Raw genomic sequence first — 56,361 nt, forward strand, 5'->3', positions numbered from 1 at the left:
GAATTCAGCCGGCGAATCTCTGGATCCGCGCCCAGATTCCCGACCAGAATTACCTTGTTCACACTGCCCGCCATGGGATCACTCCACTCGTCCGAAATTGAAAATGCACATCACCGGTTGCCAGCGCCGACTTCCGGCCGCCGAACAATTCTTGGTCTCGCTCACAATAGCCCATGGCGCTGCTCGGCGCGCCACCCCACCTCACACGGCCCGTCATCGTCCACAACTCATTTGTTCTTGATATGTTCTATAGCACCCAGCCCCTTCACGCAACCCACCGGGCATTTTCGCCAAAGCCACGCCGTTCAGCACTGCCTCTGTTGGGATAATCCGTGAAAGAGCGCGTATCGCAACGCTGGAAACACTGCTGTGCAGCATCAGGCCCTGCCGCCGCTTGTTCCGGGCGCGCAGGGCCTCGTTCGGTCTTTGCCCATGCCGGGAGTATGTTACCGACATTAATCCGGCACCCGAAGGTCCGGTTGTTCAGGTTTAATTTTCGTGTGGCAGCCGCTCGCTCGGACGACATCGGCAACAACTCTAGAGGAATTACCGATCCCGGCTGATTTTCGTCAACCGGGCACCTTCGCCGTCACATGGCCAAGGCTTCCGGCTTGCAGCCGTGGCCCCAGCTAGAACCTGGAGCCAGTGGAACAGTCAGGTGGATTCATGCCTTCCTCCTGGTTTCCTTGCGCGTTGCACCGCAGAGACATAACGCGATCCGATGGGATTCTACGCGTTTCTCTTGATGCGCAATATCAATGTGCGCAGCCTTGGTCGAACCGTCAAGACACGTGCCTGCGTATTCATCAAATGTGATCGAAACGGCACTATCGGGCAGCGAATTGTCAGGAGATCGTTCGGCCTTTGTTCTTTTTGCTTGCAGGCGCGGCTCAATAGCATAAAACGGACCTTGCGCGGATGCGGCTGCGCCATCGACATTGTCGCGCAGTTTCCTACATGAAGCCGAGCCGGCCCGCGCCGGAATTGGCCAAAGCAAGACAAGGTGGCGACGGGCATGCCCGATCACAAGTACATATCCATTCGCGGCGCCCGCGAACACAATCTCAAGAACGTCGATCTCGACCTCCCCCGCGAGAAGCTGATCGTCATGACCGGCCTGTCGGGTTCAGGCAAATCCTCGCTCGCCTTCGACACTATCTATGCCGAGGGCCAGCGCCGCTATGTCGAAAGCCTGTCGGCCTATGCCCGGCAGTTCCTGGAGATGATGCAGAAGCCGGATGTCGACCAGATCGACGGGCTCTCGCCCGCGATCTCCATTGAGCAGAAGACCACGTCGAAGAATCCCCGCTCCACAGTCGGCACGGTTACGGAAATCTACGACTATATGCGCCTGCTGTTCGCGCGCGTCGGCGTGCCGTACTCGCCGGCGACGGGACTTCCGATCGAGAGCCAGACGATCAGCCAGATGGTCGATCGCGTGCTGGCGCTGGACGAAGGCACGCGCCTCTACATCCTGTCGCCCATCGTGCGCGGGCGTAAGGGCGAGTACCGCAAGGAACTGGCCGAACTGCAGAAAAAGGGCTTCCAGCGCGTCAAGATCGACGGCGCCTTCTACGAGATCGGCGACGCTCCCGCCCTCGACAAGAAATACAAGCACGACATCGATGTGGTCGTCGACCGCATCGTTGTGCGCCCGGACATGGCCACGCGCCTGGCCGATTCGCTGGAGACCTGCCTGGCGCTCTCGGAGGGCCTGGCCGTCGCCGAATTTGCGGACAAGCCCCTTCCCGAAGATGAAACTGCGGAAGGTGGATCTGCCAACAAGTCGAAGAACGAAACGCATGAGCGCATGCTGTTTTCGGAAAAATTCGCCTGCCCCGTGTCGGGCTTCACAATTTCCGAAATCGAGCCCCGGCTTTTCTCCTTCAACAACCCGGCCGGCGCCTGCCCCGCCTGCGACGGCCTGGGCAGCCAGCGCGCCATCGATCCCGATCTGGTCGTGCCGGACGAGAACATTGTCCTGCGCGAGGGGGCGATCGCGCCTTGGGCGAAATCGACCTCGCCTTATTATCTGCAGACGCTGGAGGCCCTCGGCCGCGAATACGGCTTCAAGGTCGGCCAGCGCTGGAGGGACCTCGGCCAGGAGGCGCGGGACGCGATCCTGCACGGCACCGGCACGAGGAAGATCGATTTCGACTATGACGACGGGCTGCGCAGCTACCGCACGACCAAGCCTTTCGAAGGCGTGGTGACGAACCTGCAGCGCCGCTGGAAGGAGACCGAATCGGCTTGGATGCGCGAGGAGATCGAGCGCTACATGTCGGCACATCCCTGCCCCGCCTGCGGCGGCCACCGGCTGAAGCCGGAAGCGCTGGCGGTCAAGGTCGGCGGCCGGCATATCGGTGAAGTCACCGCCATGTCGATCAGGGCCGCCAATAGCTGGTTCGAAACGCTCCCGCAGAGCCTCAACGACAAGCACAACGAAATCGCCGCGCGCATTCTCAAGGAGATCCGCGAGCGCCTGCGCTTCCTCAACGATGTGGGCCTCGACTATCTGACGCTGTCGCGCAATTCCGGCACGCTGTCGGGCGGCGAGAGCCAGCGCATCCGCCTCGCCTCGCAGATCGGCTCCGGCCTCACCGGCGTGCTTTACGTGCTGGACGAGCCGTCCATCGGCCTGCACCAGCGCGACAACGACCGGCTTCTGGCGACGCTGCGCCACTTGCGCGACCTGGGCAATACAGTGATCGTCGTCGAGCACGACGAGGATGCCATCCTGACGGCCGACTATGTGGTCGATATGGGCCCCGCCGCCGGCGTTCATGGCGGCAGGATCATCGCCGAGGGCACGCCGGGCGACATCATGGCCAATCCCGCCTCGCTCACTGGCCGCTATCTGACCGGCGACATGGCCATTCCGATGCCCTCCGCCACCCGCGAGATATCCAAGAAGCGGCGGGTCCGGGTCGTCGGCGCCCGCGCCAACAATCTGAAGAACGTCACCGCCGACATCCCGCTCGGCACATTCACCTGCGTCACCGGCGTTTCCGGCGGCGGCAAGTCGACATTCCTCATCGAAACGCTCTACAAGGCAGCCTCGCGCCGCATCATGGGCTCGCGCGAGCATCCGGCCGAGCACGACCGTGTCGAAGGCCTGGAGCATCTGGACAAGGTCATCGACATAGACCAGTCCCCCATCGGCCGCACGCCGCGCTCCAACCCCGCCACCTATACGGGCGCCTTCACGCCGATCCGCGACTGGTTCGCCGGCCTGCCGGAAGCCAAGGCGCGCGGCTACCAGCCCGGCCGCTTCTCCTTCAATGTCAAGGGCGGGCGCTGCGAGGCCTGCCAGGGCGACGGCGTCATAAAGATCGAGATGCACTTCCTGCCGGACGTCTATGTCACCTGCGACGTCTGCCACGGCAAGCGCTACAACCGCGAGACCCTGGACGTCACCTTCAAGGGCAAATCCATTGCAGATGTCCTTGAAATGACCGTGGAGGAAGGCGTCGAGTTCTTCTCGGCCGTGCCAGCCGTGCGCGACAAGCTGGTCACGCTGGCCCGGGTCGGCCTTGGCTATATCCATATCGGCCAGCAGGCCACGACGCTTTCGGGTGGCGAGGCGCAGCGCATCAAGCTAGCCAAGGAACTGTCGAAACGGGCCACCGGCCGCACGCTCTATATTCTGGACGAGCCGACCACCGGCCTGCACTTCCACGATGTCGCAAAGCTTCTGGAAGTGCTGCACGAGTTGGTGGACCAGGGAAATACCGTGGTAGTCATCGAGCATAATCTGGAAGTCATCAAGACCGCCGACTGGGTTCTCGACCTCGGGCCCGAAGGGGGCGACGGCGGAGGCGAACTCGTCGCCGCCGGCACCTTGAACGACATCGTGGCCGAGAAACGCAGCTATACCGGAAACTTCCTGAAGGAGCTTCTGGAGCGGCGGCCGGCAAAGAAGCAGGCCGCCGAGTGACGCACGGCGAGAGGTTACGGGGGATAAAGTGACCACATCCGGAAGAATTCGCGCCGGCATCGGCGGCTGGACCTTCGCGCCATGGGAAGGCACCTTCTATCCTGATGACCTGCCCAAGAAGCGGCAGCTGGAGTATGCCAGCAGGCAGATGCCGACGATCGAGGTGAACGGCACCTATTATGGCTCGCAGAAGCCTGCCGTCTATGCCAAATGGGCAAGCGAGACGCCCGACGATTTCGTTTTCTCGCTGAAGGGAAACCGCTTCGTCACCAACCGCAAGGTCCTTTCGGAGGCTGCCGAATCGCTGGAGAAGTTCCTGGGCTCCGGCATCACCGAAATGGGTGGGAAGCTGGGCCCGCTGGTCTGGCAGTTCGCGCCCACCAAGAAGTTCGACCCGGAGGATTTCGAGGGTTTTCTCCAGCTTCTGCCTTCGAGCCGGGATGGCATCGCCCTGCGGCATGTGCTGGAGGTCCGCCACCCTTCCTTCGTCGTGCCGGAATTCGCCGCGCTTGCCCGCAAGTACCGGGCCGCGATCTGTTACGCACATCACTTCGAATATCCCGAGATCGCCGACGTCACGGCCGATTTCGTGTATGCGCGGCTGCAGCGCGGCCAGGACGACATACCCACGGCCTATACGCCGGCGGATATGGACGCCTGGGCCGACCGTGCCGGAACATGGGCGGAGGGCGGCATGCCGGGCGATCTGCCGCTGGCGGACGAGACCACCGAGATCGAAAAGCGCCCGCGCGATGTCTTCGTCTATTTCATTCACGAAGGAAAGATCCGCGCCCCCCACGCCGCGCGCGCCTTCATGGAGCGCGTCACGAAAGCCTGATGCTCACTTCGCCACAGTGCCCTTCCCGTAGATCGTGGCGAGCACGGCATCGGCGGCCAGTTCGCCGGAGGGCTTTGGTGTTGCAAGGGCGGCGGCCACCTGCGCAAAGCCTTCGCGCTGTGCAGCCCGCGTCGGCGTGTCGTCCCATAATTGTCCGATCTGCCGCGCCAGGTAGGAAGGCCGCACGAACTGGTCGAAATATTCTGGCACCACGGGCCAGCCGGCGATCAGGTTGGGCAGCGAGGCGGACCACACCGTGATCATCGATATCAGCAGGCGCGCGACCGGATCCGTCTTGTAGCAACTGATGAAGGGCACGCGCGCCAGCGCCAGCTCCAGTGCGACCGTCCCAGAACAGGCAAGTGCCGCGTCCGCGCCGGCAAAGGCGCGCCATTTGCGTTCCGGCTCCAGGATGATTTCCGGCCTGACCGCCCAGTCTTCGGTGGCTTTTTTGACGATCGGCGCGACATGCGGCACTGTCGGCAACAGCACGTCGAAGCGATGGCCCGTTCCGTGCAGTTCGGCAACGGCTTTGCCGAAAGGCTCGATCAGCCGCTGGACCTCGCCCCGGCGCGAACCTGGCAGCACCAGCAGCGTCTTGCGGCTGGGCGACGGCTTCTCCTTGCGCGTAAGCTGCTCATGGGCGGTGGCCAGTATGTTTTCGTCGGCATTCAGCCGATGTCCGACATAGCTGCCGGCCGGCCCGCCCAGCCGTTCGAGCTCCGCCGGCTCGAAAGGCAACAGGCACAGAACATAGTCTACATGGGGCCGCATCTGCGCCGCCCGGCCCGGCCGCCACGCCCACACGCTGGGGCACACATAATGCACGATCGGTATCGAAGGATCGGCCGCCCGCACCTTCCGGGCCACGCGCAGACCGAATTCGGGGCTGTCTATGGTCACGAGACAGTCGGGCTTTTCGGAGACAACGGCCCTTGCGGTCTGGCCGATACGGTGCCAGAGGCGCGGCAGATCGCGAAGGACCGCCGATATCCCCATCAGCGCGATCTCGTCGGCATCGAACAGCGACACAAGGCCCAACGCGCGCAGATTGCGCCCGCCAACACCCGTCAGCACCACGTCCTGACCCGTCTTCCGTTCCAGCGCCGCCACGAGATCGGCGCCCAGCAGATCGCCCGATTCTTCGCCGGCCACGATGGCGATGCGCAGGGGCTTCTTGGCGCTCATGCCGCGGGCTCGCCTTCCAGACCGACCAGGTAGAGCCCCAGTTCGTCGGCAAGCCGGATTGTCTCGGCCATGTCGAGGATCAGGCTGCGGCCGGCTTCCACGGCAACGCCTCCAAGCCCGGCCGCCTTGGCGGCGGTCATCGTGCGGGGGCCGATGGAGGGCAGGTCGGCCCGTTCCTCCTGCCCCGGCTTCGCACATTTTACCAGCGCGCCGCGCGCCTTGCCGGCCAGCCGACCGTGCCCGCGCAAATCCTTCATGCGCTCCAGCAGCCCGTCCGTTCCCTCGATGCCCTCGAGCGCCACCGCGCGCCCGCCGATGGCGATGGCCGCCTGGCCGATGTCGAGCGCCCCGATGGCGCGCGCCGCCGCAAAGGCGGCCGCAATGTCCTTCCGGTCGCCGCTTCCAGGCTTGATCTTGCCGAGAGCCCCCGTCGGCGCCAGCAGGTCCGGCACCACCTCATGCGCCCCCACGACCTGGATGCCGCTGCTTTCGATATAGCCGATGGTGGCGCGCAACAGACCGTCATCACCCCGCGCATAGGCGGCGATGAGGCGGGGTATCTGCAGAAGCACGGACGGCGGGAACCGCAGGCGCGAGAGCGGCGGGCGCTTGGCCACACCGCCAGCCATCACCAGGTGCGTCACGCCGCGCCTGCGCAATTCCGGCAGGACGAAGCCCAGCCTGTCGACCGCCGCGGTGAGAAGATCGTAGCGCCCAGGCGCCTCGGCTATGTCGGCCTCGTCGGCAATCGCCACGACCACAGGCCGATGACCGGCCGAAGCAAGCGCGTCGATTACATGAATTGGCAAAAGCCCGCTGCCGGCCACGACGGCAACACGGTCACCCGCGCCGAACCTCGCTTGCCTAGTCCTCGCCGTCATCGTCATCGTCGATGGCCCTTCCGCGCGGCGGTACCGTGAAGTGGCGCTTATCCTTGCCCGCCACGAAACGGAGCATGTCTGCCACCACCGCCGAATCCGGGAAAGCGGTCGCGACGCGGCCGATATTGGCGGCAAGCGGCTGATCCGGATCAAACAGCATCCGGTAGGCCTTGCGCAATTGCACCAGCTCGGAGCGCGGCATGCCCGATCGCTTCATTCCGATCACGTTGAGCCCGCGCAGCTTGGCCCGGTCGCCGACAGCCATGCCGTAAGGTATGACATCGCCGACCACTGCCGCGAAGCCACCCAGAAAAGCGTGATGGCCCACCCGCACGAACTGGTGGACGGCCGCATAGCCGGACATGATCACGGCGTCGCCGATCTCGGAGTGCCCGCCCAGCCCCGCATAGTTCGCCATCGTCACCTTGTTGCCGACAATGCAATCATGGGCGACATGGCTGTAGGCCATCAGATAGCAGTCGTCCCCTACGACCGTGCGGCCTCGCCCCGTCTCGGTGCCGCGGTGGACCGTCATGCCTTCGCGGATGATGCAGTTGCGGCCCACCGTCAGCGTCGTGCGGCCGCCCTTGTATTTGAAATCCTGCGGCGGACCGCCAAGTACGGCGGTGGGATAGACTTGGCAGCCCTCCCCGAGCGTCGTTTCGCCGAGAATGGTGACCTGGCTCACAAGCTCCGTCCGGTCGCCGATGATGGCCTGCGGCCCCACATGACAGAATGGCCCGATGCGCACGCCAGCGCCCAGTTCGGCACCCTTCTCGACTACCGCGCTTGGATGAATGAGGGTTTCCTGTGGCATGGTGTCCCGTCAGCCCGGCTCTTTCGCCGACATCATGGCCGAGATCACGGCCTCCGCGACCTTGCTCCCACCCACCTTCGCCTCACAGGCGAACCGCCAGATATTGCCACGCTGCTTCTGCTTGACGACATGGATCTCGAGCTTGTCGCCCGGCACCACAGGCTTGCGGAACTTGGCATTGTCTATGGTCATGAAATAGACCACCGAAGGCTGGCTATCGCCGGAATTGTTGATGCAGATCGCGCCGGCCGTCTGCGCCATGGCCTCGACGATCAAGACGCCGGGCATAACTGGCTGGCCGGGGAAATGTCCCAGGAAATGCGGCTCATTGAAGGTGACATTCTTGATGCCAATGGCGGAATTGTCGCCGTCGACCTCGATGATGCGGTCGACCAGCAGGAATGGATAGCGGTGCGGCAGCAGGCGCAGAATATCCATTATTTCAAGACTATCGAGCGTCGAGCCGTCGGCCATTATGCTATTTTCCCTTCCTTGTTCCCTCGGCAAGCCTGCGCAGCGCCGTCAGCTCGCGAAATGCCTGTCGCATGGGCTGCGCAGGCGATCCCGCCCAGCGCTCGCCCGCCGGAATGTCGTTCATGACGCCACTGGAAGCGGCAAGCTGCGCCCCGTCACCGATCGACAGATGATCGGCAATGCCGACACGACCGCCGAGCATCACGTAATTGCCGAGTGTCACCGAACCGGAGAGCCCGCACTGGCCAGCCACCACACAAGCCCTGCCAATACGCACATTGTGCGCGATCTGTACGAGATTATCGATCTTGCTGCCCTCGCCGATCACCGTATCCGTCAACGCTCCGCGATCCACAGTCGTGTTCGCACCGATCTCGACGTCGTTCTGAATGATAACCCGACCAAGCTGGGGATATTTTTCCAGCCCCGCTGCCCCAGGCAGAAAGCCGAACCCGTCCTGCCCGATCTGCACCCCAGGATGGATGATCACGCCATCGCCGATCACGGCGAACTGCACGGTGGTGTTGGGACCGATATAGCTGTTGCGGCCGATCTTGCAGCCGGCCCCTATAACGGCATGCGGAGCGATAACGGTTCCCCTGCCGATCTCCGCGCCCGTGCCGATCACCGCTCCGGCTTCAATGATGGCACCTTCTTCGATCAGGGCACCAGCGGCAATTGCCGCGCGATCGGAGACGCCTGTTTCGCCGGTCATCGGCTGCGGCCTGCTGGCGGCAGGAAAGAGAAGCCGGGCCACCGCCGCAAAGGCATGTTGTGGCCTGGGCGCAGACAGCACCGCTACGCCATCCGGCACCATACCCGCGAATTCTCCCGGGCAAATCACGGCAGCCGCAATCAGGCCCGGGATGATATTCGCGTTGCGCTTGCCTTCCACGAAGACCAGTGCGCCCTGTCCACCTTCGGTGGCGGCCGCCAAATGGGTGATTTCAACGTCCGCGAGCTCCGGCCTGGCAAGGGTTGCGCCGGTCAGTGCCGCGATCTCGCCCGCGTTGATGCGGCGCGCGGGGACAAAAAAATCGGGTTCTTTCATGAACGCCTTCTCGTCCGGGCTGCCTCAAGCTGCCCGGACAGTCTGCTATGCCTCAGCGAGCCCAGGCCTAGAACCGCGTGGAAATACCGAAGTTCCAATGCTGAAGCCGGTCCGTGTCTTCCTTCACAACGGGATATGCGTAGTCGACACGCAACGGGCCAAAGGGCGAAGCCCAGATCAGGCTGGCGCCAACCGATGCACGCCATTCCATACCGGTGGCCACGGCACCCGACACCTCGCTGCCATACAGCGTGGCGGCATCGGCGAAGAAGGCGCCACGCATACCGAAGCTCTCGGGAATAACCGGCATTGGGAACTGTGTTTCAGCCGAAGCGTGGAAATAGGTCGTGCCTCCGAGATAGTCCCGCGTCCCGTCAGAAGCCAATTGGTACGGTCCGATGCCGTTATACTTGAACCCGCGGATAATGCGGTCATTGCTGTTGAAATTATCGAAGACACGAATCGGGTTGTCGCCGTAGCCGAAGATGTGCCCACCACCGACCGTGACGAGACCGACAAGGTCCAGTTCCTCGGAAATCATCTGATAGTAGTTGGCCCGCCCCGTGAGCTTCACCCACTTCGCATCTCCGCCGAGGCCGGCGAACTCGGTCGTGAAGTTAGCGTAAATGCCTTCACGCGGAGACTTCATATCGTCGATCGTGTTGTAGATCAGCGAACCACTGACGGATGACTTCTTCCAGGTGCCTTGGTTGATAGCCTCTTGAACAGCGGTCGAGACGCCGGAGCCCGTCCCATAGTCATCGCCCCTCGTATACTCTTCCTGCACGTAATTATAGGCCAGCTGGGTCGTCAAAGCCTCGGTAATCGGCAGGCCAAATCGCACGGTGGCACCCGTTGCCTCGCGATCATAGATGTTAGCCCCGCCGGAATTTTCCACGCTGCGCGTATTGCGGAACACATCGAAGCCGGCGGCAATGCGGCGTCCCAGGAAGTAAGGCTCGGTGAAGGAGAAGGTGTAATCGCGCGAATCCTCGCCACCGGCTGCAGAAACGCGGATGAACTGCCCACGACCCAGGAAATTGCGCTCGGTGACCGACCCCTCGACCGAGAAGCCGCCATTGCTGGAAGACGAGGCGCCCGTAGCGTAACCCGCACCAATGGAGAACTCGCCGGTCGATTTCTCCACCACATCCACGACCAGGATGACCTGATCCGGCTGGGAACCCGGCACAGTGGTGATGTTGACGGTCTGGAAGAAATTCAGCGCATCGAGCCTGCGCTTGGCGCGCTGGATCAATACCTGGTTGAAGGCATCGCCCTCGCTGACGTCGAATTCGCGCCGGATAACGTAGTCGCGCGTGCGGCTGTTGCCACGAATCTCGATGCGCTCGACATAGGCGCGCGGTCCCTCATCCACCGAATAGACAACGGAGATCGTGCGGTTTTCGAAGTCGCGGCTGCCACGCGGCGTAACCTGCGCGAAAGCATAGCCGCGCCCGGCGACTTCCTCGGTGAGGCCGATGATCGTGTCTTCGATATCCTTGGCGCTGTAAAGCCCCCCGCTGCGCGTCTCGATCCGATCCTGAAGCGTGGCGGTATCGATGCCATCGATGGTTGAATCGATCGACACGTCGCTGAACCTGTAGCGCTCACCCTCTTCCACGGTGAAGGTGATCGTATATTTGTTGTCGGCCTCGTTGAGATCGGCCGAGGACGAGATGACCCGGAAATCCGCAAAGCCGCGATTGTAATAGAAGCGGCGAAGCGCCTCTTCATCGGCGCGCAGACGATTGTCGTCATAGATGTCGTTGCGCATCAGGAACGACAGAAAGTTCGACTGCTTCGTCGAAACGACGTCCTTCAGGCGACGATCGCCGAAGGCATTGTTGCCGATGAATTCGATAGAGCCGATCTTGGTGCGGTCGCCTTCCTGGATGTCGAAGATGACATTCACGCGCCCGTCGCTGAGCTCCTGAATGCGCCCGCTGACGGTCGCCTCATCGCGGCCTATGCGCTGATAGGCTGCGCGCACGGCCTCTTCATCGGCCTGCAGAAGCTGATTCGAGAATGCCTTGCGCGGCCCCAACTGCACCGCACTGGCAAGGTTGGCGTCCTTGATCTTCTTGTTGCCCTGGAACAGCACCTGATTGACGATCGCATATTCGTCGACCGTCACAACCAGCGTGTTTCCGGACTGAGTGACCGAAACGTCGGCAAACAAGCCGGTGCTGAACAGGCGCTTCACGGCCTCGTTCACGTCGGCGTTGCTGAAAGATTGTCCGGGCGAAATGCCGACCTGGTTGCGGATCGTATCAGCATCGACGCGGCGATTCCCGCGGACCTCGATCCGGCTGACCGTCGCTGCCTCGGCGACAGATACGGATGCAAGCTGAACAGCGATCGCCCCCGATACCGCTAGACCGGCCGTCAGCGCCACCGCCGAAACGGCGCACATCAATCTGGAAGCTGCCTTCATTGGGCTTTAAAACCTTCTATTCTCGTTGTCCCCACGGCGAGAAAATCCGGACAATCGGGCAATTCGCATACCGTAATAGCCGGATTTTCTCTATACGCAAGGCTTCTGGTTAATTTGCGTTTACGAAACATCCATCCGTGGCTTTCGCGTCACGCCAACCGTCCAACGTGGTAAATACCACCTGAACGACCAACCCCGGATGTACCCTCACGCAATTGCCTTTCCGTCAAACATATTTCTCCTCAGCATCCAAACAGATCGTTCCAGAAAACGAAACCCATGAACGCGAGAACTACCAGCATTCCAACACGGTAAACCGCCTCCATCACTGCCTCGGGCACGGGCCGGCGCATCACCGCTTCCATGGCGTAGAACAAGAGATGGCCGCCATCAAGCGGGGGGATGGGTAAAAGATTGAGAATCCCGATGCCAACGGACAGAAGCGCAACGAGTTGAACCAGCCATTCGAAACCCAGACTGGCCGCCTTGCCCGCCATATCGGCGATCTTCACTGGCCCGCCGAGCTGACAGCGATCCTCGCGCCCGACGACGAAACGCTTGAGGAACTGGCCGGTACGGGCAATTACGTGGCCGGTTTCCTCGACACCGGCCACGAGCGCGCCCACCGGACCGAATTCGTCTACCCGCCTGGCGCTTTCGCCCTCGTCGTTGATGACGCCGATGACGCCGACCTTGACCGTGTTACCAAGCGCGTCTTCCTGCTCGGTCACCCGTGGCGCGGCGACGAGTTCGACCTCCCGACCATTGCGCATCATCACAAAAGTCAGCGGATCGCCGGCCCGGCCTGACACGATGCGCTGAACGTCGCGAAAGGTCTCGACCGTCGTCCCGTCCACCGAGACAAACCGGTCTCCCGGCAGGATGCCCGCCTCCTCGGCAGCACTTCCCGGCTGGACCTGCGATACCGTCGGCTCAACGACGACGCGGCCATAGAGGCCGAACATGACGGCGAATACCGCTATCGTCAGCAGAAAATTGAAAAACGGCCCGGCAAACACCGTCGCGGCGCGTTTCCAGACCGGCTGCGTATGGAAGGCGATGCGCCGCTCGTCATCGGAAAGTGCGGCGGCAGCATCGGCGTCCGGCTGGCTCGTCGCCGACATGTCGCCGACGAACTTCACATAACCGCCGAGCGGTATCGCCGACAGCTTCCAGCGTGTACCCCGCCGGTCGTTGAACCCGAACAATTCCGGCCCGAAGCCGATGGAGAACGCCCGCACGCCGATCCCACACCAGCGGCCCACCAGATAATGGCCCATCTCATGCACGAAAACGACGACGGTGAGGACGAACAGAAACGGCACGATCGTGCCGAGGAGAAATCCGCCGGTGCCGGCAAGGAATGCGGAAATGTCGGTCAATGCGCTTCCGTTCTCCCAGATTCTATCGTTGCCGCGTCAGCTTTTCCCGCCAATCCGGGCAAATCCAAGGCCTGCGCCCGATGCCATAGGGAAGGGTTGCCGGGAGCACACCCGAATCCGGTGCGCGAGAGGGATGTAGCATCTAATCGCACCGGTAGAAACCGGTTAGAACGGCGACAGCGGCTCAACGGACGGCCCCAGCACAAGCGTTGCCGCATAGAGGAGGATGGCCGCAGGAATCAGCCCATCCACACGGTCCATTACGCCGCCATGCCCGGGAATGATCGCGCCCGAATCCTTCACCCCGTTCCGGCGCTTCACAGCCGATTCGAACAGGTCTCCTGCCTGCGAAACAACCGACAATGCGAGCGAGATAAGCCCCGCCGTCACGAGGACACCCAGGCTCGCGCCGGCAACGAACGCCGCCACGGCCAGCCCGCCGGCAAGCCCGAATGCCGCGCCGCCTATCGCCCCGCTCCATGTCTTGCCCGGCGAAATCGAGGGCGCGAGTTTCGGCCCGTCCAGAGAGCGGCCCGTGAAATAGGCCATGATGTCGGTCGCCCACACGACCACGAAAAGCAGGATCACGAGAACCAACCCCTCCTCCCTGAGGAAGGACAGGGCGATGGCCGGCAGTCCCGCATAGAGCAGGCCCCAGAGCGGCCAGAGCGTCGCTCGGGAGAACGCCCATGCGGCGAAGAGCCAGACAAGGCCGGCGCCAAGGGCTGCAACGCAGCCCAGCAGCGGCGCATCGAGCAGCAGAATGATCGCCAGAACCGCAAAGGCCGGCCAGCCATAGAGCTCACCGCTGGCATCGTCCTTGCGCATATCAAGCCACTCATGGAATATTCCGCCGCTCATCGCGACGACGAAAACGCGAAACCAGAAACCGCCGAACCAGGTCGCCGCCAGGACCACGATGATCAGGACGATTGCCGAGAAGACCCGCAGCTGCAGATTGCTGCGCTTTCCGGTTCCGCCTCCGGCGGTCATGACACCGCTTCTTGCGCGGCCACACCGCCGAAACGCCGGTCACGCTCTTCGTAAACGGCAATCGCCGCCGCCAAGTCCTCGCGGCTGAAGTCCGGCCAGTGGAGCGGTAGAAACACGAATTCTGCGTAGGCAGCTTGCCACAACAGGAAATTTGAAAGCCGCTGCTCGCCGCTCGTGCGGATGATGAGATCGGGATCGGGAATGCCTGCGGTGTCGAGGCGGGCAGAGAATGATTCGGCCGTCACGCTCTCCGGATCTATCTGTCCGTCACGCGCCTCGCGCGCGATCTCTCGGGCGGCGCGCAGGATTTCGTCGCGCGCCCCGTAATTGAACGCAACCACCAGGTTCATGTTGGTGTTCCGCTCGGTCAGGCTCTCGGCCTCGGTCAGCAAGGCTGCGATGTCAGGAGTGAGATCCTGGCGGCTGCCCACGATGCGTACCCGCACGCCGTTCTGGTGCAGTTCGGCAAGGTCGCGGCGAATGAACCGCTTCAATAGTCCCATGAGATCGTTGATCTCGGATTTCGGACGCGACCAGTTCTCGGACGAAAAAGCGTAGACAGTCAGCCAGCCAACGCCCAGTTCGCCCGCCGCGCGCACGGTCTTGCGCAGCGCCTCCACGCCGGCGCGATGGCCGGCGGCGCGCGGCAGGCCGCGAGCCCGCGCCCAACGGCCATTGCCGTCCATGATGATGGCCACATGTGCCGGCTTCACTGGACTTGGCTCTCCCCTTTGCCCCCGCGATGGCATTCGGATGCGCGGTAACCGTGTCTTCTTGAGCACCGGGCGTGCCGGGCGCCGCGCCGGGCGCGAAACTCCGACCCTCAGACCTGAAGGATTTCCGCTTCCTTGTCGACTAGAAGCTTGTCGATGGCTGCGATCGTGTCGTCGGTCAACTTCTGCACGCGGTCGGACTGTACGTGCAGATCGTCCTGGCTGATATCGCCGTCTTTCTCGGCCTTTTTAAGGTGTTCCATGCCGTCGCGGCGCACATGACGGGCGGCGATGCGGGCATTTTCGGCATATTGATGCGCAATTTTCACCAGTTCCTTACGCCGCTCCTCGTTGAGTTCCGGCAAGGGTATGCGCAAAGTGGTGCCATCGACGATCGGATTGAAACCGAGATTGGATTCACGGATAGCCTTGTCGACCGCCTGGACCATGCTCTTGTCCCAGATGGAAACGGAGATCATCCGCGGTTCGGGAACGGACACCGTTGCCACCTGATTGATCGGCATCGACGCACCATAGGCTTCGACATTGATCGGATCGAGAAGGTTTGCTGAAGCGCGCCCGGTCCTCAGCGAAGCCAAATCATGCTGGAACGCACTGACCGCACCTTCCATGCGCCGGTTCAAATCCTTGAAATCAACTCCGTCAGACATCGCTGCCTCCCTTACGCCTTGGCCTTTTCGAGATCCGCAGGATCGTCATCGACGACAGTACAATGTCCCGCGCCCCGTAGAATGTCACCGAACCCGCCTTCCTCGTGGATCGAAAAGACGATTATCGGAATGTTGTTCTCACGTGCAAGCGCAATCGCCGCCGTATCCATGACCGCCAGGCCATCCCGCATGACCTTTTCGTGGGATATGCGCTCATAGCGCGCGGCCTTGGGGTCCTTCTTGGGGTCGGCGGTATAAACCCCATCGACCTGGGTGCCCTTGAAAAGCGCCTCCGCCCCGATCTCCGCCGCACGCAGCGCAGCCGCGGAATCGGTGGTGAAGAAGGGATTGCCCGTACCACCGGCGAAGATGACGACCTTGCCTTCGTTCATATAGCTCGTGGCCTGGCGCTGAGAAAAGCTTTCGCAGAGTTCCGGCATGGCGATGGCCGAAAGCACCACTGCCTCGACGCCGATCTTCACCAGCGAGGTCCGCAACGCCAGCGAGTTGATGACCGTGGCCAGCATGCCCATGTGGTCGCCCGTCACCCGGTCGCCACCCTTGGACGCAACGGCGACGCCGCGGAAGATATTGCCGCCGCCGATCACCACGCCGACCTCGACGCCGAGCGACCGCGCATCGGCGATGTCCCTGGCGATGCGGTCGACGACCGAGACATCGATGCCGAAGCCCTGCTCACCCATCAGGGCTTCGCCGGAAGCTTTCAGTACGACGCGCCGAAATCGTGATTCCACTCTACCCTCGTTCCCGTTGACAATCCGGCCGGAACGCGCCCGCGCATCCCAGGTTCCTTCGTCGCCTACACGAAGGGCACCGCGTTGTCACGCGGTGCCCTCTGATATGCCCCGATAAGCAGCGCCTACGACTTTGCGACAGCGGCCACTTCGGCGGCAAAGTCCGATGTCGCGCGCTCGATGCCTTCGCCGAGCGCGAAACGGATGAAGCCGGTGATCTTCGCCGGCGCGCCGATTTCCTTTTCGGCTTCCTTCAACGCCTGCTCAACGGTCACGTCGGGATTGACGACGAAGGCCTGCTTGAGAAGCACGACTTCCTCAAAGAATTTGCGCATCCGGCCTTCGACCATCTTCTCGATGATGTTTTCCGGCTTGCCGGACTGGCGCGCCTGATCGGAGAATATCTCCTTCTCGCGTGCAACGGCCGCCGGGTCGACATCCGTATCGTTCAGCGCCAGCGGGTTCACCGCCGCGACATGCATCGCGACCTGACGACCGAAAGCGGCGGCGGCTTCCGCGCTGCCTTCCGTCTCGATGGCGACCAGCACGCCGATCTTGCCGAGGTTGTCGGCAGCTGCGTTGTGCACGTAGCTCGCCACGGCACCCTTGCTCACCGAAAGCTTGGCCGAACGGCGCAGGGCCATGTTCTCGCCGATGGTGGCGATGGCATCCTTGATGGTATCTTGGACGCTCTTACCGCTATCGGGGTAAGCAGCGGCCGAAACCGCCTCCACCGAGCCGTCGGTCGACAGGGCGACGGACGCGACATTGCGCACCAGGTCCTGAAATGCGTCGTTGCGCGCGACGAAATCGGTCTCCGAGTTCACTTCGACGACGACAGCGCTGCCGGCGTCGGTCGCAACGCCGATCAGGCCTTCCGCCGCCGTGCGGCCAGCCTTCTTGTCGGCCTTGGACATCCCCTTCTTGCGCAGCCAGTCGACAGCCGCTTCGATATCGCCGCCATTTTCGGCCAGCGCGGTCTTGCAGTCCATCATGCCCGCGCCAGTCATCTCGCGCAGTTGTTTGACCTGTGCTGCTGAAATGCTCATCGTCGCCTCTTCATATCCGATTGGTCAGCGGCCGGGTGAAGACACCGCGGCCGCTTTCATTTGGTGGGGCTATGAGCCCCGGAATGGAGAGAAGGGTCGAAAGACCCTTCCCGCTAAGCCTTGTTCGCCTCGTCAGCCGGCGTCTCGGAAACCGCCTCTTCGACCGGAGCAGTTTCCTCGGCAGGCGCAGCTTCAATCGCCGGCTCGACCGGGGCTTCCTCGGAAGCGCCTACATCCATGCCCATCGAACCCTGCTGGCGCTCGATGCCGTCGATGGCGGCCTTGGCAAACAGATCGCAGTAAAGCGAGATGGCGCGCGAAGCATCGTCATTGCCCGGGATCGGGAAGTCGACGACCTCGGGATCGCAGTTCGAGTCCGAGATCGCGATCACCGGAATGCCCAGACGGCGGGCTTCCTGCACGGCGATGGCTTCCTTGTTGGTGTCGATCACGAACATCATGTCCGGCGTCGAGCCCATGTCGCGGATACCGCCCAGCGCGCGCTCCAGCTTGTCGCGCTCGCGTTCGAGGTTGAGCCGCTCCTTCTTGGTGAAGCCCGAAGCATCTCCCTGAAGCAGTTCGTCCAGCTTGCGCAGGCGCTGGATCGAATTGGAGATCGTCTTCCAATTGGTCATCATGCCGCCGAGCCAGCGCGAGTTCACGTAATACTGGGCCGACCGCTTGGCCGCATCGGCAACGATGTCGGAAGCCTGGCGCTTGGTGCCGACGAACAGAACGCGGCCGCCCTTGGCCACGGTGTCGGAAACCGCCTTCAGCGCCTGGTGCAGCAGCGGAACGGTCTGGCTGAGATCGATGATATGGATGTTGTTGCGGGCGCCGAAGATATAGGGCGCCATTTTCGGGTTCCAGCGGTGGGTCTGGTGGCCGAAGTGAACACCAGCTTCAAGAAGCTGGCGCATGCTGAAATCAGGCAATGCCATTGTCGTTTTCCTTTCCGGTTAAGCCTCCGCGGATCACAGGCGGTCTCGCCGCCACCGGAGGATTCGGCCGGATGTCTCCCGACAGAACCCAAAAAATCCGCGTGTGGAATGGGCGCGCATATAGAGGCTATTTCCGCGCAATGCAAGCGAAGGCCGCCGGCGGCGGTCGATTGCCGCAGTTGCCCAGGCAGATGCGCTATTGCGCCGGGCAGCTATCGTCCGTGTCGAACAGCGTCAGGTCGGCGAGTTTCGCCGTCATGGAATACTCATCGTAGCGGATGAGCATGTCCCGCTGCACGCCGTTTTCATGCAGCTTGAAGCTCACGATATAATCGCTCACCTCTTCGCCGCCCGACTTCTCACCGTCGAAATAAGCGGCAGTCACTGCCATGAACTCGTCCTCGGACAGTTCCCCGAGCGCCTCGGCCTCAGGATCGTTCTCCTCCACGGGCTTGGGCTTTCCCACGACGACCGACGTCATGATGGCACTATCGGTAAATTCGGTCCCGTCGAATATCGGGCTTTGGAAGAAACTCTCACCCTTCTCGGCATTGTCCAGAAGCCTGTTGAGAAATGCCGAGGGGAAAAGCGTCGTCTCGAAGCTCTGCTCGACCTTCTCCGGCTGCTCGTAGGCAACGGTCGTTCCTTCGTCATCCAGCTTCGCCGTGCCCTTGACCTCGCTCTCCAGTTCCTCGTCAATGAACGACTTGGTCACGAAACGGAATGTCTGGCTGTCAGCATCCTCGAAGCTCGTCACCTGCTGATCGATGAGTCGTTCGCCTTCGCTCATGCCAATGCGCATGACGATGCGCGATTTCAGCGCGTAGCCGGAGCACTTGGAACCGGAAAACTCGAATACCCAGCGGCCGGACAGACTCTCGATTTCGGAATCGTCGTTGGTGTCGGCGAGCGCAAGATTGTAGACTGCGCGATGCGCCTGCAGCTCACGCGCCTGCACATCCAGCGGAACGAAAAACGTGCAAACGGGTGCAAGCAAGGCAATGGCAAGGCGCGGCAGACGCATGTATGAACTCCCGTTACTGGACGGATATATAAAATCAGGCGTGCATCGTCCCACGCGCATTATCTGTCGTGAACAAAGTGCTGCAATCTTGCAAGGGTCAAACACGAGGAAATTCCATGGGCAATGCGATTGAAAAGAGGCTTCTGGAGCTCGGCGTCGAACTCCCCTCGCCCGCCGCTCCGGCCGCCAACTACGTTCCGTTCGCCGAAAGCGGCAAGTTCTTGTTCACTTCCGGTCAACTGCCCATCAAGGATGGCAAGCTGATGGCGATGGGACTGCTCGGGCGCGAACTGGGCACGGAAGCCGGCAAACTCGCCGCCAAATGGTGCGCCGTGAATATCCTGGCGCAAGCCCGGGAGGCCATGGGCGACCTGCAGCGCATAAAGCGGATCGTCAAGATCACCGTCTTCGTAGCCTCGACACCGGACTTCACCGAACAGCACCTGGTCGCCAACGGAGCATCGGATTTCCTCGTTGCCGCCCTTGGCGAAAAAGGTCGCCACGCACGCTCCGCCGTCGGCACCGCTTCTCTGCCCATGAATGCACCAGTGGAAATCGAAGCCACTATCGAGGTGGAATAGCGGTGATCGACCTGAACTGGCTGACGGCGCGGCCGATCGCGCACCGCGGTTTCCATGACCTCAATCGTGAATGCTGGGAGAACACCCTGCCCGCCTTCCAGGCGGCGATCGATCGATCCTATGCCATCGAGTGCGACGTGCACCTGAGCAAGGACGGCGTTCCGATGGTGTTCCACGACGACGAACTGGGGCGCCTGGCAGGTCAGCCCGGCCACGTTTGGAACAAGACCGCTGCCGAGCTCCGGCAAATGCGGATCGGTGAAACGAAAGCTGCTATCCCGAGCCTCAACGATGCGCTTGATCTCGTTTCAGGACGTGTCCCCTTGATCGTCGAGCTCAAGGGTTCGGGGGAACATGGCGAAGGCCTCGTTGCCGCCGTCGCAGCGCGGTTGAAGGCATATGAAGGTCCTTGCGCCATGATGTCCTTCGATCACCGGCTGGTGAGACGGTTCCGAACCGAAGCCGCAGGCATTCCGGCCGGACTGACCGCCGAGGGTCGCGGAGCACGCGACATGGAGGCCCATTTTTCCATGCTTGCCAACGGCCTTTCCTTCGTTTCGTATAATGTCGATGACCTGCCGAACCCGTTTGTCACTTTCGTGCGGGAGCGCCTGGCGATGCCCGTCATCACCTGGACCATCCGGGATGAGACGGGCGTCGAAGCGACCAGACGTCATGCCGACCAGATCACCTTCGAGGGCTTTGCCGCCTGAGGCGAATGTCGAAACACACGGCAATGAACAGGAAGCAAGATGAATTCGCACGAACGCGAAGCGACCTTGCGTATCGCCACCAGTCTCGACGCATTCGCGCCCGATGAATGGGCGCTCTTGGAGGGCGCGTCGAAGACGCCGGGTGCGTACTACAACCCGTTCCTTTCCCACGCCTTTCTGAAATCGCTGGAGGAAAGCGGCTGCGCGTGCGCCGCTACCGGCTGGCAGCCGCAGTTCCTGCGCCTCGACGACGCATGCGGACAACTCCTCGGCGCCGTGCCCGCCTATCTGAAGTCCCACAGCCAGGGCGAATACGTGTTCGACCACGGATGGGCTGACGCTTTCGAGCGCGCCGGCGGGCGCTACTACCCGAAGCTGCAGGTCTCCGTCCCCTTTACCCCCGCGACCGGCCCCCGTCTTCTGGTCCGCCGCAGCAGCGACGGGCTTTCCGTAAAGCACGCCCTCGCCGCCGGCTTGAACACGCTTACGCAGCGTCTAGGCATCTCCTCGGCCCACGTAACCTTCGCCCAAGATGCGGACATCGAAGCGCTGCAAGCAGCCGGCTACCTGACGAGAACAGACCAGCAGTTCCACTTCTTCAACGAGGACTATGCGTCTTACGACGATTTTCTGGCAAGCCTGGCCTCACGCAAGCGCAAGGCCATCCGCAAGGAAAGACGGACGGCGGTGGAAGCCGGCATCGAAATCGACCGTCTCACCGGCTCCGATATCACAGAGGCGGCCTGGGACGATTTTTACGCTTTTTATATGGACACCGGCAGCCGCAAATGGGGCCGCCCCTATCTCAACCGGCGTTTCTTTTCCCTCATCGGCGAGCGCATGGCCGATGATATCCTGTTGGTGATGGCCCGCCGCAATGGCCGCTATATCGCCGGCGCCATCAATTTTATCGGCAGCGATGCGCTCTACGGCCGCAACTGGGGCTGCATCGAGCACCACCCCTTCCTGCATTTCGAGGTCTGCTATCACCAGGCCATCGAGTTCGCCATCGAGCGCGGCCTGGACCGCGTCGAGGCGGGCGCGCAGGGCGAACACAAGCTGGCGCGCGGTTATCTGCCCGTCGTCACGCGCTCGGCCCATTTCATCGCGCATCCCGGCCTGCGCCGCGCCGTCGCCGACTATCTCGAGAACGAACGACAGGATGTCGAGATGATCGGCGAAATCCTCGCCGGCCATGCCCCTTTTCGCAAGGACGGCTAGCCTTTGGCCTTGACCGCGACGCGCGCGGCCACCAAAACAACGCGCGCAAGATGTATTTGCCTAGGGGACGACCATGAGCGGCAGCGCATACGATCAGGACAACGTTTTCGCCAAGATCCTCCGCGGCGAGCTACCGGCCCACAAGATATACGAGGACGACCAGACCCTCGCCTTCATGGACATCATGCCTCGCGGCGACGGGCATTGCCTGGCGATCCCGAAGCAACCGGCCCGCAATCTTCTGGACGCCGAGCCCGACAGCCTCGCCGCCCTCATGGCCACCGTCCAGAAGGTCGGCCGCGCCGCGATGACAGCCTTCGACGCGGACGGCCTCACCGTTCAACAGTTCAACGAAGAAGCCGGCGGCCAGATCGTCTTCCATCTCCATGTCCACATCATCCCCCGCTTCACCGGCGTAGCGCTGCGGCCCCATACCGGCGAGATGGCCGACCAGGACAAGCTGGCGGAACAGGCGGCGAAGATCAGGGCCATGCTGGAGGCTGGGCGCGCGGAGTGAGTATCCCTGTCCTGGTCATCAATCTCGACCGCTCCAAGGATCGGTGGGAGGCAATCCGCGCGCGCGCCGCATCGATCGGCCTCACGCCAGAGCGCGTCACAGCGGTAGACGGCATGGCCCTGGACCAGTCGGAATGGCGGGAATTCAAGGTTTGGAAATTCCAGCTCTTCCACGGGCGACGGCCCCTGGCGACGGAATATGGTTGTTATATGAGCCATATTCGCGCCTTGGACAGGGTGATTGCGGCGGGTTGGTCACATGCGATCATCCTTGAAGACGACGCCGACTTCGTGGCCGATTTTGCGCCGCGGATCGAGGCGCTGGCGCAGATGAAGTCTGCGCCCGAAATCGTCAAGCTCTACAATCATCGCCTCAAAGGTTTTGTGCCGAAAGCCAAGAGCCAGGCGGGCGACGTTGTCGGTCGTTGCATCCACGGTCCGCTTGGCTCCGCGATGGGCTATCTCATTTCGCAACAGGGCGCCAGGACACTGCGTGCCGCCCTCCTGCCAATATTCCTTCCGTTTGATATCGCGTTGGAGCGTGGGTGGGCACACCAGGCTTCGGTGGCAACGACCAAGGAGCCGTTGCTGCAACCTGCCCTATCCGCCTCGACTATCTCGCCGGCCGGCTACCGCAAGACGAAGTTCCCCTTTTACATGCGCATTCCAACAGCGCTTTTCCGCGGCCAGGACTATGTCAGGCGCGCGATCTACGCCGTTCGCGGCTGACGTCGAACCTATATCCAGGTTGTTACCTTGATGCGGCCTTCCTGTTGCCGCCGGTAATAGCAGTAAAACCCGAAGGCTGCGGAAAACCACATGAACGACTCGCCAATCGCGAGCCGAACGTTCGAGTTGCTGAGTATCGTGATGGCGAAAAACAACAGCACCGCCGTATAGGTGCTGAAGGCGGCCGGATCGACTATGCCCTCGCGCTTCGCCCGCCAGACCTGCCTGACCGTCCAGGCAAACAGCAATGCGTAGAAGGCCAATCCCACCACGCCGTAGCGGATCGCAATTTCGAGATAGCCATTGTGAAGCAGGCTGTAATCGGCATCCGGATAGACCCGGGTCTGCCAATCGATCAGCCACGCGACACCCTTGCCAAAGATCGGATTTTCGGCCCAGATCAGCACGGCACTCGCCCAAAGCATCAGCCGCTCGCGAACTCCCCCGGGGGCGGCCTCGTTGTGGATCATGTGGTCCACCCCCCGGGCAACCCCCGCGCTACCGGTCACTTCGGACCACAGTTCCCCAACAGCCAGTGCCGTGTCGTCGGTAGCTGCCCAGATGCCGTGCCAGGCGAACGAAACCGTGACGGCCACGGCAATCGCAACGACGCCGATCGGCACGACAAGCCTCCGTCGCGCACCATGTGTCGTTGTCATGTAAAGGAGCTGAGCCGGCAGCGCCACGGCCAGGGCGAGCCATACACCCTTGGACTTCAAGGCGTAGACGTTGGCCAGCGCGACAAACAGGGTTACGACCGCGATCACTATCAGGCTGCTGCGGAGTGTGGAATGGACGCCGCCGGTTCTCAGCAAGTAACTTGCAAAAGGCAGCATGCACAGCACCATCATGCCCTGCGCAACGGCCGCATGAATTGGATTCGCATGAAAGACGACCTCCGCCCGATGCCCTTCAACTATTGCCGCGGGATCAATCGAATATAAAACCATAACGAAGCTGATCAGAACGAAAGCAGCAACAGGAATAAAAGGGCGGTGAACCGCCAAGAACAGTGCGTATCCTGTTATTGTGTATAGCATTGGAAATAAATAAATTCCTTCAGCCGATCCAATGCCCTCTTCTGGGTACATTACATAATTGTATAACAGCCTAATTAGGATGTAAGACGCCCATCCAATGCATATAATACCCATTTTTCCAATTAATACTTTACTATCTAATCGAAAATCGATCCAGAAATAGTATATTGTAACCGGAATGAGGCTAACCAGCGCGACATATCTGTAGGCATCCGATTCGAACCAGATCGCAGAGACGAAGATCAGAAGGGCTGTATAGACAACCAGCTCTCCAACGAGGCCAGGCGAAGCGGGCTCATCACGCGGATTGACAGGCAATGGTTCACTCTCTGGTCAACTGGCGGTGGGTGACGTCTATCGGAACAAGAGCGGGTAGGCCGCCTCAACAGCCGCCACATATGACCTCACAAGCCGTACCGCGCAAGCGCGCACATTGCCCCACTGGTGCTTGCATCACTGAAGTCGGAGCTTTTCCGACGAATGACCGCAAATCGGCAAGGGGGCTGAATATTGAAGAAGCAACTGGATGCCATCCCCTCGACAAGGGCGATTACCGCCCGGCGGGCAGGAGCGTTGGTGATACCGGCAGATCAGAGATCATATTGGGCTAGCATCCCCGCCGCCAGCACCGCTTCACCGACTATGATGCCGACGATTACACGCTTGCCTGCGGCGAGATATGCAGCGAAGCCGGCAAAGCCCGCCATAAGCCGCATCCACAGTGGCGTGGCAGCCAGTGCGCCGGTGGGAAAGATTACCAGGTTTGCAATGACTGCGGCGACGAGCGCCGTTGCAATACAGCGCACCATCACCAGCAGTTCCGAATCCTCGGAAAGCTTGCCACCGAAATAAACGCCAACGAAACGCCATACGTCCGTAGCGAACCAGCCACCGACGATGATGAAGAGGTAAGGCCACCACCAGGCGTCAATCGCGTAAAAGCTCATGCCCCGCGCCTCCGTTTGCCGATCAGGTGGAGAGCGTAGGCCGCGATACCGGCGGTCAGACCGGCAGCGAGCAGGTCGAAATCTGGTGTCAGGAGGTGAAACACGGGGCCAAGGACCAGCCCGAAGACCATCGCCACCTGCCCCGCCCGCTCCCGCGCCGAACCCCAGAGCGAAGTCAGGAAATACATTGGGGTCAGGAAGAACAGGGCAGCCGAGACCGGCGGCGGCAGCCGTCCCGCGACAATGAAAACAACCGCCACCACCAGCATGTTGCCGAGCACCAGCGTCCCGCCCAGCCCGGCATAGAAAGTGGTCCGCATCGGCCTCGGCACCAGGCGGAACTGCTCCATTGCCAGCACCCACGACGTGACGGCCACGAAATGCGACAGTACGTAAAGCACCCAGGCCGGCGTCTTTGGCGTCCGCATTTCCGGCGTGAGCGCCACCACCATTGGCGCCAACCGTACCGACGAGAGCGCAACGGCGAAGGCGGCGGCAGGCAGGCCGTTTCCGGCGATCACCGCGCCGACGAGGACCACCTTCGCCGGCAGCGCCCAGACGATGCCCGTCATGAAGACGGTTTGCGCCAGGGTCAGCCCGGCGTCACGGGCAAGTCCGGCAAAACCGACAAAGGCGCTGGCCAGGATAAGTCCGGGAATGGAGAAGGCCGACCGCACGCCGCGCAGCAGCCAGTAGCGGCGGGATCCGGTCGTTTCAGCGGTGTTGCCGTCGGTTGCGTCCATGGGTTTTGCTGCATAGCACAATGGCTGCCGCCGCGCGATAAAGCTGCCGGCACCGTCTTGGCGCAATCAACCGCTAATTTCTGGTCCAGAAACAAAAACAAAGAGCGCGCGGAAAATCCGCGCGCTCTGTCGAATGATATACATACTGCCGGACACGATGGCCGTGCGCCATCGCAACGGCTCTCAGCCCTTGCGCGGCAATTGCGGCACGAGGCTACGTTTGGGCGGCTCCTTCGGCTCCGGCGACTTTCTTGCTTTCGCCGGCTTGGCCTTCTTGGCTACGCCGCGCTTTGAGGCCGACTTCTTGGCAGACTCGGATTCGCGCTTTGGCCTCACGGGCGTCTCGTCCGGGATAGCATCCAGCTTGAGGCCCGTCGTGCCATCCTCCTTGCGATCCACGGTAACCCGCACGGTGCCGCCGCGCCTGAGTTTTCCGAAGAGCACTTCTTCGGCCAGCGGCTTCTTGATGTGCTCCTGGATCACCCGTCCGAGCGGTCGGGCACCCATGCGTTCGTCGTAGCCCTTCTCCGCAAGCCAGGCGACTGCCTCGTCCGAGAGATCGAAAGTAACGCGACGCTCGGCAAGCTGGGCTTCCAGCTGCATGACGAATTTCTGCACGACCTGATGCACCACCGGCACCGGCAGGGCGCCGAACGGGATGATGGCGTCGAGGCGGTTGCGGAACTCCGGTGTGAACAGCCGGTTGATCGCCTCCATGTCGTCGCCCTCGCGCTTGGACGAGCCGAAGCCAATCGCCGGCTTGGCCATGTCGGACGCGCCCGCATTGGTGGTCATGATCAGCACCACATTGCGGAAGTCAATGCGCTTGCCGTTATGGTCAGTCAGCTTGCCGTGATCCATGACCTGAAGCAGGATGTTGAACAGATCCGGGTGCGCCTTCTCGATCTCGTCGAGCAGGAGCACGCAGTGTGGATGCTGGTCGACACCATCGGTGAGCAGCCCACCCTGGTCGAAGCCCACATATCCCGGCGGCGCGCCGATCAGGCGCGAGACCGTGTGGCGCTCCATATATTCCGACATGTCGAAGCGCAGCAGCTCCACCCCGAGCGAGGCGGCCAGTTGCTTGGCGACTTCCGTCTTGCCGACGCCCGTCGGACCCGAGAACAGGTAGGAGCCGATCGGCTTTTCGGGTTCGCGCAGTCCTGCGCGCGCCAGCTTGATCGACGAGGCAAGCGCTTCGATGGCGTTTTCCTGGCCGTAGACGACGCGCTTGAGCTCGATCTCCAGCCCGGCGAGCACCTTCTCGTCGTCGGCCGAAACGGTCTTGGGCGGGATGCGCGCCATCGTGGCGATGGTATTCTCGATCTCCCTGACGCTGATCGTCTTGCGGCGCTTCGATTCCGGCAACAGCTTCTGCGACGCGCCCGTCTCGTCGATCACGTCGATCGCCTTGTCGGGCAGCTTGCGGTCGTTGATGTAGCGCGCCGAGAGTTCCACCGCCGCTTTCACCGCCTCATTGGTATATTTGACCTTGTGGAAGTCCTCGAAATAGGGCTTGAGCCCCTTCATGATCTCGATGGCGTCTGCAAGAGTCGGTTCGTTCACGTCGATCTTCTGGAACCGGCGGACAAGAGCCCGGTCCTTCTCGAAGAACTGGCGGAACTCCTTGTAGGTGGTCGAGCCGATGCAGCGGATCGCACCGGAGGAAAGCGCCGGCTTCAGCAGGTTCGAGGCATCCATGGCTCCGCCCGAAGTGGCGCCGGCGCCGATCACCGTATGGATTTCGTCAATGAACAGGATGGCACCGGGGAAATCCTCCAGTTCCTTGACCACCTGCTTCAGCCGCTCCTCGAAATCGCCGCGATAGCGCGTGCCGGCCAGAAGTGTGCCCATGTCGAGGGCGAAGATCGTGGCATCGGCCAGTGCATCCGGCACATCGTCCTCGACGATGCGCTTGGCCAGTCCTTCGGCAATCGCCGTCTTGCCAACGCCAGGATCACCCACATAGAGCGGGTTGTTCTTGGAGCGGCGGCACAGGACCTGGATCGTGCGGTTGATCTCCGGCTGACGCCCGATCAGTGGATCGATGCGGCCGGCGCGCGCCTTTTCATTGAGATTCACGCAATAGGCCGACAGCGCGTCCTGCTGCTGCTTCTTCTTCGTGCCTTCCTCGGCCTCGGCGCCAGGACCTGTGGCCTGGTCCTCGTCGGCGCCGCGCGGTGTGCGGGTTTCCGAGCCGCCGGGCCGCTTGGCGATGCCGTGGCTGATATAGTTGACCGCGTCATAGCGGGTCATCTGCTGTTCCTGGAGGAAGTAGGCGGCGTGGCTTTCGCGCTCGGCAAAGATCGCGACAAGCACATTGGCGCCGGACACCTCTTCCCGTCCGGAAGATTGCACATGGATCACCGCGCGCTGGATGACGCGCTGGAACCCGGCCGTCGGCTTGGAATCCTCGTCATACCCGGTGACCAGATTGTCGAGTTCGCCATCGACATAGTCGAGCACCGTCCGTCGCAACTCGTCGAGATCGACGTTGCAGGCGCGCATGACGGCAGCTGCATCCGTATCGTCGATCAGCGCGAGAAGCAGATGCTCCAGCGTCGCATATTCGTGATGACGTTCATTGGCATAGGTCAGCGCCTGGTGCAGCGCGCGCTCTAGACCCTGCGAGAAAGCCGGCATTCAAGACCTCACTTCTTCTCCATCACGCATTGCAGCGGATGCTGATGCTGACGGGCAAAATCCATGACCTGAGTCACTTTGGTCTCGGCCACTTCGAATGTATAGACGCCGCACTCCCCGACGCCATGCTTGTGTACGTGCAACATGATCACGGTCGCAGCTTCCCTGTTCTTCTGGAAAAAGCGCTCCAGAACATGCACGACGAATTCCATGGGCGTATAATCGTCGTTCAAAAGCAGCACACGATAGAGGCTGGGCTTCTTCGTTTTCGTGCGGGTACGCGTAATGACCGCCGTGCCGCGTCCGGCGTTGTTGCCCTCGTCGTCCCCACGGTTCATCCGCAAAGCGTCGCCTGGCATTTTCATCTCGCCGATCGTCAATCGTCCCATGCTTCCCGCCGCACCTCATCATGAGTGCAGCATGTAGGTGTTCGTCTGTTGATTTTAAGGCCTTCTTGCGCGCTGACAATACGCATTAGTCCTTGTAAGCCGCAATTTTACGGCATGCGCAGGCCGTTGGGCGCAGCCTGGCCATGGATGAATAATTTTGAGGCAACGAAAAACCCGGCCGCATGGCACGGCCGGGTTGGATTTCAGGCATGACACATACCGGCCGCCTGCGCGGCGGCAGTGCTACTTGAGGTTCTTCAGCGTGGCCTCGAACGGCTTGCAGGCATCCTTGGCGATGGCGGTATAAAGATCGGTCATCCGGGTAGCCTGCGCAACGAAGCCCTCATAGCTCTGCTTCAGATAGTCGGTCTGGATCTCGAACGCCTTCTCCACAGACTTGGCCGAAGCCAGCTTCTCTGCGGCCGCGCTGCCGGTTTCCATGGCCTTCTTGGAATAATCGGCGGCTTCGACCGAAAGCTCCTGCAGGCCCTTGGACACGACGGCAGCGCTCTGGAGGCTGCTGTCCATCCATTCCTGTCCGAACTTGCCGACATTATCGAATGACTGTGCCATTGTGCTGCATCCTTCCGTAAATCTCATCTCACACTCTATTGTGCGGTGCACAAATTGTAGTGTGCATCGCACCATTCTGCAAGATGCGTATTTTTTTGAAACGCGGCCCGCCGGAACAGTGAATTGTTAAAAGTCGCTTCGATTCCGACCAATTCCCAAAAGATTTAAATCACCATAAACGGATTGGTAACGAGCCGCACACTAGCCTTCGTCAAAGGGCCAGGATGCCGATCGGGCCGGCCCGCGTAAAAACACGGTTCCAAAGGGTGCGGTTGTGCGTCAGGCATTTGCAGATCTCGCAAGGCTAGTTCGTTCTTGTTCGAAGTCTTCGGTAACGGTCGTCGTCATGACGGCTTTCCTCGCCGCTTCGGCGGGAGCTGCCAGTGCGAACTCCAAATATGCCGGCATCGTCATCGATGCGAAGACCGGCAAGACCCTCTATGAAGACAGCGCCGATGCCTACCGGTATCCGGCATCGCTGACCAAGATGATGACCTTGTACTTGGTCTTCGAGGCACTGGCCTCGAAGCGCATTTCCAAGAACTCGCGCGTTACGGTTTCCCGTAACGCTGCCGCCGAACCGCCGACCAAGCTTGGGGTGCCGGCAGGCAAGAGCGTCACCGTCGAACAGGCGATCCAGGCGCTGGTAACCAGATCAGCGAACGACGTCTCCACGGCTGTGGCTGAGTTTCTCGGTGGCTCCGAGAGCGAGTTCGCCAAGCTGATGACGACCAGGGCGCGCCAACTCGGCATGTCCAGAACCACTTTCCGCAATGCGCATGGCCTGCCCAACAGCGAGCAGAAGACGACGGCGCGCGATATGGCACGGCTGGGAATCGCGCTGCGTGAGCATTTCCCGCAGTATTACGACTACTTCTCCACCCGCTCCTTCACCTATGCAGGCCGCCGTATCAGCACCCACAACAACCTGCTTGGCCGCGTGAAGGGCGTCGACGGCATCAAGACCGGCTATATCCGTGCCTCGGGGTTCAATCTGGTCTCGTCCGTGTCGACCGGAAACAGGCAGATCGTTGCCGTCGTCATGGGTGGTCGCACCGCCCGAACCCGAGACGCGCACATGGCCAACCTCATCAAGCGCTACCTGCCGAAGGCGTCCACAGGCAATGACCGCAACCTGATCGCCCGTGGCCCGGCCACGCAGCCGGTCGTGGCCGCGATGATCCCCACGACGAATGTGCCGGTACCGAGCGATCGCCCCGATGTTGCGCCGGTGACCGCTTATGCCGAGGAGCGCGTTGCCTCGGCGAAGGAAACCTTTGCCAAGGCCGTTTCGGACAAGTCCGACATCGATCCCGTCCGTACATCATCCACCGCGGTCTCCGGCTGGGTCATTCAGGTCGCCTCAATGCCCACCGAGGACGAGGCACGCCGTTACCTGGCCGACACCGTTCGCGAGGCCGAAACGCTTCTGGTCGACGCCACGCCCTTCACCGAAACCTTCGAGCTCAAGGGCCGCACCTATTACCGCGCCAGGTTCGGCGGCTTCGAAGGCAAGAATGACGCATGGGGCGCATGCGCGACGCTGAAGAAGAAGAACGTGGCCTGCTACGCCGTTCAGAACTAGATCGACTTCGGAAAGAGCGGACCCGTTTCCGGATCGGCGTTGCGCAAACCCGTGAACAAAAACCCCGCCAGTATCGTGTAAGGAGGGTTATCTGTGATTGGACAAGAGCAAGTCGCGAGCTTCGTTGATGCGGGCGGCAAGAAAAGGGGACCCGCCCATATCGGGATGCAGACGCTGCATCAGGCGGCGATGAGCCTTTCGGATTTCCGCCGCGGACGCTCCCGGTTCAAGACCAAGGATCTCGTAAGCCTCCTCCTTGGTCATGGGGCCCGCACTTTCCGCGCGTCGCTCCCTGTCGCCGTCGTTCGCATCCGCGCCTTCGCGCCAGACGGGAAACCGGCTGTCAAGATAGGTCTCCAGTAGCTGCAGGCTTTCCTCGTCGCCGGCGAGTTCCGCCCTCAGTTCCAGCAGCTCCTCCTTCGACATCTGCGCCAGTTCCCTGCCCTCGAAGCGCCCTGCCAGCACCGTGCCTTCAAGTTCGCCGCTGTCGTGATCCAGCGCCATTTCGAGTGCCGCCGATCGGACCGTCGAACGCTGGCCCGGCTGAGGCCTGCTCATTCGTCGTATCATGTGCGACGAGCCGAACCAGGCGGCGGCACCTGACAGAAGCATGCCGCCAAGGCCCGCCCTGCCCGCGAAAAGCATGACAAGCCCAACCAGGCCGAGGAGCATAGGTCCAGCGAGGCGCAGTGCGCCGGCAATGGCGGTGGGGCTTGCGCGGGTAAAGGCAAACGCGCTGAGTGCCAGCAACAGCACCAGCCCGAAAAAAAGAAACGGAACGGTCATCCGCGCTTGCCGCTCAGATGTTCGATCATCATCCGGTCCTCGGCGCGCGCCCGGGATTCGAGCGCCCTCAATCCGCCGCTGGCATAGACCGCAACGGAGGAAAGCAGCTTTGCCAGCGTATCGGCTGAATTGCGGTCGAAGCGAAACCATGCGCCCTTCGACAGCCTGGCGATCTCCCGGAAGGCGTTTGTGGCGACTGGATCGTAACCTTCCTGGAACATGAACGCCGGCACGCCTTTAAGTCCCAGCTCTCCCGCCTTGTGAGCGAGATGATCGACATTTTCCTCCATGGCATCGCCAATGAAGACCAGTGCGTTGACCTTCTTGCGGGCATGTTCCTTCAGGCCATGCGAAAGCACTTTGCCGATCTGCGTCTGGCCGCCTCGGCAATCGATCCGCGTCATCAGGTTCTTGAGGCTGGCGGTGTCGGCAACGAAGCGCGACGAACGGCACTCTCCAAACCCGCGATAGTAGACGAGTTGCACGTTGAGCGAGCCTGCCTTGCCGACCGCATCGAACATCTCGGCCTGGATGTTGCAGGCCAGATCCCAGGTCGGCTGACGGCTCATCGTCGCGTCAAGCGCCAGGATGAGGCGCCCCCCCGCTTGATCCCCCGGCACGGCCATGGCGCGCGCCTGCCGCACGAACGCCTCCACCGCACTGTTTGGCGAGCGCGTGTTTTCGACATCGGATTTGATGTCGGGTCGGACCGGTGTCTTTCGAGTATCGCTCATGAGCAAAAGATGTGGTGTTACAGCGCTGCTGGCAAGAGCGGATGATCCGCCTCACATCAGTCCGAGTTCGGTCAGTTCGCGCCGCAGGTGATCCGGCAACTCTTCCGCCTCACCACGGGTCCTGTCTGCCGGCGCATCCTCGGTCTTCAGATAGCGCCACCCCTGAAACGGTCGCCGCGGCTGCCACTCGGTGAGCACGAGGCTGGGCTCCAGTATCAGATGGCAACGGGAGACGCCCTCGCCGTCGGTGAACGGACGCACCTCCAGAAGTTTCTGCCGGCACTGTACCATTCCCTTCATGACCCAATAGAGCGAGCCTCCCGCGAGGTCGTCCAGACGCTTGGGCACCATCCGCGTGGTATGGAAATGCTCAAGCGGCTGTCCCAGCCGCACCTTTTCGGCAAGCCTGTGTTTGACCCAGCCTTCGAGTTGTTCCGGGCTCTCGCAGCCCACACAGAGTTTTATCAGATTTAGCGCCATTCCCTTACTTTGGGGCGCTGGGCCGTCAGGTCAATCTCGACTGCGCCATGTCCACAGCCCAGCCGCCTCGACCTCAACACTCCACGACGTTGACCGCCAGCCCGCCGAGGCTGGTTTCCTTGTAGCGCTCGTTCATGTCTTGCCCCGTCTGGCGCATGGTTTCGATGGCCGCGTCCAGCGATACGAAATGTGTCCCGTCGCCCTTCACGGCGAGGGATGCCGCCGTCACGGCCTTTACCGCTCCCAGCGCGTTGCGCTCGATGCAGGGCACTTGCACGAGCCCTCCAACCGGATCGCAGGTCATGCCCAGATGATGCTCCAGCGCGATCTCGGCCGCGTTCTCGACCTGCTCCGGCGTGCCTCCCAGCACCGCCGCCAGTCCAGCCGCGGCCATCGCCGATGCCGAGCCCACCTCGCCCTGGCAGCCGACTTCGGCGCCCGATATCGAGGCGTTGTGCTTCACGATGCCGCCCACCGCCGCCGCCGTCAGCAGGAAATCGTGTATCCCCTTCCGGTCGGCGTCCACGTGGAAGCGCAGCCAGTAGCGCATCACTGCCGGCACCACGCCGGCCGCCCCGTTGGTCGGGGCCGTAACGACGCGCCCGCCGGCCGCATTCTCCTCGTTCACCGCCATCGCGTAGACCGACAGCCAGTCATTGGCCAAGAGCGGGTTGGGCCGGTTCTGGCGCCATTCATCGTCGAGCTTGTTATGCAGGTACCGTGCCCTGCGCCGCACATTGAGGCCACCCGGCATGATGCCTTCCTGGGACAGGCCGCGCTCGATGCAGCTCTTCATCGCCTCCCAGATGCGGTCAAGCCCCTCGTCCAACTCCTCGGTGCTCAGCCGCGTCTGTTCGTTCGCCCGCTTCATCTCGGCGATCGACAGGCCGGATTCGGCCGCCATGGCCAGCATCTCGCGGGCATTGGCGAAGGGGTAAGGCACGTTCTTGTCGACCGGCGGCTTGCCCTGCGCCTTCAGCTTCTGCAATTCCTCCTCGGAAGCCACGAAGCCGCCGCCAACGGAATAATAGACGCGCCGCAGGAGCAGGCGGTCATCGGCATCGAAGGCGCTGAAAGCCATGCCGTTGGCATGCCCCGGCAGCGGCGTCTTCTTGTCGAGCACGAGATCGGTGTCGGGATCGAAGGCATATTCGGGGTGCCCCGGCGGGCTGACGCGCCGTTTCGCCCTTATGTCCGCAAGGATGGCTTCCGACTTGTCGGGATCGACGCCGTCCGGCGTCAGCCCCTGCAGGCCGAGCATGACCGCGCGGTCGCTGGCGTGGCCCACGCCCGTATGCGCCAGCGAGCCGTGCAGGCTCGCCGAAAGGCGCGCCACGGCGACACCTGCCGGGCGCGGCCATTCGCCGTCTGCGATTTCCTGCAGGAACCGCTCGGCAGCCGTCATCGGGCCCATCGTGTGCGAACTCGATGGGCCGATCCCGATCTTGAAGAGATCGAACACGGAGAGAAACATGCATTTACCTCATCTGCCGGCCCGACAACCGGGCAGCATTATATCAGTACTATAAGAGCGTGGATTGGACACGCCGGCTTGTCTGACAACGACATGGTAAGACCCGAGCCATAAACGACAAGGCGCGACCTTTCAGCCGCGCCTTGTCATGAATGAAGGATTTGTTTCTCAGCTCGCCGCGACAACCGCGATCGTTTCGCTTCCGGCAAACAGCCATGCCAGCAGAATAATCCCGGCAAGACCAATCACTGCCTTGGCGGTCACGCCCCAGCAGGATTTCTGAACGGTTTCGTCCATCAATTTCCCGTCTTTGTGTTCGAATTCGCGGGCTACCAATCAGCCCCAGCTACCCGCATAAGCCGGGGGATACTCCCTGATGCGGCCCGAAGCAATAGCAAAAGCGGCAGCACCGCGGCACCACCTTGCCAAAAAAGCTTAACGATTGAATCTAAATATAGTCTTTTCAGCAGGTTATGGAAAAATTCCGATTAGCTGATTTTCAACAAATGGGGCAAAAACAAGGCAGTCTCTAACCAGATTCGCGTGGGTCGTGAAGCGGCGCGTCCCTCTCCGGCAGGAGTGTGGGCGTCCGACCCGCTAGGAAATAGGTGGCAAGCGCGATCCATTCCCGAATCGCCACGCTCATATTGCGAAGCGAATCGAGCGCGTTGTCCTCCGCCGGTCCCGGCCACTCACGGCCCGAAGTCTTGTAGTCGGCCGGCCATGGCACGACGGGAAATCCTATCTGACGGAACGCGCCGACGGCGCGTGGCATGTGGAATGCCGAGGTCACGAGCAGCCAGACCTCGCCCGGCCGCGGGTCCACCATACGCCGGGAAAACCGGGCATTCTCGAAGGTATCGCGGGATTCGTTCTCGATCTCGATACGCTCCCGCGCCACGCCAAGTGCCGTCAGAAGTCTGGGCGCGGTGTCCGCATCCCCTTCACCCGCCAGGAACACCGAGCCGGAGCCGCCCGAGACGACGATACGCGCCCGCGGGAAGCGCCGCGCGAGGATGGCCGTTTCCACGAACCGGTCACCGCTGGAATTCAACTCATAGCCGCCACGCGCCAGATTGATCGTGCCCTCGAAGCCGCCGCCAAGCACCACGATCCCGTCGACGCGCGAAGGCATTTCGTCAGGCTGCGCAAAACGTTCCTCCAGCGGGTGCAGAAGCAACGCGCCTGCCGTCGTCCAGGCCGAGGCGACGAGAATCAGAAGCGACATACACCCGGCGGCAAGCGCCAGCCTGCGCCAATTGACGACGAACAACATGAGAGACAGCGCAAGCAACAGCGCCGACAGGCTCAATGGCTGCGCCAGCGCCCAGAATATCGCCGAGAACAAGTGAAACATGAAGCGCCCGCCTCCTTCCCGTCAAGGCAGGCGGTCGCTTCCGCCTACCACCAGCGCTTGGGCGAGAACCGCCCCGCCGCCTGTTCGATCACGTGGCCCGTGCGGAACAGCGTCTCCTCGTCGAAGGGGCGGCCGATAAGCTGCAAGCCGAGCGGCAGGCCCTTTGCGTCGAGACCGGCCGGTACGGCGATGCCGGGCAGGCCCGCCATGTTCACCGTCACTGTGAAAATGTCGTTCAGATACATCTTCACCGGGTCAGCCGCCATGTCCTGGTCGGCCACGCCAAACGCCGCCGATGGCGTCGCCGGCGTCAGGATCGCATCGACCCCGGCCTCGAATACCTGCTCGAAGTCGCGCTTGATCAGCGTGCGCACCTTCTGCGCCCGCAGGTAATAGGCATCGTAATAGCCGGCCGAAAGCACATAGGTGCCGATCATGATGCGACGCTTGACCTCGTCACCGAAACCGGCGGCGCGGGTCTTTTCGTACATATCGGTGATGTCCTTGCCCGCCACCCGCAGCCCGTAGCGCACGCCGTCATAGCGGGCCAGGTTGGAGGAAGCCTCGGCGGGAGCCACGATATAATAGGCCGGCAGCGCATATTTCGTGTGTGGCAGGGATATCTCCACGATCTCCGCGCCCGCATCGCGCATCCAGTCGACGCCTTTCTGCCAAAGCGTCTCGATCTCCTGCGGCATGCCGTCGATGCGATACTCCTTCGGAATGCCGATCTTGAGGCCCCTGATGGACTGTCCGACCGCCCCCTCGTAGTCCGGCACCGGCAGATCGACGGAAGTCGTGTCCTTCGGGTCTACCGAAGCCATGGATTTCAGCAGGATCGCGGCGTCGCGGACGTCGCGCGCGATCGGCCCCGCCTGGTCGAGCGAGGAGGCGAAGGCGACAGTGCCCCACCGCGAGCAGCGGCCGTAGGTCGGCTTGATGCCGACCGTGCCCGTGAGGGCCGCCGGCTGGCGGATAGAGCCGCCCGTGTCGGTAGCCGTGGCGCCGGCGCATAGCCATGCCGCCACCGCCGCGGCCGACCCGCCCGACGAGCCGCCTGGGACCAGGTCAGTGTTGCTGCCTTCCGCCCGCCACGGATTGATCACCGGGCCGTAATAGGAGGTCTCGTTGGACGAGCCCATGGCGAACTCGTCCATGTTCAGCTTGCCGAGCATGACGGCGCCGTCGGCCCATAGATTGGCGGTCACGGTCGACTCGTAGCGCGGCTTGAAGCCGTCGAGGATGTGGCTCGCCGCCTGGGTGTGCACGCCCTCGGTCGCAAAAAGGTCCTTGATGCCGAGCGGAATGCCCTCCAGCGCCCCGGCTTCTCCCCTGGCGATCCGCGCATCGGAGGCAGCCGCCATTTGGCGCGCCTTGTCCGCCGTCACGGCCACATAGGCGTTCAGTTTTTCATTGGCCGCATCTATGGCCGCCAGATAGGTGTCCGTCAGTTCGACGGCGGAAACCTCCCCGGCGCGGAGCTTCGCACGCGCATCGGCGATCGTCAGTTCGGTCAGGCTCAGATCGGTCATGAGGCCGCTTCTTCTTGTGCAAGGAGTTTTTCGTAGAACCGGGAATGGTCGGTGTCGGGATAGTCCAGAATGACGCCGCAGCGGCGGAAGCCACCGGCTTCGTAAAACCGCCACACGGGCGCGAAGGGCTCCGTGCCACCCGTCTCCAGAATGAGGCGGTCGACGCTTGTCCGGCGGGCAAGGGTCTCGACGGCGCCGAGCAGTTTCCGGCCGACGCCCGTGCCGCGCACCGTCGGACGCGTCCACATGCGCTTCACCTCACCCAGCTTCCCCTCATGCGCCTTGAGCGCACCCATGCCCAGCGCCGCCCCGTTGCCGTCCCTGGCGATGAAGACGGTGGTATCGGCCCCAGCCATCTGTTCGGCGGTCATCTGGAACTGGAATTCAGGCGGCGACAGCGGACGAAGATGGCCGTTCAGTTCCACGACCATGGCCCGCACATCGTCCTGCAGCGGCGTTTCGACAGCGATGGAGATTTCCACGGTGCGCTACTCCACGACCTTGGGAACCAGGAAGAAATTGTCCGCCGTCTGCGGCGCGTTGGCGACGATATCGTCTGCCTTGCCGCCATCCGTCACCTTGTCTTCCCGCATGCGGATATGGGTCGGGATGACCGAAGTCATCGGCTCGACATTCTCGACGTCGACTTCACTCAATTGCTCGACAAAGCCCAAAATCGCGTTGAGCTCACCGCTCATGCGGCTTGCCGCCTCGTCGTCGACGGCAATTCTGGCCAGCCGTGCGACGCGCTTCACGGTATCGATATCGACGGACATGGTGGTTTTCCTGTCACTGAAACAATGCCACCGGGCTATAGTCGTGCCCGGCGGCCGGCGCAACACGCGGCGCGTAAAAACACGCTCTCAGATCTCCGTCGCCTCGCCCTTTTCCGGAACGAGGACTTGGCTGTCGCTGCCTTTCATTCCTTCCACGAATTTGTCGGCAGACTGGTCGACAATGGGGAAGGAGGCATAGTGGCAGGGAACGACCGTCTGGAACTTGAAATAGCGCCGGCAGGCCAGTGCCGCCACAGCCCCGCCCATCGTGAAGCGGTCGCCCACCGGCACCAGACCGATATCCGGCTGATGCAGTTCCTGGATCAGCGCCATGTCGCCGAAAATATCGGTATCGCCCATATGATAGAGAGTCTTGTCGTCGGGAAAGTGCAGGACCAGCCCGGCCGGATTGCCCAGATAGACATTCTTGCCGCCATCCAGACCGAAGGATGAGGAATGCAGGGCGTTGACGAAGGTGGTGGTGAAGCCGCCGCAATCGACCGTGCCGCCGTGATTGCCGGGATTGATCTTGTCCTCGCCGACACCCTGGCCCACCAGATGCATGCATATCTCGAAATTGGCGACCAGCATGGCGCCGGTCTTCTTCAATATGTCGAGGGCGTCGCCCACATGATCGTTGTGCCCATGGGTCAGGAGCACCTGGGTCACGCCGTCCGCCGGTCCTTCCCAGCCACCGTCCCAGGCCGGATTACCGGTAAGAAACGGGTCGATAATAATGTTCGCGCCACCTGCCTCGACGCGGAAACAGGAATGGCCGTACCAGGTGAGTTTCATATCGAACACTCCTCGATTGTTGCGCGCAGGGAAGATAGAACCCGTGACGGATGTGTCAAAGAAGGGCTGGGCCGGTGACGGTGATTTCCATGGAAGAACTCGCGGGCGTGGCGCTCCCCGGCCAGCCGCTCGGCGGCCTCGATCTCGGCACGAAGACCATCGGCCTGGCCGTTTCCGACCTCGGCCAGCGTTTTGCCTCGCCCCGCCCCGTCATCATGCGCAAGAAGTTCACGCAGGACGCCGGAGCGCTGCTTCGCGCCTTCGCGAAGGAGAAAGTCGCCGCGGTCGTCATCGGTCTACCCATAAACATGGACGGCACGGAAGGACCCCGCGCCCAATCCACCCGCGCCTTCGTGCGCAACATGGAGCGGCTTTGCGAGCTTCCCTTCGTCTTCTGGGACGAAAGGCTTTCCACCGTGGCCGCCGAGCGGACGCTCATCGAGATGGATGTGTCGCGGGCCAAGCGGGCCGGCCGCATCGATTCGGCCGCCGCCTCTTTCATCCTGCAGGGGGCTCTCGACCGCCTTCAGGCATTGCGCGCAACATCAGCGCGGCGGCCATAACCCCGTTCCGCCAGCCATGCGCGGATCTCGCGCCGGCGGCGAAAGGCGAAGATCGCCAGCAGGATCAGCGTGTCGACGACGCAGGCGCGCGCCACCAGCGGCCCGATGGTGGCCGGATCGATGCCCAGTATGTCGCCGTAGAACCCGAAGGCGAAATCGTGCGCGCGCCGGCTGAACATGGCGAGGCCGAAATTGATGTCGTAATAGGAAAGCAGGAACCAGGCCCAGAAACCGCCCATCGGCAACGCCCAGAACAGCAGGATATACCGCATCAGTTGTCTCCGCCTTTGGGCGTCTTCCCGTAGTTCGTGGGGACGGCAATGCGCAGCAGGATCGAATCGCGCGCAGCACCAAGCGCGACCAGCCGCGCCACGCCCTGCCCCTCGCCGTCATCCGCACTGTCGGCCTGTCCGTCTTCGAGCAGTGCCTCGATCTGGAAGGCCATGTAGCAGGCAATGAGCGCGGTAAGCGCCATGCCGCCGCCCTCCGTCGCATCGGGCGCCAGAAGATTGACGATGGAAACGCCCAGCGCACCGGCAAACGCCAGCCGCGCGATCTGCCAGTTGGCCTGTGTGCGGGCACCACCGGAAAGCACGTTGGTGAACAGCCAAAGGAACAGCGTGCTCACGAGGCCCGCGAACAGGCACAGGGAAAGGTCAAGCGGCACTTGCCAGATGGCCGCCCTGCCGCCGGCAACCGCCTGAAAGCTCGCCAGGTGCACGCCGTTCAAGTGCGCCCCCGCCTGGAGCGCGAAATACGCGGTCCAATAGAACGATATGAGTAGTGAAATGATGCGCGCCATGGCCCTGTCCGTTTCGAATCGGAGACTGGCCCCCGCGCTCTCCGCGCGCAACGCTTACTCTTTATTAAGGTTAATTTCCGTTCACCAACCCGATGCGATCACACCGCCTCCGGATAAAGCATCTCGATGATGGCCGAAGCGTCATGACGGGCGTCCAGCATGCCGTAGGTGCCGCGCCACTGTCCGGCGAGCCGCGTCTCGACGAAAGCGTCCGCCACCTGCCCCGCCCCGAGGCGCCGCAATTCTGCCGCCGCCGCGGCCAGCGCCAGTTGCTCCGTCAGGATGCGCGCCGAGCCCTCGTCGCTCTGGCAAACGCTGATCGCGGCCTGCAGAACATCGACCGTTCCCTTGCCTTTTTCACCCAGATCCCGGTGGATACCGGCCAGCACCTCGTCGAAAAGCCCTGCATTCCGCGAAACGACGCGCAGAACATCGAGCGCCATTACATTGCCCGAGCCTTCCCAGATCGCGTTGACCGGGGCTTCGCGATAGTGGCGGGCCAGCGGAGTTTCCTCGACATAGCCATTGCCACCAAGGCACTCCATCGCCTCATAGGTGACGGAGGGCGCCGTCTTGCAGACCCAGTATTTGACCACCGGCGTCATGGCGCGGGCAAACGCCGCCTCTGCCCGGTCGCCCGCGGCCTCGTCGAAGGACCGCGCCAGCCGGAAGGAAAGCGCAGTCGCTGCGGCGACATCGAGCGCCATGTCGGCCAGCACACGCAGCATCAGCGGCTGTTCGATCAGCTCCTTGCCAAAGACCCGGCGATGGCGGGCATGGTGCACCGCTTCCGCCACGCTCGCCCGCATCAGACCGGACGAGCCCAGTGCGCAGTCGAGCCGCGTCAGCGTGACCATGTCCATGATGGTGCGGATGCCCGCACCTGCCTCGCCGACGAGGTAAGCAAAGGCATTGTCGAACTCGACCTCGGAGGAAGCGTTCGACCGGTTTCCGAGCTTGTCCTTAAGCCGCTGAAAACGCAGCCCGTTGCTCGCCCCGTCGTCACGCAGCCGGGGCAGAAGGAAGCAGCTCAACCCTTCCTTGGCCTGCGCCAGCACGAGGAATGCGTCGCTCATGGGCGCGGACATGAACCACTTGTGGCCGTTCAGCCGGTAGAGATTGTTGCCGGCGGGCTCGGCGCTCGTGGTGTTGGCCCGCACGTCGGTGCCGCCCTGCTTCTCGGTCATGCCCATACCGAGCGTGATGCCCTGCTTCTGGCTGACCGGCCGGTTGGAATGATCGTATTTGCGCGACACCACACGCGGTGCCCATACCTTGAAAAGATCGGGGGCGCTCATCAGCGCGGCGAGCGAGGCGCTGGTCATCGTGAGCGGACAGAGATGCCCTGATTCGAGCTGTCCGGTCAGATAGAAGCGCGCGGCGCGAACCTGGTGCCGAAAACCTTTTTCGTCGGCATTGTCTTCCCAGACCGAGCAATGGAGCCCCGCCCCCACCGAGCGCCGCATCAGCGCCTGGTAGGCCGGATGGTGGTCCACGATGTCCGCCCTGCGTCCGTAGCGATCATGGGTTCTGAGAACAGGTGGCTGCTCATTGGCGAGCCGCGCGAGGTCGAGCGCCTCGGGCGTGCGCACGAAGCGGCCGAGCACCTCCAGCTCCTTGCGCACCGGCTCGGAAAAGCGTTCGCAAGCCTGCACGGCCAGCGGGTCCGAGCGCCAGGCATTGCTGCCGCTTAAGGGGGGCGGCTGATTTGTCACTTCGTGATTCACGCCAAACGTCCTGTAATTACTCGACCAGACAAGCTTGATGAAGCCTATCACAAGCTACTGCATGTTTCTTACGCCATTGAAAATGGCGGGGAGAACCCGCGCACAGCATAATCTCTCGCTTGCGGCAAGCGCCCCGCCCGCCTATAGCACCCTCTTGAGATGACAGACACGCCCCCGTTTCCCGTTTATCCCCATCGCCACCTGCTTGGCATCAAGGGCCTGTCCCCCCTCGATATAGAGATGCTTCTGGACCGCGCCGACGACGCGGTCGCCATTTCGCGCCAGCCGGAAAAGAAGTCGACACGCCTGCGCGCCCGCACCCAGATCAACCTCTTCTACGAGGCCTCCACCCGCACGCAGTCATCCTTCGAATTGGCCGGAAAGCGCATGGGCGCCGACGTCATGAACATGTCGGTGGCCAGTTCCTCGACCAAGAAGGGCGAAACCCTGCTCGACACAGCGGTCACGCTCAATGCGATGCGGCCAGACATCCTCATCATCCGCCACGCGGCTGCCGGTGCCGCCGCGCTTCTGGCCCAAAAGGTCGGCTGCTCGGTGGTCAATGCCGGCGACGGCGCCCATGAGCATCCGACCCAGGCGCTTCTCGACGCGCTGACCATCCGCCGGGCTCGAGGTCGGATCGACCGGCTGACGGTAACGATCTGCGGCGACGTGCTGCATTCGCGCGTTGCCCGGTCCAATATCGTGCTGCTCAATGCGATGGGCGCGCGGGTGCGTGTCGCCGCGCCTTCCACGCTCCTGCCTGCCGGCATCGAGCGCATGGGTGTCGAGGTGTTCACCCGCATGGAGGACGCGCTGAAGGGTGCCGACGTCGTGATGATGCTGCGGCTCCAACGCGAGCGCATGGCCGGCAGCTTCGTACCATCGGTGCGCGAGTATTTCCGCTATTTCGGCCTCGACGCGCAAAAGCTCAAACTGGCGAAGGAAGACGCCCTTGTCATGCATCCCGGCCCGATGAATCGCGGCGTTGAGATCGCCTCGGAAGTGGCAGACGGCCCGCAAAGCGTCATCCAGGAACAGGTGGAGATGGGTGTGGCGGTCCGCATGGCGGTCATGGACGCTCTCCTCGACCCGCGTCGCAACGGTTCGCAGGCGCCGGCATGAGCGCCACGCTCTTCCAGAACGCGCGCATCCTCGATCCCTCGCGCGGGCTCGACGAGGCGGGGAGCGTCCTCGTTGTCGGCGGCAAGATCGCCGCATCGGGCGCGTCCGCCCACAATCAGGGCGCCCCGGAGGGCGCCAAGATCGTCGACTGCCGGGGCGCGGCGATCCTGCCCGGGCTGGTGGACGCCCGCGTCTTCATCGGCGAGCCGGGCGCCGAGCACCGCGAGACCATCGCCTCGGCCAGCCGGGCGGCCGCTGCCGGCGGCGTCACCTCCATCATCATGATGCCAGACACCCAGCCGGTCATCGACGATGTCGCACTGGTAGAGTTCGTGCTGCGCACCGCGCGCGAGACCGCGAGCATCAACGTCTTTCCCGCTGCCGCCATCACCAAGGAGCTGGCCGGACGCGAGCTCAGCGAGTTCGGCCTGTTGCGCGATGCCGGCGCCGTGGCGCTAACCGATGGCCGCCACACCATTGCCAGCGCGCTCACCATGCGCCGCGCCCTCACTTATGCGCGCGATATGGGCCTCGTTGTCTGCCACAGCACCCAGGATCCGGATCTCGCCTCCTCCGGCGTCATGAACGAGGGCCTTCTGGCAAGCTGGCTCGGCCTGCCCGGCATCCCGCGTGAAGCCGAGGCCATGCCGCTGGCGCGTGACCTCATGCTGGCGGCGCTCACCGGCGGGCACTATCACGCCGCCGAAGTTTCGACCGCTATGTCCGCTGCCGCCATCGGGCGCGCCAAGCAGGAAGGCCATTCGGTGACGGCAGGAGTGAGCATCAACCATCTCAGCCTGAACGAGAACGACGTCGGCGAATACCGCACCTTCTTCCGCCTGTCGCCGCCCCTGCGCGCGGAGGAAGACCGGCTGGCCATGGTCGAGGCCCTGCGCGACGGCACGCTCGACATGATCGTCTCGAGCCACGACCCGCAGGATGTCGACACGAAGCGGCTGCCCTTCGCCGAGGCCGCCGCCGGCGCCATCGGCCTGGAGACGCTGCTTTCGGCCGCGCTCAGGCTCCATCATTCCGGCGACGTTCCGCTGCTCCGCCTGGTGGAGGCTCTCTCCACCGCGCCGGCAAAGCGCTTCGGCTTGCCCGGTGGCACGCTTACCCCCGGAGTATCGGCGGACCTGATCCTGGTCGATCTGGACGTGCCATGGCTGGTGCGCGAGGCCGATATCCGCTCGCTCTCGAAAAATACCTGTTTCGAGGGCGCGCGCATGCAGGGACAGGTATTGAAAACGCTGGTTGCGGGCCGCACAGTGTTTGCCATCTGAACTGGGAGCAAGAAACCGACCATGCCGGACCCGATAAGCTGGCAGATCGCCCTGCCCTATCTCATCGGTGCGCTGCTGTTCGGCTACCTGCTGGGCTCCATCCCGTTCGGCCTGGTCCTTACGCGCATGGCCGGGCTTGGCGATGTGCGCAAGATCGGCTCGGGCAATATCGGCGCCACCAACGTGTTGCGCACCGGCAACCGGAAGCTCGCCGCCCTCACCTTGCTGCTCGACGCGCTCAAAGGCACGGCGGCGGTGCTGCTTGCCGGGATGTATGGGCCGGATCAGGCCGTGGCGGCGGGGCTCGGCGCATTCCTCGGACACCTGTTCCCCGTCTGGCTGGGTTTCAAGGGCGGCAAGGGCGTCGCCACCTATTTCGGTATCCTGCTGGGCCTTGCCTGGCAAGGCGCGCTCGTCTTCGCGGTCGCATGGCTCGGTATCGCCTTTGTCACCCGATATTCCTCGCTGGCAGCACTGGTGTCGGCCATATGCGTGCCTGCCGCGCTGTATTTCCTGGGGTTCGTGCAGGTCGCCCAGCTTTTCGTCCTGCTCAGCCTGCTCGTTTTCATCAAGCACCGGACCAATATCGTACGCCTCGCGACTGGTAAGGAGACTCGCATCGGTGCAAACGGATGAGCGCCGAACGCGGCCGCCGTCTCGACGAGAAGCAGCGGCGCGCATGGCTCCGCCTCATCCGCACGGAAAATGTGGGCCCTGCCACCTTCCGCGACCTCGTCAACCGGTTCGGTTCTGCCGAAAAGGCCCTGGCGGCCCTGCCCGATCTCGCCCGGCGCGGCTGTGCTGCCGGCATCAGGCTCGCCCCTGAAGACCTGATCGATGCCGAACTGGAAACGGCCGCCCGCATGGGCGCCGAGTTCATTGCCATCGGCGAGCCCTGCTATCCACCTCTCCTGATGCGCATAGATCATCCGCCACCACTGATTGCCGCGCGCGGCAATCTCGACCTTTTGCGCAATCCCATGATCGCCATCGTAGGCGCCCGCAACGCCTCGCTGGCCGGCGCCAAGTTGGCCGCCAGGCTTTCCGCGGAGCTCGGCAGCCAGGGTTACGTGATCGCATCCGGCCTTGCCCGCGGCATCGATGCGGCTGCCCATCGCGGAGCGCTCGACACAGGAACGGTGGCGGTGCTTGCCGGCGGCCTGGACCGCCCTTATCCGCCCGAAAACAATGGGCTCCACACCGAGATCGCGGAGCGCGGCGTCGTGCTCACGGAAATGCCTTTCGGCTGGACCCCGCGGGCCCGCGATTTCCCACGCCGCAACCGCATCGTCGCGGGCGTTGCCTATGGCCTTCTGGTCGTGGAGGCGGCCGACCGCTCGGGCTCGCTCATCAGCGCCCGCCTCGCCAACGAGATGGGCAGGCTCGTCTTCGCCATTCCCGGCTCGCCGCTCGATCCGCGCTCGGCCGGTACCAACAGGCTTTTGAAGGACGGCGCAATCCTCGTCACCGAAGCGGCCGACGTCTCGGACGCCATTGCGCCGCTGATCGGGCGCGAGCCGCAGGCCACCCTCGACATGGAGGAGCCGTCGGACCTCGAAATGGCCGAGCCGCCGGGCGACGACGAACGCCAACGCATCGTCGAGGCGCTGGGGCCCACCCCCATCCATGTCGATGAGATCATCGCCCACACGGGCCTGGCGCCGGCGCAGGTCTTCCTGGTGATCCTGGAACTGGACCTGGCCGGCCGGATCGAACGCCACCCGGGCGGCGCCGTTTCACTGCTGATGGGCGACTTCTAGTGGCGGTGAAACCTCGTCGAGGAGCGCCGCGCGCTCCTCGCGCAGCAGGTCGTTCGCCTCGACATAGGCCATCTCCAGAAAATAGACCAACATCTCGCAGCCCTCGGCCGCGGCCATCGCCCGAAACTGCCTCAGCATGGATTGCAAATAGTCGAGCGTTTCCGCCCTTTGATTTGGGTAGCGTCTGCCCAAGCCCATGGCTTCCCGTCCTATGAAGCATCGTCACCCCGCCATTTCACGCTGATTGTGTGCGGCCTCCTTCCATTCTGCCCATTGCCTCTGTTTCCGCTCCCGAATTAGCCCGTTCTCGTTTGGGACCCAGCCTTCGATGAGGCTACTGTTATATACAAATAAATGTAAAAATGAGAAAATACAACTTTTAGGTGTATATCGGCCCGGCGAGCGATTTGCCCGCTGCACCCTTGACCGCGAGCCAATCCACGGCCATGTGACGTGCTGCCGGGTGACCCGGAACACGGAATTACAGGTGCCGGCGAGATCGGCACCCGCGAGGTATTGCGAGATTATGGAAGTCGTTATCGTCGAGTCGCCAGCTAAGGCGAAAACAATCAACAAGTATTTGGGTAAGGATTACAAGGTCCTGGCATCGTTTGGCCATGTCCGGGATTTGCCCCCCAAGGACGGTTCCGTGCGACCCGACGAGGATTTCGCCATGTCCTGGGCCGTCGATGCCCCCTCCTCCAAACGCTTGGGCGACATCACCAAGGCGGTCAAGGATGCCGACGGCGTCATCCTGGCGACCGACCCCGACCGCGAGGGCGAGGCTATTTCCTGGCATGTGCTGGAGGTGCTGCGCCAGAAGCGCGCGCTCAAGGACAAGCCGGTGCGCCGCGTTGTCTTCAACGCCATCACCAAAAAGGCGGTGCTCGATGCGATGGCCGCCCCGCGCGAGATCGACGCGGCGCTCGTCGACGCCTATCTGGCCCGCCGCGCGCTGGACTATCTCGTCGGCTTCAACCTGTCCCCCGTGCTCTGGCGCAAGCTGCCGGGCGCCCGCTCGGCCGGCCGCGTCCAGTCCGTGGCGCTGCGTCTGGTCTGCGACCGGGAACTGGAGATCGAGCGTTTTGTCCGCGAGGATTACTGGCAGATCGCGGCCCTGCTCGACACCCCGCGCGGCCAAGGTTTCGAGGCCAGGCTGACCGAGTTCGGCGGCAAGAAGCTGCAGAAGCTATCGATAAAGAGCCAGGAAGAAGCCGACAGCATCAAGGCGATGCTCGACGGCGCCAGCTACAAGGCCCTGTCGGTCGAGGCCAAGCCGACAAGGCGCAATCCCGGCCCGCCCTTCACCACCTCCACCCTTCAACAGGCGGCATCCTCCCGCCTCGGCTTCGGCGCGACGCGCACCATGCAGGTGGCCCAGCGCCTTTATGAAGGCATCGAGATCGGCGGCGAAGCGACCGGTCTCATTACCTATATGCGTACCGACGGCGTGCAGATGGCGCCCGAGGCGCTCGATCAGGCCCGCGCCGCGATCGCCGACACCTTCGGAGAGCGCTACCTGCCCGAAAAGGCGCGCTTTTATTCCGTCAAGGCCAAGAATGCCCAGGAGGCGCACGAGGCTATCCGACCGACCGATTTCGCACGCAGTCCCGACAAGGTGCGTAAATATCTCGATGCCGACCAGTTCCGGCTTTATGACATGATCTGGAAGCGCGCCATCGCCAGCCAGATGCAGCCGGCGGAGATAGAGCGCACGACGGTCGAGATCGAAGCCGCCGGCGACGGGCGCAAGGCCGGCCTGCGCGCCGTCGGCTCGGTCATCCGCTTCGACGGCTTCCTCGCCGCCTATACGGATGTGAAGGACGAGGACAAGGAAGACGAGAACGAGAACCGCCTTCCGGAAATCCGCGACGGCGAGACCCTGGCGCGCGAGGCGGTCAACGTCACCAAGCACACCACCGAGCCGCCGCCACGCTACACCGAAGCCTCGCTCATCAAGAAGATGGAGGAATTAGGTATCGGGCGCCCTTCCACCTACGCTTCGACGCTGAAGACGCTGGAAGAACGTGATTATGTCACCGTCGACAGGCGCCGCCTCGTGCCCCAGGCCAAGGGACGCATCGTCACCGGCTTCCTCGAGAATTTCTTCCGGCGCTACGTGGAATACGACTTCACCGCCGACCTCGAGGAAAAGCTGGACCGCATTTCCGACGGCCAACTTTCGTGGAAGGACGTGCTTCGGGACTTCTGGAAGGATTTCTCCGGCGCCGTCGACGACATCAAGGAGCTGCGCGTCACTGACGTGCTGGACGCACTTAACGAAGAACTGGCGCCGCTGGTTTTCCCGCCCCGCGAGGACGGCTCCAATCCGCGCATCTGTCCCAAATGCGGAACCGGCAACCTGTCGCTGAAGCTCGGCCGCTACGGAGCCTTCGTCGGCTGCTCCAACTATCCCGAATGCGGCTTCACCCGTCAGCTCGGCGAAAACGGCGAGAACGGCGATGCCGCGCTTGATGGCAACAAGGAGCTGGGTGTCGATCCCGTCACCGGGGAGGAAATCACCCTGCGCTCGGGCCGCTTCGGCCCCTATGTCCAGCGCGGAGAAGGCAAGGAGGCCAAACGCGCGAGCCTGCCCAAGGGCTGGTCCGTCGAAAGCATGGACTATGAGAAGGCCATGGCGCTGCTGTCGCTTCCCCGCGATATCGGCCAGCATCCCGAAACCGGCAAGATGATTTCGGCCGGCATCGGCCGTTACGGTCCATTCCTGCTGCATGACGGCGGCTACGCCAATCTGGAAAGCGTCGAGGAGGTCTTCTCCATCGGCCTCAACCGCGCGGTCTCCGTGATCGCGGACAAGAAAGCCAAGGGGCCGGGCCGCGGCGGGCGCGGCACGCCGGCGGCGCTGAAGGATCTCGGCGAGCATCCCGACGGCGGCGCCATTACGGTGCGCGATGGCCGCTACGGGCCTTATGTGAACTACGGCAAGGTGAACGCCACGCTGCCCAAGGGCAAGGACCCCGCCAACGTGACGCTGGAAGAGGCGCTGGAACTTGTCGCCGCCAAGGCGGGTAAGGGAGGCAAAGCGAAAAAGCCCGCCAAAAAGGCCCCTGCCAAAAAGCCGGCGGCAAAGGCGAAGGCCAAGGCGAAAACGGGAGTCGAGTGATTGGCGCGCAGGATATCCGGCTCTAGATCTTCCGGGCCCAAATCTCCGGGGCAAGATGCGGGCACAACCGCGCGCAGCGGCAATCCGCACCTGCCTTCGCGCGACGACATCCTGCGTTACATTACGGAAAACCCGGACGAATCCGGCAAGCGCGAACTGGCCAAGGCCTTCGGTCTGAAGGGCAGCGACCGTATTTGGCTGAAGGACGTTCTTCGCGATCTCCAGGACGAGGGACTGATCAAGAAGCGGCGCAAGAAGATGCTACCGCCGGGCGCCCTGCCCCATGTCGTGGTGCTCGACATCTTCTCCCGCGACGCCGAAGGCGGGCTGCTTGCCCGACCGGCCGAGCAGGACGAGATCGACGTTCCCGTGCCCATGGTGGTCATCCGCAGCCAGAAATCGGGCCAGAAATCGGGCAAGCCCGCCGCCGGTGTTGGCGACCGCGTGCTGGCGCGCGTTTTCCCGAGCGAAGACGAGGCCGGCCCCGCCTATTCGGGCCGCATCATGAAGGTCTTCGAGCGCAAGCGGCGCGCCGCGCTCGGTGTCTTCCGCGTCCTCGAGGACGGCAGCTTCCGCATTGAGCCCGTCGAGCGCCGACAGCCTGAAATGCAGGTCAGCGAGGAGCATCGCGCCGACGCGAAGGACGGCGACCTGGTCGAGGCCGAGATCGTGTCGCGCAACCGCTATGGCCTGCAGCAGGCGAAGGTGCTGGAGGTGATCGGATCGCTCAAGAGCGAAAAGGCGGTCTCGATGATCGCCATCCACGCTCACGAAATACCTCATATCTTCCCCCAGGCCGTGCTCGACGAGGCCGAGGAGGCGAAGCCGGCAACCCTCCAAGGCCGCGAGGACTGGCGCAAGCTGCCGCTCCTCACGATCGACCCTGCCGACGCAAAGGACCATGACGACGCCGTCTATGCCGAGCCCGACCCCGCCGACGACAACCGCGGCGGCCACATCGTCACCGTCGCCATCGCCGATGTCGCGCACTATGTGCGGATAGGTTCGGCTCTCGACCGCGAGGCGCTGAAGCGGGGCAACTCCGTCTATTTCCCCGACCGGGTGGTGCCCATGCTGCCCGAGCGCATCTCCAACGATCTGTGCTCGCTGCGCGAGGGCGAGGCGCGGCCGGCGCTGGCCGTCCGCATGCGCTTCAGCCACCAAGGCCGCAAGCTTGACCACAGCTTCCACCGGGTGATGATGCGCTCGGCAGCGCGCCTTTCCTACCAGCAGGCCCAGGCGGCGATCGACGGCGAGCCCGACGACAAAACCGGACCGCTCCTCGAACCCGTCCTCAAGCCGTTGTGGGAAGCCTATGCCGTGCTCAAGCGGGGCCGCGCCGCGCGCGAGCCGCTGGAGCTCGACCTGCCGGAAAGAAAGCTGATCCTCAAGGAGGACGGCACGGTCGACCGCGTGACCATCCCCCCGCGCCTCGATGCCCACAAGCTCATCGAGGAGTTCATGATCCAGGCCAATGTCTGCGCCGCCGAAACGCTGGAGACGGCCCGCCAGCCTTTGGTCTACCGCGTCCATGACGCGCCCTCGCTCGCCAAGCAGGAAAGCCTGCGCGAGTTCCTCGCAACGCTGGACATTTCGCTGGCACGCGGGCCCCAGCTTCGCCCGGCCCTGTTCAATACGATCCTCGCCCGCGTCGAAGGCGCCGACCACGAGCAGCTCGTCAACGAGGTCGTGCTGCGCTCGCAGAGCCAGGCCGTCTACGCCACGGAGAATCTCGGTCACTTCGGCCTCAATCTGCGGCGCTACGCCCATTTCACCTCGCCCATCCGCCGCTATGCCGATCTCATGGTTCACCGCGCCCTGATCACGTCCCAGGGCTTCGGTAAGGACGGGTTGCGCAAGGAAGATGAGGAGCGGCTGGAGGAAATATCCGCTCTCATCTCCGCCACCGAGCGCCGCGCCATGGCCGCCGAGCGCGAGACGGTTGATCGCCTGATTGCCGAGCATCTGGCCGGCCGTACCGGCGAAGAGTTTTCGGCCCGCATCGCCGGTATCGCGGGCGCCGGCCTTTTCGTCCAGTTGCCACAATTTGGCGCAGATGGCTTTATCCCGGTGTCGTCCCTGGGCAATGAGTACTATATCTACGATGAGGCTCGCCACGCGATGATCGGCGAGAAGAGCGGGAAGGGTTTTCAGCTCGGCGACAGCGTCGAAGTTCGCCTGATCGAGGTCGCGCCGCTTGCGGGCGCGATGCGGTTTGAAATGCTGAGCGAGCCGGTGAAGCTTCCAGGCTCTACGAAATCGTTCCACAAGGCCCGCCGTGGACGCGGTCGCGCCAGCGGCAACAAGGCAAAGGCCTCACCCGGAGGCAGGAGACGGTGATGGAAGAGCAGGTTTTCGGCGCCGGCGGGACGAGCCGCCGCAGGCGCTCCGTCTGGGAGGCGATGAAGCGCGGCTTTGCGGGCCGCTGCCCGCATTGCGGGCGAGGCCGGCTTTTTCGCGCTTATCTGAAGACGGTGGAAAACTGCGAGGCGTGCGACGAGGTGATCAGCCACCACCGCGCCGACGACCTGCCCGCCTATCTCGTGATCGTCGTCGTCGGTCACATCGTCGTGGGCGCCTTCATGGGCGTGGAGGCGATGACCGTCTGGCCGAGCTGGCTGCATCTGGCGATCTGGGTTCCGGTCACGCTCTTGATGTCCCTCTGGCTGATCGGTCCGATGAAGGGCGCCGTGGTCGGCCTGCAATGGGCCCAGTACATGCACGGGTTCGGCGGCGAACCCGACACGCTCGAAACCCATCCAGAGCTGCGATAGATGACGCAGCGCATGGACGGCTTGACCCGCAACGAGGTCGATAAGGCCGAATCGAAGGATTTTGCCCTCGGCGGAAAGCCGATGCGCCCGAAGGATGCTGCCACGCTGATCCTGCTGGACAAGCGTGGCAACGAGCATTTCGTGCTGATCGGCCGCCGCCACAAGCGTCATGCATTCATGCCGGGCCGCTTCGTCTTCCCCGGCGGCCGCACCGACCCGACCGACAGCCGCATCCCGGTCCACGCCGACCTGCACCCGGCTGAAGCGGAAAAGCTGACGGCGCCGACCCGCATCACCCAGGCGCGCGCCAAGGCGATCGCCATGTCGGCTGTCCGCGAGACCTGCGAAGAGGCAGGTTTCCTCATAGGCGTGCCGGCGCCCTTCTCGACCCGCAGTCCGCATTGGCGCGATTTCGCCGAAAACGGCATCCAGCCCTCGCTCGACAGGCTGCGCTATATCGCCCGCGCCATAACGCCGCCGGGCCGCGTGCGCCGCTATGACACCCGCTTCCTGGCCGCATGGCGCGACGACGTTGCCTGCGAATTGCCGGATGGTGGATCGACCGACGAACTGGAGGAGATCGTATGGCTTCCCATCGCCGACGCCATGCAGGCAGAAATCCCCGCCATCACGCGAACCATCCTCGACGACCTCCAGCGCCGCCTTGCCGATGACCCCGAACTGAGCCCGGGCGGACTCGTGCCCTTCTATTCGATGCGCGGCAACCGGTTCGTCAAGCTGTTGACTTGAACAGTCGCGCGCCCTCCTTGCTCTGGATCAGGCACGGCTTTGCCGTGCCGAGCGGGCTTGACTTTTGAGCGCCGGTCTATATGTCTCCGGCGAGCTTTTGGCGAGCACCGCGGTATCTGCCGGTTGGGGCCGCATCATTCACCACGAAAAACGGATTAGTGACATGGCCAAGGCCACGACCATCAAGATCAAACTCCTGTCGACGGCCGATACCGGCTTCTTTTATGTCGCCAAGAAGAACAGCCGCACGATGACCGAGAAGATGACCATGCGCAAATACGACCCGGTCGCGCGCAAGCACGTCGAGTTCAAGGAAGCGAAGATCAAGTAGCTTTCTCATACTGCTGAGATTATTCGACGGCGCCGCAAGGCGCCGTTTTTCGTTGCGCGTCCCGCTGGAGCAGCGGGAGAACCGGTCATGATTTTGAATGAAGTCTCGAGCCCGCCTTTTCCAGCGAGAATGAAAAAGGGGGCCGGCCGGCGATTGGCAGCGGTACGAGGAGGCCACTTAACGCCAGCGCCGACCGGCCGACCCCACGGACCCAGGAGATGCGGCGGACCTGAGCATCATGGGGTATTGACAAATAGGGATCCACCAAAGGAGCCCCATCCCCTTGGCTGCGACACTCGCGCAAGAAAGCCGGAAAATCAACACTTACTTAACCATTTGAGCGATTCGGCTTACGTTAGGGTAAACACGTAACCATACGACGTTCGTTGAGCCACCCACTGCCGGGCAGAAAGGAGCAGGAACGTTCCGACGCCGCCTCAGGCGGCCGGCGCCACAACTTTATTGCGGCCGCTCGCCTTGGCCTCGTAGAGGGCGACGTCGGCACGCTTGAAAAGTGCCTCGACCGTATCTTCGGGCAGCTTCATGGCAGCCACGCCCAGGCTGGTCGTCACCGGCACCGCCGGCTTCCCCTCGCCCATACCAAACGGTCCGCTGGCGATCTCGGCGCGAATTCGCTCAGCCACCTTTTGCGCGACGAACAACTCCGTATCCGGCATCACGATGACGAATTCCTCGCCGCCATAACGACAGACGAGATCGATGCCACGCAGGTTGCGCCGCAGCCGGGCAGCGAACTCGCGCAGGATAGCGTCGCCGCCGTCATGACCCCATTTGTCGTTGATCGCCTTGAAGCGGTCGATGTCGGCGATCATGATCGACAACGGCCTCCGGCGCGCCACGGCCCTGTCGAACAGGCGATGAAGGTGGCTGTCCAGATAGCGCCGGTTGTGGAGCCCGGTGAGCGGGTCGGTCACCGCCATCTCCACCGTCTCCGCGACGCTGGAGCGCAAGCCGTCATTGTAGCGCTTGCGCCTGATCTGCGTTCGCAGCCGCGCGATGAGCTCCTGTTTTTCGACCGGCGTCAGGATGTAGTCGTTGACGGCAAGTTCCAGCCCGCGAATGACGAACTCGTCCTCGCCGGGGTCGGTCATCAGGATGATCGGCACCAGCCGGGTGTGCTCCAGCGCCCGAAGCTGCGAACACAGGCGCAGCGGGTCGTAGTCGGCATGCGCAGTGGCCACGATGACGCACTCGAAGGCGCCTTCTGCCGCCCTTGCAAGGCCGGCCGGTCCATCGGCCGCAACTGCCAGCTCGAACTGGCCGTCGAGCATGCTCACGATCCGCCCGGCGGACGCCTCGTTCTGGTCGACCAGCAGGACGCGCGGCGCCGTGTCCGGCGCGCTCTTGCTGGCCAGCAATTCCTCGATGCCGATGTCGCGCGTCGTCGAGGCGCGCAGCCGCAACTCGTCGGTCAGCGCCTTCAGGCGCACGAGGCTCTTAACGCGGGTCAGCAATTGCAGATCGTTGACTGGCTTGGTCAGGAAATCGTCCGCGCCGGCCTCCAGCCCGCGCACCCGGTCGGCCGGTTGGTCCAGCGCCGTGACCATCACCACCGGAATATGCGTGGTCGCCGGATCGGCCTTGAGCCGGCGGCAAACCTCGAAACCATCCATGCCCGGCATCATGATGTCGAGCAGAACGACGTCGACCTTGCTTGCCTCGCAGATCTCGATGGCATCGCCCCCCGAGCGCGCGGTCACGACATCGTAATATTCCGCCAATAGCCGCGCCTCCAGCAACTTCAGGTTGGCCGGCACGTCGTCGACGACAAGAATCCTGGCAGTCATAGCCCCCGCTTACTCCCTCTACGCCAACCGGACTGACACCATCATGCGTCCCCGAGATATGATTTGATCGTCTCGATGAAGCTGGGCACGGAAATCGGTTTGGAGATATAGGCCTCGCAGCCGCCCTGCCGGATGCGTTCCTCATCGCCCTTCATGGCGAATGCCGTCACTGCGATGACCGGGATCGTATGAAGGTCGTCGTCTTCCTTGAGCCATTTGGTGACCTCCAGCCCCGATACTTCCGGCAGCTGTATATCCATCAGGATGAGGTCGGGGCGGTGGGCGCGCGCTAGGTCGAGCGCCTGAAGCCCGTTGCGCGTACGCACGGTCTCGTAGCCGCTGGCCTCGATCAGGTCGCGGAAGAGCTTCATATTCAGCTCGTTGTCTTCGACGATCATGACCTTCTTCGGCATCGATCCCCCGCTTATCCAGAATCGCCCGGCCCGAGCTTCACATCCACGAAGCCGAATCCAGCCGTCGCCCGCGTCCGGCAGACGGCCGGTTGCCGTTCCATGACGCGTTATCGCACAATTTGTTTTACGAAACGGAAATTATTGCACTTCAATTGACCGGCCCGTCCCTCTCCGGCACATTCCGCCCCGCACCATCATAGCCGAACCGGAAGCCATCGTGGAACAAGCCCATGCCGAATCGATTGCCATCACCGCCCTCGGCTTCATTGCCGGCGACGAAAAACTTCTGCCGCGCTTCCTGTCGATGACCGGCATAGAAGCCACGCAGATCCGCGATGCCGCCCGGGAGCCGGGTTTCATGGCGGGCGTCCTCCAGTTCATCCTCGCCCATGAACCCACCCTGATAGCGTTTTCCGAACAAAGCGGCATCGCCCCGCAAGATGTCGCGCGCGCCCGCACCGCGCTGCCCCTTGGCGACGACGGCTATGAAGGCTCTGTCTGAGCGCATCACAGAACCAAACGCATCAGCGGCCGGCCCGCCTTGCGTTCGGCAACGATCTCGAACCCGGCCCTGGCAAAGACGCGGGTCGAACCCACGAACAGCCCGATCGAGCGCGAACTCTTCGATTCGGTCATCGGGCAGGCCTCGATAAGCCGCGCGCCGTTCTCGCGCGCGAAGGTCTTTCCAGCCTCCACCAGCCTGTGCGTCATGCCGTTTCCGCGCGCATTGGCCCGTACGAAGAAGCATGAGATCGCCCACACCGCCGGATCGTCCGCCGGCGTATCCTCCAGCGGCGCCGTCACGCGGCCCTTGTTGTTCCATTCGGGCACGTCCGCGCGCGGACCGATCTGCATCCAGCCATCGGCGCGTCCATCGTTGAAAACCAGCAGTCCCGGCGGCGGCCCGGCTTCGACGCGGGCGCGCATATGGTCCTTGTTGCGTTCCCTGTCGTTTTCCCGGCGCAATGCCGGCGGCAGGCGAAAATGCGTGCACCAGCAGCCATAGCAGGCCCCTTGTTTGCCGAACAGATCCTCGAATTCCGGCCAGCGCTCCGGCGTAAGCGGAAGTACGGTCCTCTCCACTCCTGACACCTTCGTATTGTGCCGCAAGGCGGCTTGATCTATGATGAATGTTC

Annotated in this window: 58 protein-coding genes (1 of these 58 running past the window's edge); 19 read left to right on the forward strand and 39 right to left on the reverse strand. The window is 62.9% G+C overall.

Annotated elements, in window-relative coordinates:
• Together N1058_RS15115 and N1058_RS15120 are read right to left on the reverse strand one after the other, a co-directional pair.
• A protein-coding gene (locus N1058_RS15115; RefSeq protein ID WP_265518423.1) for a single-stranded DNA-binding protein crosses the window boundary here: on the reverse strand, nt 1-74 show its start. Its footprint begins 424 nt before the window's first position; 74 of the gene's 498 nt are visible here — the first part of the coding sequence; its start codon is at nt 72-74; its stop codon lies beyond the left edge, outside the window.
• Between the two features lie 590 nt (nt 75-664).
• A complete protein-coding gene (locus N1058_RS15120; RefSeq protein WP_265518424.1) occupies nt 665-1,027 on the reverse strand; it encodes a hypothetical protein in 363 nt (120 codons plus the stop codon).
• On the opposite strand from N1058_RS15120, the gene uvrA reads away from it, so the two are divergent.
• Nucleotides 1,016-3,937 carry an excinuclease ABC subunit UvrA gene (gene uvrA, locus N1058_RS15125; protein WP_265518425.1) on the forward strand — a complete coding sequence of 974 codons (2,922 nt, stop codon included), beginning with the start codon at nt 1,016-1,018 and terminating at the stop codon, nt 3,935-3,937. The genes N1058_RS15120 and uvrA overlap by 12 nt on opposite strands.
• Nucleotides 3,938-3,965: 28 nt before the next feature.
• The gene (locus tag N1058_RS15130; protein WP_265518426.1) at nt 3,966-4,775 is read left to right on the forward strand and encodes a DUF72 domain-containing protein; all 810 of its coding nucleotides are present in this window, start codon (nt 3,966-3,968) and stop codon (nt 4,773-4,775) included.
• Between the two features lie 3 nt (nt 4,776-4,778).
• Here N1058_RS15130 and lpxB read toward each other — a convergent pair whose 3' ends face one another.
• The 14 genes from lpxB to N1058_RS15200 form a co-directional block, all read right to left on the reverse strand.
• The gene (gene lpxB / locus N1058_RS15135; protein WP_265518427.1) at nt 4,779-5,963 is read right to left on the reverse strand and encodes a lipid-A-disaccharide synthase; all 1,185 of its coding nucleotides are present in this window, start codon (nt 5,961-5,963) and stop codon (nt 4,779-4,781) included.
• Nucleotides 5,960-6,844: an LpxI family protein gene (locus tag N1058_RS15140; RefSeq protein WP_265518428.1), complete on the reverse strand. Its 885-nt coding sequence runs from the start codon at nt 6,842-6,844 to the stop codon at nt 5,960-5,962. The genes lpxB and N1058_RS15140 overlap by 4 nt, the downstream gene beginning before the upstream one ends.
• Nucleotides 6,828-7,661, reverse strand: a complete 834-nt coding sequence (gene lpxA / locus N1058_RS15145) for an acyl-ACP--UDP-N-acetylglucosamine O-acyltransferase (protein ID WP_265518429.1) — start codon at nt 7,659-7,661, stop codon at nt 6,828-6,830. The genes N1058_RS15140 and lpxA overlap by 17 nt, the downstream gene beginning before the upstream one ends.
• Nucleotides 7,662-7,670: 9 nt before the next feature.
• The gene (gene fabZ / locus N1058_RS15150) at nt 7,671-8,135 is read right to left on the reverse strand and encodes a 3-hydroxyacyl-ACP dehydratase FabZ (RefSeq protein ID WP_265518430.1); all 465 of its coding nucleotides are present in this window, start codon (nt 8,133-8,135) and stop codon (nt 7,671-7,673) included.
• A gap of 4 nt (nt 8,136-8,139) precedes the next feature.
• Nucleotides 8,140-9,186 (reverse strand): UDP-3-O-(3-hydroxymyristoyl)glucosamine N-acyltransferase, encoded by a 1,047-nt coding sequence (gene lpxD / locus N1058_RS15155; RefSeq protein WP_265518431.1) that lies wholly within the window; start codon nt 9,184-9,186, stop codon nt 8,140-8,142.
• A gap of 67 nt (nt 9,187-9,253) precedes the next feature.
• Nucleotides 9,254-11,623: an outer membrane protein assembly factor BamA gene (bamA, locus tag N1058_RS15160; protein WP_265518432.1), complete on the reverse strand. Its 2,370-nt coding sequence runs from the start codon at nt 11,621-11,623 to the stop codon at nt 9,254-9,256.
• 242 nt (nt 11,624-11,865) lie between these two features.
• Nucleotides 11,866-13,005 carry an RIP metalloprotease RseP gene (gene rseP / locus N1058_RS15165; protein WP_265518433.1) on the reverse strand — a complete coding sequence of 380 codons (1,140 nt, stop codon included), beginning with the start codon at nt 13,003-13,005 and terminating at the stop codon, nt 11,866-11,868.
• 165 nt (nt 13,006-13,170) lie between these two features.
• Nucleotides 13,171-13,998, reverse strand: coding sequence for a phosphatidate cytidylyltransferase (locus N1058_RS15170; protein WP_265518434.1), 828 nt, complete (start codon nt 13,996-13,998; stop codon nt 13,171-13,173).
• Nucleotides 13,995-14,747: an isoprenyl transferase gene (locus tag N1058_RS15175; protein WP_420848000.1), complete on the reverse strand. Its 753-nt coding sequence runs from the start codon at nt 14,745-14,747 to the stop codon at nt 13,995-13,997. The genes N1058_RS15170 and N1058_RS15175 overlap by 4 nt, the downstream gene beginning before the upstream one ends.
• A 74-nt stretch (nt 14,748-14,821) precedes the next feature.
• Nucleotides 14,822-15,382, reverse strand: a complete 561-nt coding sequence (gene frr / locus N1058_RS15180) for a ribosome recycling factor (RefSeq protein WP_265518436.1) — start codon at nt 15,380-15,382, stop codon at nt 14,822-14,824.
• Between the two features lie 11 nt (nt 15,383-15,393).
• Nucleotides 15,394-16,137, reverse strand: a complete 744-nt coding sequence (gene pyrH / locus N1058_RS15185) for a UMP kinase (RefSeq protein WP_265518437.1) — start codon at nt 16,135-16,137, stop codon at nt 15,394-15,396.
• A gap of 125 nt (nt 16,138-16,262) precedes the next feature.
• Entirely contained in the window at nt 16,263-17,186 is a 924-nt protein-coding gene (gene tsf, locus N1058_RS15190) for a translation elongation factor Ts (RefSeq protein WP_265518438.1), read from the reverse strand.
• 113 nt (nt 17,187-17,299) lie between these two features.
• On the reverse strand, nt 17,300-18,127 hold the full coding sequence (rpsB, locus tag N1058_RS15195; RefSeq protein ID WP_265518439.1) for a 30S ribosomal protein S2: 828 nt from the start codon (nt 18,125-18,127) through the stop codon (nt 17,300-17,302).
• A gap of 196 nt (nt 18,128-18,323) precedes the next feature.
• Nucleotides 18,324-19,151, reverse strand: coding sequence for an EipB family protein (locus tag N1058_RS15200; RefSeq protein WP_265518440.1), 828 nt, complete (start codon nt 19,149-19,151; stop codon nt 18,324-18,326).
• A 116-nt stretch (nt 19,152-19,267) separates the two neighbouring features.
• On the opposite strand from N1058_RS15200, the gene N1058_RS15205 reads away from it, so the two are divergent.
• From N1058_RS15205 to N1058_RS15225, 5 genes are all read left to right on the forward strand, one after another.
• The gene (locus N1058_RS15205) at nt 19,268-19,732 is read left to right on the forward strand and encodes a RidA family protein (RefSeq protein WP_265518441.1); all 465 of its coding nucleotides are present in this window, start codon (nt 19,268-19,270) and stop codon (nt 19,730-19,732) included.
• 2 nt (nt 19,733-19,734) lie between these two features.
• A complete protein-coding gene (locus tag N1058_RS15210; RefSeq protein WP_265518442.1) occupies nt 19,735-20,445 on the forward strand; it encodes a glycerophosphodiester phosphodiesterase in 711 nt (236 codons plus the stop codon).
• Between the two features lie 39 nt (nt 20,446-20,484).
• Nucleotides 20,485-21,666 carry a GNAT family N-acetyltransferase gene (locus N1058_RS15215; protein ID WP_265518443.1) on the forward strand — a complete coding sequence of 394 codons (1,182 nt, stop codon included), beginning with the start codon at nt 20,485-20,487 and terminating at the stop codon, nt 21,664-21,666.
• 73 nt (nt 21,667-21,739) lie between these two features.
• Nucleotides 21,740-22,183, forward strand: a complete 444-nt coding sequence (locus N1058_RS15220) for an HIT family protein (protein ID WP_265518444.1) — start codon at nt 21,740-21,742, stop codon at nt 22,181-22,183.
• A complete protein-coding gene (locus N1058_RS15225) occupies nt 22,180-22,911 on the forward strand; it encodes a glycosyltransferase family 25 protein (protein ID WP_265518445.1) in 732 nt (243 codons plus the stop codon). The genes N1058_RS15220 and N1058_RS15225 overlap by 4 nt, the downstream gene beginning before the upstream one ends.
• An 8-nt stretch (nt 22,912-22,919) precedes the next feature.
• Here N1058_RS15225 and N1058_RS15230 read toward each other — a convergent pair whose 3' ends face one another.
• From N1058_RS15230 to N1058_RS15255, 6 genes are all read right to left on the reverse strand, one after another.
• Entirely contained in the window at nt 22,920-23,918 is a 999-nt protein-coding gene (locus tag N1058_RS15230; protein ID WP_265518446.1) for an O-antigen ligase family protein, read from the reverse strand.
• Nucleotides 23,919-24,541: 623 nt separating this feature from the next.
• Nucleotides 24,542-24,898: an AzlD domain-containing protein gene (locus N1058_RS15235; protein ID WP_265518447.1), complete on the reverse strand. Its 357-nt coding sequence runs from the start codon at nt 24,896-24,898 to the stop codon at nt 24,542-24,544.
• Entirely contained in the window at nt 24,895-25,641 is a 747-nt protein-coding gene (locus N1058_RS15240; protein ID WP_265518448.1) for an AzlC family ABC transporter permease, read from the reverse strand. Before N1058_RS15240 ends, N1058_RS15235 begins: the two co-directional genes overlap by 4 nt.
• Nucleotides 25,642-25,824: 183 nt before the next feature.
• A complete protein-coding gene (clpA, locus tag N1058_RS15245) occupies nt 25,825-28,284 on the reverse strand; it encodes an ATP-dependent Clp protease ATP-binding subunit ClpA (protein ID WP_265518449.1) in 2,460 nt (819 codons plus the stop codon).
• A gap of 8 nt (nt 28,285-28,292) precedes the next feature.
• Nucleotides 28,293-28,622: an ATP-dependent Clp protease adapter ClpS gene (clpS, locus tag N1058_RS15250; RefSeq protein ID WP_265518514.1), complete on the reverse strand. Its 330-nt coding sequence runs from the start codon at nt 28,620-28,622 to the stop codon at nt 28,293-28,295.
• Between the two features lie 294 nt (nt 28,623-28,916).
• Entirely contained in the window at nt 28,917-29,246 is a 330-nt protein-coding gene (locus N1058_RS15255; RefSeq protein WP_265518450.1) for a phasin family protein, read from the reverse strand.
• Nucleotides 29,247-29,592: 346 nt separating this feature from the next.
• Between N1058_RS15255 and N1058_RS15260 the strand changes: the two genes are divergently transcribed.
• Entirely contained in the window at nt 29,593-30,831 is a 1,239-nt protein-coding gene (locus N1058_RS15260; protein ID WP_265518451.1) for a D-alanyl-D-alanine carboxypeptidase family protein, read from the forward strand.
• An 87-nt stretch (nt 30,832-30,918) separates the two neighbouring features.
• Here the strand turns inward: N1058_RS15260 and N1058_RS15265 are convergent, their stop codons facing one another.
• The 10 genes from N1058_RS15265 to N1058_RS15310 all read right to left on the reverse strand — a co-directional run bounded on the left by N1058_RS15265 (nt 30,919) and on the right by N1058_RS15310 (nt 38,765).
• On the reverse strand, nt 30,919-31,617 hold the full coding sequence (locus N1058_RS15265) for a DnaJ domain-containing protein (RefSeq protein WP_265518452.1): 699 nt from the start codon (nt 31,615-31,617) through the stop codon (nt 30,919-30,921).
• A complete protein-coding gene (locus N1058_RS15270) occupies nt 31,614-32,351 on the reverse strand; it encodes a VWA domain-containing protein (RefSeq protein WP_265518453.1) in 738 nt (245 codons plus the stop codon). Before N1058_RS15270 ends, N1058_RS15265 begins: the two co-directional genes overlap by 4 nt.
• 51 nt (nt 32,352-32,402) lie before the next feature.
• A complete protein-coding gene (locus N1058_RS15275; RefSeq protein WP_265518454.1) occupies nt 32,403-32,831 on the reverse strand; it encodes a DUF1489 family protein in 429 nt (142 codons plus the stop codon).
• Nucleotides 32,832-32,904: 73 nt separating this feature from the next.
• Complete coding sequence (locus N1058_RS15280; protein ID WP_265518455.1) at nt 32,905-34,305, reverse strand: L-serine ammonia-lyase; 1,401 nt, start codon at nt 34,303-34,305, stop codon at nt 32,905-32,907.
• Between the two features lie 168 nt (nt 34,306-34,473).
• Nucleotides 34,474-34,602: a hypothetical protein gene (locus tag N1058_RS15285; RefSeq protein ID WP_265518520.1), complete on the reverse strand. Its 129-nt coding sequence runs from the start codon at nt 34,600-34,602 to the stop codon at nt 34,474-34,476.
• 232 nt (nt 34,603-34,834) lie between these two features.
• Nucleotides 34,835-35,662 (reverse strand): YdcF family protein, encoded by an 828-nt coding sequence (locus N1058_RS15290; protein ID WP_265518456.1) that lies wholly within the window; start codon nt 35,660-35,662, stop codon nt 34,835-34,837.
• Nucleotides 35,663-35,706: 44 nt separating this feature from the next.
• A complete protein-coding gene (gatA, locus tag N1058_RS15295) occupies nt 35,707-37,194 on the reverse strand; it encodes an Asp-tRNA(Asn)/Glu-tRNA(Gln) amidotransferase subunit GatA (protein ID WP_265518457.1) in 1,488 nt (495 codons plus the stop codon).
• Entirely contained in the window at nt 37,191-37,676 is a 486-nt protein-coding gene (locus tag N1058_RS15300) for a GNAT family N-acetyltransferase (RefSeq protein ID WP_265518458.1), read from the reverse strand. The genes gatA and N1058_RS15300 overlap by 4 nt, the downstream gene beginning before the upstream one ends.
• 6 nt (nt 37,677-37,682) lie before the next feature.
• Nucleotides 37,683-37,970, reverse strand: a complete 288-nt coding sequence (gene gatC, locus N1058_RS15305; protein ID WP_265518459.1) for an Asp-tRNA(Asn)/Glu-tRNA(Gln) amidotransferase subunit GatC — start codon at nt 37,968-37,970, stop codon at nt 37,683-37,685.
• 87 nt (nt 37,971-38,057) lie between these two features.
• Nucleotides 38,058-38,765 (reverse strand): metal-dependent hydrolase, encoded by a 708-nt coding sequence (locus N1058_RS15310; protein ID WP_265518460.1) that lies wholly within the window; start codon nt 38,763-38,765, stop codon nt 38,058-38,060.
• Nucleotides 38,766-38,854: 89 nt separating this feature from the next.
• Here N1058_RS15310 and ruvX point away from each other — a divergent pair, with 89 nt between their 5' ends.
• The gene (gene ruvX, locus N1058_RS15315; RefSeq protein ID WP_420847996.1) at nt 38,855-39,328 is read left to right on the forward strand and encodes a Holliday junction resolvase RuvX; all 474 of its coding nucleotides are present in this window, start codon (nt 38,855-38,857) and stop codon (nt 39,326-39,328) included.
• Here ruvX and N1058_RS15320 read toward each other — a convergent pair.
• The 3 genes from N1058_RS15320 to N1058_RS15330 all read right to left on the reverse strand — a co-directional run bounded on the left by N1058_RS15320 (nt 39,292) and on the right by N1058_RS15330 (nt 41,857).
• Nucleotides 39,292-39,600, reverse strand: coding sequence for a DUF6105 family protein (locus tag N1058_RS15320; RefSeq protein ID WP_265518462.1), 309 nt, complete (start codon nt 39,598-39,600; stop codon nt 39,292-39,294). The genes ruvX and N1058_RS15320 overlap by 37 nt on opposite strands.
• The gene (locus N1058_RS15325; RefSeq protein ID WP_265518463.1) at nt 39,600-40,130 is read right to left on the reverse strand and encodes a hypothetical protein; all 531 of its coding nucleotides are present in this window, start codon (nt 40,128-40,130) and stop codon (nt 39,600-39,602) included. Before N1058_RS15325 ends, N1058_RS15320 begins: the two co-directional genes overlap by 1 nt.
• 98 nt (nt 40,131-40,228) lie before the next feature.
• On the reverse strand, nt 40,229-41,857 hold the full coding sequence (locus tag N1058_RS15330; RefSeq protein ID WP_265518464.1) for an acyl-CoA dehydrogenase family protein: 1,629 nt from the start codon (nt 41,855-41,857) through the stop codon (nt 40,229-40,231).
• 159 nt (nt 41,858-42,016) lie between these two features.
• Here N1058_RS15330 and N1058_RS15335 point away from each other — a divergent pair, with 159 nt between their 5' ends.
• From N1058_RS15335 to dprA, 4 genes are read left to right on the forward strand one after another with little or no spacing between them, the layout of a single operon-like run.
• Nucleotides 42,017-42,982 (forward strand): aspartate carbamoyltransferase catalytic subunit, encoded by a 966-nt coding sequence (locus tag N1058_RS15335; protein ID WP_265518465.1) that lies wholly within the window; start codon nt 42,017-42,019, stop codon nt 42,980-42,982.
• On the forward strand, nt 42,979-44,265 hold the full coding sequence (locus N1058_RS15340) for a dihydroorotase (protein ID WP_265518466.1): 1,287 nt from the start codon (nt 42,979-42,981) through the stop codon (nt 44,263-44,265). The genes N1058_RS15335 and N1058_RS15340 overlap by 4 nt, the downstream gene beginning before the upstream one ends.
• Before the next feature lie 21 nt (nt 44,266-44,286).
• Nucleotides 44,287-44,901: a glycerol-3-phosphate 1-O-acyltransferase PlsY gene (plsY, locus tag N1058_RS15345; RefSeq protein ID WP_265518467.1), complete on the forward strand. Its 615-nt coding sequence runs from the start codon at nt 44,287-44,289 to the stop codon at nt 44,899-44,901.
• Nucleotides 44,898-46,025 (forward strand): DNA-processing protein DprA, encoded by a 1,128-nt coding sequence (dprA, locus tag N1058_RS15350; RefSeq protein ID WP_265518468.1) that lies wholly within the window; start codon nt 44,898-44,900, stop codon nt 46,023-46,025. The genes plsY and dprA overlap by 4 nt, the downstream gene beginning before the upstream one ends.
• On the opposite strand, the gene N1058_RS15355 is transcribed toward dprA, so the two are convergent.
• Nucleotides 46,002-46,223, reverse strand: a complete 222-nt coding sequence (locus N1058_RS15355; protein WP_265518469.1) for a hypothetical protein — start codon at nt 46,221-46,223, stop codon at nt 46,002-46,004. The genes dprA and N1058_RS15355 overlap by 24 nt on opposite strands.
• Nucleotides 46,224-46,551: 328 nt before the next feature.
• Between N1058_RS15355 and topA the strand changes: the two genes are divergently transcribed.
• The 5 genes from topA to rpmG all read left to right on the forward strand — a co-directional run bounded on the left by topA (nt 46,552) and on the right by rpmG (nt 53,004).
• Complete coding sequence (gene topA / locus N1058_RS15360; protein WP_265518470.1) at nt 46,552-49,149, forward strand: type I DNA topoisomerase; 2,598 nt, start codon at nt 46,552-46,554, stop codon at nt 49,147-49,149.
• Nucleotides 49,150-51,489 carry a ribonuclease R gene (rnr, locus tag N1058_RS15365; protein WP_265518471.1) on the forward strand — a complete coding sequence of 780 codons (2,340 nt, stop codon included), beginning with the start codon at nt 49,150-49,152 and terminating at the stop codon, nt 51,487-51,489.
• A complete protein-coding gene (locus tag N1058_RS15370) occupies nt 51,489-51,923 on the forward strand; it encodes a DUF983 domain-containing protein (RefSeq protein WP_265518472.1) in 435 nt (144 codons plus the stop codon). The genes rnr and N1058_RS15370 overlap by 1 nt, the downstream gene beginning before the upstream one ends.
• A 12-nt stretch (nt 51,924-51,935) precedes the next feature.
• The gene (locus tag N1058_RS15375) at nt 51,936-52,673 is read left to right on the forward strand and encodes an NUDIX hydrolase (protein WP_265518515.1); all 738 of its coding nucleotides are present in this window, start codon (nt 51,936-51,938) and stop codon (nt 52,671-52,673) included.
• Between the two features lie 163 nt (nt 52,674-52,836).
• Nucleotides 52,837-53,004, forward strand: coding sequence for a 50S ribosomal protein L33 (gene rpmG, locus N1058_RS15380; RefSeq protein ID WP_265518473.1), 168 nt, complete (start codon nt 52,837-52,839; stop codon nt 53,002-53,004).
• A gap of 437 nt (nt 53,005-53,441) precedes the next feature.
• Here the strand turns inward: rpmG and N1058_RS15385 are convergent, their stop codons facing one another.
• A complete protein-coding gene (locus N1058_RS15385) occupies nt 53,442-54,812 on the reverse strand; it encodes a PleD family two-component system response regulator (RefSeq protein WP_265518474.1) in 1,371 nt (456 codons plus the stop codon).
• A 41-nt stretch (nt 54,813-54,853) separates the two neighbouring features.
• A complete protein-coding gene (locus tag N1058_RS15390; protein WP_265518475.1) occupies nt 54,854-55,225 on the reverse strand; it encodes a response regulator in 372 nt (123 codons plus the stop codon).
• A 217-nt stretch (nt 55,226-55,442) separates the two neighbouring features.
• Between N1058_RS15390 and N1058_RS15395 the strand changes: the two genes are divergently transcribed.
• The gene (locus tag N1058_RS15395; protein WP_265518476.1) at nt 55,443-55,727 is read left to right on the forward strand and encodes a DUF3572 domain-containing protein; all 285 of its coding nucleotides are present in this window, start codon (nt 55,443-55,445) and stop codon (nt 55,725-55,727) included.
• A gap of 5 nt (nt 55,728-55,732) precedes the next feature.
• On the opposite strand, the gene N1058_RS15400 is transcribed toward N1058_RS15395, so the two are convergent.
• Complete coding sequence (locus N1058_RS15400) at nt 55,733-56,308, reverse strand: GNAT family N-acetyltransferase (protein ID WP_265518477.1); 576 nt, start codon at nt 56,306-56,308, stop codon at nt 55,733-55,735.
• Nucleotides 56,309-56,361: the final 53 nt, after the last annotated feature.

This window comes from Nitratireductor luteus (assembly GCF_026162365.1).
GTDB classification, from domain to species: Bacteria; Pseudomonadota; Alphaproteobacteria; order Rhizobiales; family Rhizobiaceae; genus Chelativorans; species Chelativorans luteus.

Excerpts from the sequence above, each read along its gene's own strand:
- uvrA (WP_265518425.1), top strand. The coding sequence starts at position 1,016 with ATGCCCGATCACAAGTACATATCCATTCGCGGCGCCCGCGAACACAAT.
- lpxB (WP_265518427.1), bottom strand. The coding sequence starts at position 5,963 with ATGAGCGCCAAGAAGCCCCTGCGCATCGCCATCGTGGCCGGCGAAGAA.
- N1058_RS15140 (WP_265518428.1), bottom strand. The coding sequence starts at position 6,844 with ATGACGGCGAGGACTAGGCAAGCGAGGTTCGGCGCGGGTGACCGTGTT.
- lpxA (WP_265518429.1), bottom strand. The coding sequence starts at position 7,661 with ATGCCACAGGAAACCCTCATTCATCCAAGCGCGGTAGTCGAGAAGGGT.
- fabZ (WP_265518430.1), bottom strand. The coding sequence starts at position 8,135 with ATGGCCGACGGCTCGACGCTCGATAGTCTTGAAATAATGGATATTCTG.
- lpxD (WP_265518431.1), bottom strand. The coding sequence starts at position 9,186 with ATGAAAGAACCCGATTTTTTTGTCCCCGCGCGCCGCATCAACGCGGGC.
- bamA (WP_265518432.1), bottom strand. The coding sequence starts at position 11,623 with ATGAAGGCAGCTTCCAGATTGATGTGCGCCGTTTCGGCGGTGGCGCTG.
- N1058_RS15170 (WP_265518434.1), bottom strand. The coding sequence starts at position 13,998 with ATGACCGCCGGAGGCGGAACCGGAAAGCGCAGCAATCTGCAGCTGCGG.
- N1058_RS15175 (WP_420848000.1), bottom strand. The coding sequence starts at position 14,747 with ATGCCATCGCGGGGGCAAAGGGGAGAGCCAAGTCCAGTGAAGCCGGCA.
- frr (WP_265518436.1), bottom strand. The coding sequence starts at position 15,382 with ATGTCTGACGGAGTTGATTTCAAGGATTTGAACCGGCGCATGGAAGGT.
- tsf (WP_265518438.1), bottom strand. The coding sequence starts at position 17,186 with ATGAGCATTTCAGCAGCACAGGTCAAACAACTGCGCGAGATGACTGGC.
- rpsB (WP_265518439.1), bottom strand. The coding sequence starts at position 18,127 with ATGGCATTGCCTGATTTCAGCATGCGCCAGCTTCTTGAAGCTGGTGTT.
- N1058_RS15200 (WP_265518440.1), bottom strand. The coding sequence starts at position 19,151 with ATGCGTCTGCCGCGCCTTGCCATTGCCTTGCTTGCACCCGTTTGCACG.
- N1058_RS15205 (WP_265518441.1), top strand. The coding sequence starts at position 19,268 with ATGGGCAATGCGATTGAAAAGAGGCTTCTGGAGCTCGGCGTCGAACTC.
- N1058_RS15215 (WP_265518443.1), top strand. The coding sequence starts at position 20,485 with ATGAATTCGCACGAACGCGAAGCGACCTTGCGTATCGCCACCAGTCTC.
- N1058_RS15220 (WP_265518444.1), top strand. The coding sequence starts at position 21,740 with ATGAGCGGCAGCGCATACGATCAGGACAACGTTTTCGCCAAGATCCTC.
- N1058_RS15235 (WP_265518447.1), bottom strand. The coding sequence starts at position 24,898 with ATGAGCTTTTACGCGATTGACGCCTGGTGGTGGCCTTACCTCTTCATC.
- N1058_RS15240 (WP_265518448.1), bottom strand. The coding sequence starts at position 25,641 with ATGGACGCAACCGACGGCAACACCGCTGAAACGACCGGATCCCGCCGC.
- clpA (WP_265518449.1), bottom strand. The coding sequence starts at position 28,284 with ATGCCGGCTTTCTCGCAGGGTCTAGAGCGCGCGCTGCACCAGGCGCTG.
- clpS (WP_265518514.1), bottom strand. The coding sequence starts at position 28,622 with ATGAACCGTGGGGACGACGAGGGCAACAACGCCGGACGCGGCACGGCG.
- N1058_RS15255 (WP_265518450.1), bottom strand. The coding sequence starts at position 29,246 with ATGGCACAGTCATTCGATAATGTCGGCAAGTTCGGACAGGAATGGATG.
- N1058_RS15260 (WP_265518451.1), top strand. The coding sequence starts at position 29,593 with ATGACGGCTTTCCTCGCCGCTTCGGCGGGAGCTGCCAGTGCGAACTCC.
- N1058_RS15265 (WP_265518452.1), bottom strand. The coding sequence starts at position 31,617 with ATGACCGTTCCGTTTCTTTTTTTCGGGCTGGTGCTGTTGCTGGCACTC.
- N1058_RS15270 (WP_265518453.1), bottom strand. The coding sequence starts at position 32,351 with ATGAGCGATACTCGAAAGACACCGGTCCGACCCGACATCAAATCCGAT.
- N1058_RS15275 (WP_265518454.1), bottom strand. The coding sequence starts at position 32,831 with ATGGCGCTAAATCTGATAAAACTCTGTGTGGGCTGCGAGAGCCCGGAA.
- N1058_RS15280 (WP_265518455.1), bottom strand. The coding sequence starts at position 34,305 with ATGTTTCTCTCCGTGTTCGATCTCTTCAAGATCGGGATCGGCCCATCG.
- N1058_RS15285 (WP_265518520.1), bottom strand. The coding sequence starts at position 34,602 with ATGGACGAAACCGTTCAGAAATCCTGCTGGGGCGTGACCGCCAAGGCA.
- N1058_RS15290 (WP_265518456.1), bottom strand. The coding sequence starts at position 35,662 with ATGTTTCACTTGTTCTCGGCGATATTCTGGGCGCTGGCGCAGCCATTG.
- gatA (WP_265518457.1), bottom strand. The coding sequence starts at position 37,194 with ATGACCGATCTGAGCCTGACCGAACTGACGATCGCCGATGCGCGTGCG.
- gatC (WP_265518459.1), bottom strand. The coding sequence starts at position 37,970 with ATGTCCGTCGATATCGATACCGTGAAGCGCGTCGCACGGCTGGCCAGA.
- N1058_RS15310 (WP_265518460.1), bottom strand. The coding sequence starts at position 38,765 with ATGAAACTCACCTGGTACGGCCATTCCTGTTTCCGCGTCGAGGCAGGT.
- ruvX (WP_420847996.1), top strand. The coding sequence starts at position 38,855 with ATGGAAGAACTCGCGGGCGTGGCGCTCCCCGGCCAGCCGCTCGGCGGC.
- N1058_RS15320 (WP_265518462.1), bottom strand. The coding sequence starts at position 39,600 with ATGCGGTATATCCTGCTGTTCTGGGCGTTGCCGATGGGCGGTTTCTGG.
- N1058_RS15325 (WP_265518463.1), bottom strand. The coding sequence starts at position 40,130 with ATGGCGCGCATCATTTCACTACTCATATCGTTCTATTGGACCGCGTAT.
- N1058_RS15335 (WP_265518465.1), top strand. The coding sequence starts at position 42,017 with ATGACAGACACGCCCCCGTTTCCCGTTTATCCCCATCGCCACCTGCTT.
- N1058_RS15340 (WP_265518466.1), top strand. The coding sequence starts at position 42,979 with ATGAGCGCCACGCTCTTCCAGAACGCGCGCATCCTCGATCCCTCGCGC.
- plsY (WP_265518467.1), top strand. The coding sequence starts at position 44,287 with ATGCCGGACCCGATAAGCTGGCAGATCGCCCTGCCCTATCTCATCGGT.
- dprA (WP_265518468.1), top strand. The coding sequence starts at position 44,898 with ATGAGCGCCGAACGCGGCCGCCGTCTCGACGAGAAGCAGCGGCGCGCA.
- N1058_RS15355 (WP_265518469.1), bottom strand. The coding sequence starts at position 46,223 with ATGGGCTTGGGCAGACGCTACCCAAATCAAAGGGCGGAAACGCTCGAC.
- topA (WP_265518470.1), top strand. The coding sequence starts at position 46,552 with ATGGAAGTCGTTATCGTCGAGTCGCCAGCTAAGGCGAAAACAATCAAC.
- N1058_RS15370 (WP_265518472.1), top strand. The coding sequence starts at position 51,489 with ATGGAAGAGCAGGTTTTCGGCGCCGGCGGGACGAGCCGCCGCAGGCGC.
- N1058_RS15375 (WP_265518515.1), top strand. The coding sequence starts at position 51,936 with ATGGACGGCTTGACCCGCAACGAGGTCGATAAGGCCGAATCGAAGGAT.
- rpmG (WP_265518473.1), top strand. The coding sequence starts at position 52,837 with ATGGCCAAGGCCACGACCATCAAGATCAAACTCCTGTCGACGGCCGAT.
- N1058_RS15385 (WP_265518474.1), bottom strand. The coding sequence starts at position 54,812 with ATGACTGCCAGGATTCTTGTCGTCGACGACGTGCCGGCCAACCTGAAG.
- N1058_RS15390 (WP_265518475.1), bottom strand. The coding sequence starts at position 55,225 with ATGCCGAAGAAGGTCATGATCGTCGAAGACAACGAGCTGAATATGAAG.